Source organism: Frankia sp. ACN1ag, from assembly GCF_001414035.1.
Classification (GTDB): domain Bacteria; phylum Actinomycetota; class Actinomycetes; order Frankiales; family Frankiaceae; genus Frankia; species Frankia torreyi.
Map to the genome: position 1 here is coordinate 1 of NZ_LJPA01000015.1, position 57,671 is coordinate 57,671.

Below are 57,671 nucleotides of genomic sequence, written 5' to 3' on the forward strand. Positions count from 1 at the left end.
TCCACTGTTCCCCGCCCTCGTCCACCTCGCCGAGGGCCGTCCCTGGATGCCCGCAACCAGCTAACCCAAGATCAAAACGATACCTGACCAGTTACCCCGAACCGTCCCGTCGGTACGGGACAAGGTGGACTGACCGCGATGCAGCTTGTCCTTCCCGCCCTCNCCTTCCGCNCCCCCGACGGTGCCCTCGACACCGCCGAGACCGCCGCTTACGCCCGGCGTGCCGCGGGAACATGGGCGCACCGCTTCATCCTGTCCGGCACCACGACCGGCGGACACCAGGCCAGCGAAGCCGACCGCGCCGCGGTCGTCGACCTCTGGGCGGAAACGATCGGAGTGGACCGGCTCACCGCCTGCTGCTGGACTCCCGCCGACATCACCCACGCCACCCGTGCCGAAGTCGTTCCGATGGTCGTCCTGCGAGACCTCGCCAGCGACACCGAGGCCCTGAGCCTGTTCGCCGCTTTGCCGAGGCCGAGCTACCTGTTCAGCCACCCGGAGTTCAGCCCGACCACCCTGACACCTGAGCTTGCCGCCGCCGCCCGCGCCGCCGGTGTCCTGCCCGCCGCCGCGAAGGTCTCCAAGGTCCCACCAAGCGGCATCGCAGCTCTTCGCACCGCGACCGGCCCGGACTTCACCCTGTGGGACGGCACCGCCCGCCACATCGCCGCCAGCCTCGACGCCGGAGCCGACGGCATCGTGACCGCACCCCTCAGCCACCTACCCGACCCGTTCCCAGCCACCCAGGTCGCCCAGGTCCAAGCCGCCATCGACGCCGCCCAACACCACCTCGACACCCAGCACGACCGAGACGCCCGCACCGCCGCCCTGTTCGCGATGGCCACGGCCGGACACCCGAGCAGCGGAGTCTGACGTCGTGTCTGCCGAATTGCTCGTTTTAGGATCAAGGCGCGGCGCGCGACGGCTGCGCGTGGCGCTGCGCGCCATGCTCGCCGATGCGCCGCGCCCAACAGGGTGACGGCAGCAGGGGGCCGGGATGGAGGTTGCCGCCTTCAGCGAAGGAATCAGGCGTTACGAAGATCGAGATTACGAGATGGCTGCTGGGTTCTTCCGGGTAGCCCTCGACGAGGATCCGCGTAATCTTCGGGCGCGCCTACACTTAGCCGCATGTCTACATAACAGCGGACAAAGCGAGCATGCTTTCGATGTCGCATTCGGTGGCCGCGCTTTCCACCTGACTAGTCCAGCTTTGGCCGAAGTGCTCGCGACTTTGTATGAAGCTAGAGAGCTACTACCTGAGGCTATCGACTGTCTCGATACGGCAATCGAAGGAATGCCTCATAAGTTTGAGTATTCGATTCGAAAGGCCGGCCTCCTAGTAAAGCTCGGCCTACATGATGACGCGCGTCACACTCTACTCCGTAGCATCGCAAGTAACGGATATCAAACAGAACTAGTTCTCCAGCTGTGCGACACATGGATCGATGAACACGATTATATTCGGGCAAGGGGTGTGCTTGAACGATGCCCTGATTCGGTGCGAGCGGACCAAAAGAGAGAAAAAATCTACACGCTCGAACGTACATACGAGTTTCCCATGTCGCTCGACGATTTAGAATTTTGGAGACCCATTCATGCGATAAGAATCGGTAATCCAGCTAGGCGTAAAAAATTTATCAGCGCATATACGGATGTCGCTCGCCATCTCAACGCGATCGCCACCACCACCCCCGCCGCAGAGCGCCTCCGCATTCGAGTGAGAATGAAGAATGTCGCAGAAGCAGAGTATCGGGCACGAAAAGTAATGGACCTGACTAGTAATCTAGTATTTTGGATCATATTTATAGCCGGCGGGATTGCATTACTCCGATTTCCATATATTCTTCCATCCATCAATCACTCCCTGGGGTCCCCCTCTTTTAAGCACTACGTAATCTCCTACGGTGGATCGATTGCTGTTGGATACACACTTCTTACGATACTTGCTGCCAGTCCGGGCCGACATAGATATCTGCTGTCATTCCTTCTATCCGGCTATGTTGTAGCAATCTACGATCTTGCATATAGGTTGCAATTCTCAAGCGTAGATCTATCAATTCGCTTCGGTGTTGCCGCAGGACTGACTTTCGTCTCCTTCGCCATGACGATATCGGCAGCCGGGAGTCTTCTTGAGAGACTCGCACGGCGGTCTTTCGTCAAACGCCTACAAGATCGATATCCAGAAGAGTACTCACTTCTCTCGCTGCTAAATTCGCTGCTCGCCGTGCAACGGGCGAAGTCGCCGCGCCAAGAACTTCAATCGCCCGGATACCTGGCTTCAACTATCGAAGATGCGGCGATCAAANTCGCCGCCTATCTGAAGGCCCGCAGAAAAGATTTCGATCGAAATCTGGCTCGTGTGCATCGATACCAAGATGAGGGGAAACTTGGCGCTCTTCTGGAGTTGCGTAGTTGGGTCCTGCTGCCGATGTCCACGACTCTTGACGACGTCGAAGAGCGGATAAAACTGTACATTGGGGCAATCGTGCGCGGCGAAATCGGATCTCTACCTTGGGTCGATCCGCAGCCGGCCTCCCGGCGCCGAAGGGTAATACAACTACTTCTAGTACTTCGGGCTACTTTAATTACTCTTGTGCCCCTGCTCTTTTCCCTTGCGCTGGACCATGCACCCTTTGCGTTCGCTCCAGAGTCTGTCAGGGACTTTAGAGTGGGAGCGCTTGTATGGGCGGNGGTCACGACCGTCATCTATGTAGATCCAACTATTGGTGACAAAATCGAACTTTTTCAGAAGGTAAGAAGTCTTGCGGGAACGCGTTCTCGATCCGGGAGTGCGTCGAGCTCGGAATAGTAGTTAGGATGCGGCGGATGAGGCGACTCGCGCATCATGCGCTGACCGTCTGACTCGCATTGCGAAAGTCGACTCACATTTCGACGTCTCGCATACAGGTGCTCTCGTGGGGGCTCGATAGGAGTTGGACAGATAATCGCAGCAGCCGGGCCCGCGTGCGGCGAGAGACGGCCATGAGACTCGGCGGACGAGGCTGAGCCCGCCACCAGCACCGGAGGGTGTTCACGGACACCCGTAGACAACCGCCAGTGACCTCCTCAATCCGCGGGTCGACCGGCACATAGCAGGCCGCCCGGATGTAGCCAACCGTGTAGTCAAGCAGGCGGAGGACTACGGACAGCCGCGGTCGATAGCGGTGGAGGTTGGCCAGGTAGCAGTGGGTGCAGCGGACTGCCACGGACGTCGGCGGACGGGGCGGGCAGCCTTTGCAAGGCAGAGGTTGGGCCGACCACCCGCCTGCTCGGGCCTTGCCCGGAACTCGGTGGATGAGGAGCGAGCGCGGCCGACCTTTCTCTGATGGTTGAACTGCCCGCCGCAGTCGAGGTCGCCGCGCTCATGCCACGCTCAAGCTTTCCAAAGGTGCAGGTCACGGAACTGATGCCAGTTGCGCTAGCAGCTGCATGCGGGAGGGGCCGAGCCTCGCTGCTCCAGTTCGTAGGGCATCGATCCTCGGCCGAGGGTGACGTGGCATGATCGGGGGTTGTGTACAGTGCGGGGGTCATGGGCGGGACGCCGCCGGGATGGGATTTCTTCGTTTCCTATACCTCTGTGGATCGCGGATGGGCGGAGTGGATAGCCTGGCAGCTTGAAGACGCCGGCTATCGCGTTCTGATACAGGCGTGGGACTTTGTCCCAGGGGCAAACTGGGCAATTCGGATGCAGCAAGGTGTCGTCTACGCAACACGGACCATTGCATTGCTGTCGTCAGCATACCTAACCTCGGTTTATGGCCAATCTGAGTGGCAGTCCGCCCAAGCGGCAGATCCGCTCGGTTTCGCTCGCNGGTCACGACCGTCATCTATGTAGATCCAACTATTGGTGACAAAATCGAACTTTTTCAGAAGGTAAGAAGTCTTGCGGGAACGCGTTCTCGATCCGGGAGTGCGTCGAGCTCGGAATAGTAGTTAGGATGCGGCGGATGAGGCGACTCGCGCATCATGCGCTGACCGTCTGACTCGCATTGCGAAAGTCGACTCACATTTCGACGTCTCGCATACAGGTGCTCTCGTGGGGGCTCGATAGGAGTTGGACAGATAATCGCAGCAGCCGGGCCCGCGTGCGGCGAGAGACGGCCATGAGACTCGGCGGACGAGGCTGAGCCCGCCACCAGCACCGGAGGGTGTTCACGGACACCCGTAGACAACCGCCAGTGACCTCCTCAATCCGCGGGTCGACCGGCACATAGCAGGCCGCCCGGATGTAGCCAACCGTGTAGTCAAGCAGGCGGAGGACTACGGACAGCCGCGGTCGATAGCGGTGGAGGTTGGCCAGGTAGCAGTGGGTGCAGCGGACTGCCACGGACGTCGGCGGACGGGGCGGGCAGCCTTTGCAAGGCAGAGGTTGGGCCGACCACCCGCCTGCTCGGGCCTTGCCCGGAACTCGGTGGATGAGGAGCGAGCGCGGCCGACCTTTCTCTGATGGTTGAACTGCCCGCCGCAGTCGAGGTCGCCGCGCTCATGCCACGCTCAAGCTTTCCAAAGGTGCAGGTCACGGAACTGATGCCAGTTGCGCTAGCAGCTGCATGCGGGAGGGGCCGAGCCTCGCTGCTCCAGTTCGTAGGGCATCGATCCTCGGCCGAGGGTGACGTGGCATGATCGGGGGTTGTGTACAGTGCGGGGGTCATGGGCGGGACGCCGCCGGGATGGGATTTCTTCGTTTCCTATACCTCTGTGGATCGCGGATGGGCGGAGTGGATAGCCTGGCAGCTTGAAGACGCCGGCTATCGCGTTCTGATACAGGCGTGGGACTTTGTCCCAGGGGCAAACTGGGCAATTCGGATGCAGCAAGGTGTCGTCTACGCAACACGGACCATTGCATTGCTGTCGTCAGCATACCTAACCTCGGTTTATGGCCAATCTGAGTGGCAGTCCGCCCAAGCGGCAGATCCGCTCGGTTTCGCTCGCAAGCTGCTACCAATTCGGGTAGAGGACTGCCCTCGCCCAGGGCTTCTTGGGAACATTGTTTCGATCGATCTTTTTTTGGACTCTCCTGGTGTCGCGCGCGCTCATCTCCTGAAGGAAGTCACAGCCGCGCTTGAGGGCAGGGCGAAGCCCGCGGTCGCTCCAGAATTTCCGACGCCTCAGCCCGGACGATCGGTATTGCCGGCCAAAGAGCCAGAATTTCCGGGACCTATAATGCCATCGCAAGCCTCCGTCGTAGGTCTGACGAAATCGTCCGAATCGCATTCGATGCAATCGCCACGTTCAAATTCGGAACGGCGATCGGCGAACCCTCCCGCATCCCGGAGTGCGGAATTCCCCGGGAGCGAGCACCGGGCAGACGCGCGAGCCACCCGCGTTAAATCAAGATCGCCGACTGTTGACAGGCCAGCGGCTGACATTAGAGGTAAGTCGGGCACAGATATATCGAGGGCGTCCTCTCGTGACACCCTCGATCGAGTTCTTTCGGTGCTCTCCTATATACCATTCGTCGGTTGGTTGACTGCATTTCGACGCACACCGACTGTTCGGTTTCACACTGTCCAGGCATTCGAGATTGACGCGATTTTCATCGTGGGGACGACTTTGGGAACTGTGGGCCATGCAAACTCCATAGCGGGGCTCGACATTACTGGAGAGATAGTGGTACTCGTATCGGCGGTGGGCCTCCGACTGTGGCTCCTCACCGGTTTGGCGCTCGGCTTGGGTGCGCGAATCGTCCTGCTGTCCGGCCCTGCGGAGCGTGCGGCTCGACGAAACGCGAAACAGCGCTGACCGCGACACCTGGCAAGCGGCCCCCGCGTACGGCAGGGTCTGCGGTAGACGTCGCCTGACGCCACACGCTGTCCAAATCCATCGACCGTCGCCTTGGAGTTCCGTAGTGGGTCGCGCCCAGACCGGGACCTCGGATCTGACAGCCAAGCTGACAGCCGAGCCGGTGGACACAGGCAGACGTCCATGAACACCTCTGGATGATTCAGATGAAACTACGAATCAGAAGGTCGCCGGCGATGCGATGGCAGCCAGAGCGGCAGCCAAGCCCGCGTACTTCGGGAGACGGGCACGGGCTCGGTGGACGAGGCCGACCCCGTGACCAGCGCCGACGGACCTCCGCGGACACCAGCGGACGAACCGCCGGTGATCTCATAATCCGTCGGTCGTGGGTTCGAGCCCCACCCGCCCCACGCGCTCCCTTCTCCTGCTCGCTGATCTTCGATCAGCTTCGCCACCTGCCATTATGTCTGCCCGGGGGACGACCCCCGGACCCCCGGCGGCCGGCGTGGTCACGTCCAGCGGCGTGGTGTACGGAAGGTAACTCCGCGTGATCCTAGTTTCAGTTTAGGCGGTGAGCGCTTCGGGTGTCACGCTGATCTCGGGTGTGTCGGCCGGCGTGTTCCCCGCGTCGACTTTGCCGAGGATTTCCAGGCCGAAATAGCGGTGGGTTTCGATCCACTCGTCGTGTTGCTCGGCGAGTACGGCGCCGACGAGACGTACGATGGCACCGCGGTCCGGGAAGATACCCACAACATCGGTCCGCCGACGGATCTCCTTGTTCAGTCGTTCCTGCGGGTTCGGCGACCAGATCTGCCGCCAGATCTCCCGCGGGTAGGCGGTGAACCCGAGCAGGTCCGCTTTCGCCTCGGACAGGTGTTCCGCGGCGCGGGGCAGTTTCTCGGCCAAGGCGTCGACGACCCGGTCGAACTGCACCGTCACCTCTTTTGCGTCCGCCTGCTCGAAGATAGTCCGGACCAATGTTGCCACCCACGGCTGCGACGACTTCGGTGTGAACGTCAACAAGTCACGCAGGTAATGCGTCCGGCACCGCTGCCAGGAAGCACCCGTCAGCGTCGACCCGATCGCCGCGACCAGGCCCCGGTGGGCATCCGAGGTCACCAGGCGGACCCCGGACAGGCCGCGGGCGACCAGGCCACGGAAGAACGCCAACCACCCTGCCCCGTCCTCGCTGCTCACGACGTCGAGGCCGAGGATCTCCCGGTGACCATCGCCGTTGACCCCGACGGCGAGCAGGCAGTGGACGTTCACAACCCGGCCGTCTTCGCGGACCTTCATCGTCAGCGCATCGGCCTGCACGAACCGGTACGGGCCGGCATCCAGCGGCCTCGAGCGGAACGCCTCGACCTGCCCGTCGAGATGCTTCGCCAACTCCGACACCTGCGACTTCGAAATATGCGCGACCCCGAGCTGTTCCACGAGCTTGTCGACCCGCCGGGTGGAAACACCGAGAAGATACGAGGTGGCCACCACCGAGATCAACGCCTGTTCCGCCCGCCGGCGGCGCGTCAACAACCATTCCGGGAAATACGAACCGGACCGCAGCTTCGGAATCGCCAGATCAATCGTTCCCGCCCGGGTGTCCCACTCCCGCATCCGGTAGCCATTCCGACGATTCGTCCGATCCGGTGATATCTCCCCGTACTCGGCGCCACAGACCCCNTCGGCCTCGGCGCTCATCAACGCCTCCGCGAACGCCTTCACCATCGAGCCCAACAGATCCGGACTCGCCGCCACCAGCTCCTTGCCGAACCCTTCGACGTCGGTCACAGTCGGACGCACGGCCATCGCGTTTCTCCTCCTCGAGTTCTTGCCTGTTCTCGAATGAGGATCACGCGGTGGTCGCTTCACGTCACGGACCGCCACTCCGGCGAGTCGCTAGACGATCACACCCCGTACACCACGTCCGTGGACTCCACTGCACCGCGACTTCGTGAGTAGGTGGATCGCCGGTCGCCCCGTCCGACATCGAACCGCTCGCAAACGCATCGAGCATCCTCACGTCGGTCACCTCACGCTCGACAGCGATGTTCTGCAAACCCCCGGCAGCGCTCTTCGAATCATCGTCTACTCCGCCGAGCCGGACAGCCAGGACGCCAGCCGCCTCGACCTACTCNGAGTGCTCGGTACCGAGGCTTTCGCTCACTAACCGGTTTCGGAGTTCGTCGGGTTCCGGTTCCCACCCGAGGTGATCGTCTTGGTCGTCCGCTGGTACCTGCGGTACAGCCTGTCCTACCGCGACGTCGAGGAGCTGCTCGCGGAACGCGGCATCACCGTCGATCACGCCACGATCTACCGCTGGGTCCAGCGGTTCACTCCGCTGCTCGTCGAGGCTGCCCGGCCGTGCCGACCCAGCCCTGGAGACAGGTGGTTCGTCGACGAAACCTACGTCAAGGTCGCCGGCCGGTGGACCTACCTGTACCGGGCGATCGACCAGGTCGGGCAGGTCATCGACGTCCTTGCCGCCGAACGGCGTGACCTGGCACGGAATCTCCACGGACCACGATTTCGGCCCCCGCCTGCAATTGTTCGTCCCCCCGGATCTCGATACCACGCCGATCGACGTCGCCCTGGAGAGGCTGCCAGCTCGATTCGACGATTTCCCGGTCGTCTACCCCGACAGCGACCGACACGACGGCCGACCACACCACCAGGTGGAGGTGACCACCGCGCAGGNGTTCTTCCTCGACCGGCTCGGTGTCGACCCCGCCTGCGGGATGGATCTGGCGGACTGGCTGCTGGCCCCGACCCAGATCATGGCCAGCCTCACGGGCGGCGTGGTCCTGCACGACCCGCTCGATCTGCTCACCGCGCGGCTTCGGGCACTGACCTGGTACCCCGACGACATCTGGCGCTATGTCCTGGCGGCCGGCTGGCTGCGGGTCAGCCAGGAAGAACCGTTCGTCGGCCGCACCGGCGGCCGCGGCGGCGACCTCGGCTCGCGCATGCTCGCCGCGCGCGTGGCCCGCGACCTCGTCCGGATCGGCTTTCTCCTCGAACGTCGCTGGGCCCCGTACAGCAAGTGGCTGATGACCGTGTTCGCCCAGTCGGCCCTCGCGGACCAGGTCGGTCGGCACTTGCGCCACGCGCTCAGCGCGACGCGGTGGCGGGAACGCGAAGCAGCGCTGTGCGCCACGGCCAGCCATCTTGCCGCCGCCACGGACCAGCTTGGCCTGGCCGAGCCCGTAGACCCCGCGCCGCTTTCATACCCGGGACATCCAGGTACTCGGCGCGCAACGCCTCACTCGTGCGCTGACCGATGTGATCAGCGATCCGCAGCTGCGAGCCCTCCCCACCGGGCTCGGACACCGACCCGACGGCCCGCTCGGCCATCTCCCCGGCGCGATCGACCAGGCCATCGACAGCGTCGAGATCCTCACCCAACCGCACCGCCGCCGCGACTATGCCCCCGCGCTTGGACTCCGGGCGTGAATCCCGCGGCAAGCTGCCCGCGGAGTAGATCGAGCAACTCAGCGGCGCCGACGACTGGGACGCATGACCAGACGCACCTCGTGCGTCGGACTGCTCTACGGCGCTTCGGGTCGCGGCTGGGTGGTTCGCGCGGCACGCAGGACGCCGGCGGGCATCGTGCGTGAGGCGGTGCCTGGGTCGTGCGGTCGTGGCTGTCTGGAGGCGATAATGGCGAGGTGACCGTCGACCTTCGTGACAGTCGGATCGCCGAGGTGTGCCGGCGCTACGGCGTCGCCGAGTTGTCCGTCTTCGGCTCGGTGGCTCGCGGCGACGACACCGACGAGTCGGACGTCGACCTGCTGTACGTGCTGGCGCCCGACTCGGCGCTTGGCTTCGAGATCGTCGACCTCCGGGACGATCTCGAAAAGATCGTCGGTCGTCGCGTCGACCTGGTACCCAAATCCCGGCTGAAGTGGGTCATCCGCGATCGAGTGCTCGCGGAGGCTCGGGTCCTCTATGCGGCGTGATGAGCTCTACCTCGTCGACATGATCGAAGCCGCGGTCGCCGCGACGGCGTTCGTCCAGGAGGTCGACGAGGCCGCGTTCCTGGAAAGCGATCTGATCCAGAGTGCTGTCCTCCAGAAACTCCTGGTGATCGGCGAGGCGGCCGGACGAGTCTCGCCCGAGATCCGCGGACGGTGGCCGGACGTGCCGTGGCGGTCCGTCACCGGATTCCGCAACATCGCCGTTTACACGTACTTTGAGGTCGACTGGTCCATCGTGTGGCGAATCGCCACGGCCGCGCTGCGGGAACTCCAGGAGCAACTGCTGACGCTACTCAAAGCCGAGTTCCCACTCATCGCCAGCCGACTCGACCAGCCGCACTGACCGCGGGCACGTTGCCCTGGGTGTGGACGTACTCGCCGCCAGCCCCTCCTCAGTGAGTTGTGCCCGAGCGCAAGCACCTTCCCCGAGGCCAAACCGAATAGGAACGTCAACGCGACCACGACGGCGACGGTCACGGTCACCAGACGGGCCGAGGTGTCCGGAACCATCAGGTGTTCGAAACGCTTGTTCGATCCGGTAGATGATGTTCCGGTCGGCGCGGTCACTGGGCTTCGTCCCTGGCTGGGGCTCGGGTAACGACCGGTCGGACAGTGATTTCAGGGCCAGCAACCAAGATCAAGCGGTTCGGATACTGGTACACATGGTCCACCCCCTCTGACCAGGCCTTTTGTGGCGTCCCGGTCGTCGCGAAGATCGACAAGTGGTCGATGTGATGCCGTTGCGACAGCAACTAATCTTGAAGCCTCGGTGGGCGGCTACAGAGAGCGACATGTGCCCCGGAGGCCATGGGCAGGTACTCGTCGTTCTGCGCAGCTTCACGCCGCCGGCAGGCGTTGACCGACGCGGTCGGCAACGTCGACATCCTGCTCAACACGCGCCGACCGTACTGTCAGCCCCCTCCGAATAAAGACGGAGGGCCTTGTGGAGCCTTTTGGAGGGGCTGAAGGAAGGGGGGTCGCCCTGGAGGGGGAGGCCGTGCGCCAAGCCCTGCACCGGGCCCGCCGGCGCGTCCGGATCGGGCCTGGCTGAGACCCGCCCGCGGGCCGGTCACGGGCCCGCGGTGCTCACCAAATCTCAGCGGTCGTGACGCAGACCTTCGACATCGGCGCGGGCGTAGCGGCCGAATCGGCCGGGGGCCAGGCCGCCGCGTTCGGCGGTCACCTCGAAACGACCGACGGACCAGCCGAGCAGCTCGGCGGCCTCGGCATTGGTCAAGCTTGCCGCGAGCCAACGTTGGCGGTCGGCGACGACTGCAAGGAGCTGATCGGGAGCGAGCGCGTCCAGCTCTTTGACCGCGTAGAGGGGCCAGCCGCGGAACTCGCCCGTCGGGCGAAGGATCCCGCGTTCGTGCAATGCCTGGACGTCCGCACGTTGGACGTCCAGGGCGGTGCGCTCGGCCAGGTACTGGGCGGACTTCTCCGAGCCGATACCCGGATGGTCGCCGACCTCGGCGAGGATCTGCTCGACCCGGTCGGGCAGCGTCTCAGCGAGGGCGTCCGACCAGCGGCGGCCCTCGATGTCGGGAGGTGGTACCAGCCCCCGGAACTGTGCGTGACGCAGCTGCCATTCCTGGATCCCGAGCGAGCGGGCGAGCTGCACTGGGCCGAACCCTTCCCGGCTGCGTGGCCTGGAGGTCTTACCGTCGGCCGTCGNCTCGGGGCGTTCGCCGACCTCGGCGAGGATCTGCTCGACCCGGTCGGGCAGCGTCCGGGCCAGTGCGTGTGACCAGCGATGAGCGTGGAGGTCGGGCGGCGGTATCAGACCCAGGTTCTGGGCGCGACGCAGCTGCCACTCCTTCATCCCAAGCCAGCGGGCGAGCTGCACCGGACCGAACCCCTCCTGGGACTGGGAGCTCACAACCCCGATCCTTTCTCCCCTGTGATGCGGATGGCCGATTCTGCGCGCGGCTGCGGCACGGCACGCCCCTGACCGAGCGATCCCCTTTTCTTCATTCTGCTCGTGTCCAAGCCGCAATGACCGGATGAACGCTCGTACGAGAGGACTGACGCGGGAGGTTTCGCTACTTGGCAGCAGCGTTCCTCGCCCTCGAGACGCCGTTCAGGCGTGCAGGGAGGCGCGTCGAGCGCGGTCGGCCAGTAGGCCAACTGGTGGAGCAGCGCGGCTGCCGCGGACTGGCGAGTGGGGTGGGTGTCCTGCCTCCGGCCGGTCCGCCAGACCTGGACAGCACCGCCGCCGCCGATGCTGCGGCCTGCCAGCCCCGGCCGCCGCGAGGGCCAGGGCTGAGGCTCACGTGGCCCAGAGCGACCCCGCCGAGGCTGACCGCTACGCGCCCCGTCTCGGTCGGGGTCAGGACGGGCCCCTCGCCGCCGGCGCCGGTGACGGCGCGGACCGCGGCGGAGAGCTGCAGGGACAGGGGGTGGTCGCCGGTGTCGGTCCGGATCACCACCGGCCGGTCCCGGCGCCGGCGAGAGCGGGCCGGGGTGTCCCCGCCCGGCGGGATCGCAGCCGTGTCACGGTCATCACGCGATAGTCCGTGAGGGCAGGCTACCCGGGACGCGTGATGCTGATGCGGTACCCCGTCATCCCCTCCTCGACGGGCTGCACGTGGAGCTCATGACCGACGTCGACGACCTGGACGCCATCCACGCCGACGCTTGTCCGCTGCGCGGCGGGGTTGTGACGGTTCGTGGTGATGCCTGGCAGGCTGTCGGCTATGGGCATGGGGGATCCGGCAGGGGCCGGCGCAGCAGCGGGTCTGCCGAGTTCGGTGAACTTTTTCGTCTCGTACACCGGGGTGGATGAGCCGTGGGCGGTGTGGGTGGCCTGGCAGTTGGAAGCCGCCGGCTACACCACCCGGATCCAGGCGTGGGACTTCGGGGCGGGGGCGCATTTCGTCACCGAGATGCACCGGGCCGCGCAGCACGCGGCGCGGACCGTCGCGGTGCTCTCGGCGGCGTATCTGTCCTCGGCGTATGCGGAGGCGGAGTGGCAGGCCGCCTGGCAGCAGGATCCGTCCGGTGAGGATCGCCGGTTGCTGGTGTTCCGGATCGAGGACTGCCCCCGGCCGGGCCTGCTCGCCCAGCTCGTCAGCGTCGATCTGTTCGACCTCGACCCGGATACCGCGGCCACCCGGCTGGTCGCCGCGGCCCGTGGGGAGCGGGGGAAACCGACAGTTGAGCCGTCGTTTCCCGGCGGGCCGGCCCGGCGGGCAGGGGTGGGCCCGGAGCCGGCGTTCCCGGGCCGGCTGCGGGTCGCCGACGCCGATCCGTATCGTCTCGGGGTACACCGGGCGATCCAACTGCCCGACCTTGAGGACACCACCCCGCCGGTCTACGTGGAACGTGACATCGACCAGGCGCGCAACGGGGTCCGGGACCGGCTACGGGCCGCGGCCGGGTGGGGTGGGTTCGTGCTGCTGGTCGGGGGATCCTCGGTCGGCAAGACCCGCTGCGCGGTGGAAGCGGTCAAAGCCGAACTGGGCGACTGGCGGCTGATCCACCCCGCCAGCGCCGCGCAGATCACCGCCCTCACCGGCACACCCCCCGCCCGGACCGTGCTCTGGCTCGACGAACTCCAGAACTATCTGGGCGGTGAACACGGCCTGACCGCCGGTGTTCTGCGCGCCCTGCTCGACGCCGTCGGCCCGCTGGTGATCGTGGGCACGCTCTGGCCGGAGTACTACCGCCGCTTCACCGCCGTGCCGAAACCCGGCGAACCCGACCCCTACCGCTGGGAACGCGACGTCCTGCGCTTGGCGGCCGTCGTCGACGTCGACGACCGGTTCAGCCCAGCCGAACAGGCCCGCGCCCGCCACGCCGCCATACAGGACCGGCGGATCCAGGCCGGGCTCGATAACAGCGGCTACGGGCTCACCCAGACGTTGGCCGCCGCCCCCGAACTCCTGCGCCGCTGGACCAGCGCCCACACCGACCATCCCTACGCCTGGGCGGGGTCCTCACCGCCGCGCTCGACGCCGCCCGCCTCGGCGCCCGCGCACCCCTGACCGCCGGCCTGCTTCGCGACGCCGCCCCCGACTACTGCACTCCCCACCAGCAAGCCACCGCCCCCGCCAACTGGTTCGAACATGCCCTCGCCTACGCCACCGAGGAACTTCACGGCGCCGTCGCCGCCCTCGCTTCCACCAGCAATGGCATGGGCATGGGCCGGATCGCCGGCTACACCGTCGCCGACTACCTCCTCCAACACGCCACCCACACCCGCCGCGGCGAACGGCCCCCCGCCAGCCTGTGGACCGCGCTACGCGACCACCCCACCCACCCCGACGACCTGGCCCGCCTCGCCAACACCGCCCTGAACTACCAGGTCTACACACTCGCCGTCCCCCTCCTACGCCAGCAAGCCGACGCCGGCGACAGGGTCACCGCGAGCCGGCTGGCCGACCTGCTTTTCGAGGCGGGGGACCGTGACGGCCTGCGCCAGCGCGCGGACGCCGGTGACGGGGACGCCGCGAGACGGCTGGCCGACCTGCTCGCCGAGGCAGGGGACCGGCCGGGCGCGATCGACGTCCTACGCCAGCGCGCCGACGCCGGCGACGAGTACGCCACGCGCCAGCTGGCCGACCTGCTCGCCGAGACAGGGGACAAGCGGTTGCGGCGCTACGGGTCCGACGTGGACGGGCGGATCGCCGACGGGCCCACCTGGTAGGCGGGAACGCCCCCGGTGTGGCGCCGGGCCCTGGTCTGGCGCCCGGTAATCCCGACCTCAGGGAGAACTCCTGGCCGGTCCCGGCGGGCGCGGCCGTGATTGCCGCGTGCTACCTAGCGTCGCTGATCCTCGCCTGGGCGCTCCACACGACGGTCGAGATACCCGTCGCCCGCCGGTCCGTCCCCGAACGTGCCAGCCCATCTGCCCGTGACCGCGTCCCCCATCGCGGCGACGGCCATTCCGCCGCCCCCGGAGACCGGGGCACGCCCCGGCTTCCCTCGGCGTCAGCCAAATGCTTTGTTCGATCAAAACATCTTCGGCGCGGGTCGTGCCGGGGGCGGGGAGCCGCGTGGGGAACCGCTCAGCCGGCCGGGTCGGCCTGGGAGCCACCGCCCGGGCCCGGGCGGGCCCCGAGCTTCTCCCGCATCCCGGTGAGCATGTGCTCATGGATGAGCAGCAGGACGTCGGCGGCCTGGTCGAGCTTGTCGCCGGGGACGTCGGCGAACACGTCCCGTAGGAGCTCGAGCCGTGCGGCGCGTACCTTCTCGACCGCCGTGCGGCCCGCGGGGGTGATGGCGATCAGCGTCGTGCGGCGGTCTCCCTCGACGGAGATCGCCTCGACGAGACGGTTCTCCCGGAGCTGGCGTAGCTGGAGCGAGGTGGTGGAGATGTCGATCTGCATGCACTCGGCGATGTCGGAGATCCGCAGCGGCTCCGCCAGGTCGAAGAACTCCAGCAGCCGCAGCTCGCTCGGCGGCAGGCGGCAGTCCGAGCGCCGGGCGATCTCCGCCCGGATACGCCGGCTTTCGCTCCACCGCACCAGCGCGGCGGCACCGGCCCCCAGCCTCTCCAGCGGTGCCTGACCGGACGCGCGGGACGAAGGCATCACGGCGGAACTCACCGGGTCAGCCTAACCCGCCGGTCGCCGGAGACGTGAAGAACAGGACCGCGCCCCCGATGGCCGGGCTCCTCCCCAGACCTGTCCTCCGCCGTTGCGGTGACCTGGGTGTTCATACCCCACTAGTTTGGTGTATAAAACCATCCACCTCATCAACTCACTCCAGAGAGGGTCGCTCCGTGCGCTTCGCCGCTTCTCGGACCCTGCTCGGCCTCGTGCTGCCCGCATTGCTGATCACGGTGGCGGGCTGCTCGAGCGCGACACCGGGACCAGCCGGATCACCGAGCCCGTCCGGCTCCCGGAGCAGAGGGTGAAAACTGCTGCTGGTCTAGCGCCGGATAGAGCCGGATAGAGCCGGGTAGAGCTGTATGGTGGCGGTGTGAACCTCAAGGAGTGGGCCGCCGCGAACGAGGTCGGGTATTCCACCGCCCGCCAGTGGTTCCTGGACGGCAAGCTCCCGGTCTCCGCGCGGAAGGTCGGTGGGCTGATCCTCATCGACCCGCCCGCGCAGCAGGTCCCGGTAGAGGCGGTGGCCGTATACGCCCGCGTCTCGTCGGCCGATCAGAAGCCGGACCTTGACCGGCAGGTCGCCAGGATCGTCACCTGGGCAGCCAGCCGGAACCTGGCTGTCGGCAGGGTCGTGACCGAAGTCGGGTCGGCGCTCAACGGTCATCGGCGGAAGTTGTTCGACCTGCTAGGTGACCCGGCCGTGACGACGATCGTCGTCGAGCATCGGGACCGGTTCGCCCGGTTCGGTGCCGAGTACGTCGAGGCCGCGCTGTCCGCGCAGGGGCGGCGCCTGCTGGTGGTCGACCCGGCTGAGGTCGACGATGACCTGGTCGGTGACATCACCGAGATCCTGACCTCGATGTGCGCCCGGCTGTACGGCCGCCGGGCCGCGGCGAACCGGGCCGCCCGCGCAGTCGCCGCGGCCACCGAGGCCGGCGAGTGAAGGCTCTTCAGGCGTACCGGTTCGCGCTCGACCCGAACCAGGTCCAGCTCGCCGGCCTGCGCCGGCACGCCGGGGCGGCCCGGTTCGCCTACAACTGGGGTCTGGCCCGGGTGAAGGCCGCGCTCGGCCAGCGGGACGCCGAGAAGTCCTATGGCCTGACAGGCGACCTGCTCACGGAGATACAGGAGCAGGAGGGCCTCGCGATGCTGTTCATCTCCCACGACCTCGCGGTGGTGAGCCAGGTCAGCGACCGGGTCGCGGTGATGCGGGCCGGCCGGCTCGTCGAGACCGGCGAGGTCCGCCAGGTCTTCGCCCGGCCGGCCCACGCCTACACGCGGACCCTGCTCGCCGCACTTCCCGCGACCCGGGCACCGGACGGCCCGGCGCCGAGGATCAGCACCCGCTCGGACCTGACGACCTCCTGACGGGTCCGACGAAGGTCGTCCAGGGCCTTGCTGACGGTGGTCGCGACCGGCCTTCGCCGGGCACGGGTAGTCGGAGCCGGTGGCCAGCACCAGATAGTCCGCCTCGACGCGCTGGCCCGAGGCGAGCGTGACGCCGCTGGGGTCAGGATCGGCGGCGGGGGGTGTCCCAGGCGCCGACGGCGATGCGGGCGGCCAGCCCGAACAGCCAGAACAGCGCTAGGCCGAACAGGGAGGACACCATGATCGCGGCAAACAGCGGTGCGGACTGGAGGCGCTGGGTGTAGTCGTCGATGAGGCTGCCGATGCCCGGCTGCCCCTGCCGGAAGAAGAAGTCACCGACGATCGCGCCGATGACCGACAGCCCGGCGGAGATACGCAGCCCCGTGAACACCGCGGGCAGGGCGCTGGGAAACTCGAGATGGACGAGCCTTGCCCACCGGCCAGCCTGGCGCAGCGTGAACAGGTCATGCTGCTGGGCGTCGGTCGACTGGAGCCCGAACAGGGTGTTGGTGATGATGGGGAACAAGGCGACCAGGACGCACACGACGGTACGGGACCAGAATCCGTACCCCAGCCAGAACCCGATCAGCGGCACGATCGCGAGGATCGGGATCGTCTGGAGCGCCACCGCCCACGGGTAGAACGACCGCTCGACCCAGCCCGCCTGGCTCATCAGCACGGCAAAGATCATCCCAAGGGCGGCGGCGATGGCGAGCCCCACCAGCGCGACCTTCGCCGTCGCGCCCAGTCCCCGCAGAGTCTCGTGGAAGGTGGTCCAGTCCCCGAAGCCGTCGGTGACGACCACGTGCGGCGGCGGCAGCAGGAAGCGGCGGCGGGGGGCCAGCGCGAGATAGGTCACCGCGTACCAGACGCCGACGACGGCGGCCAGCACGGCCAGCGGCGGCCCGGCCCCGCGGGCCGTGCGGCGCAGGCGGCCATGCTGGCGGGGGCTCTCGGCCGCCGGGGCCGCGAGCGGTGCCCGGGCCGTCGCCGTCATGTGAACGACTCCTGCAGCGCCGCCGAGACGGTCCGGGCGACGTCGCCGAAGGCGGCGTCGAAGCGCAGGTCGGCGGGCCGCGGGTAGGCGAACGGGACGTCGACCTGCGCGAGGACGCGCCCCGGTCGGGCTGACAGGACGACGACCCGGCTGGCGAGCCAGACCGCCTCCACGACCGAGTGGGTGACGAACACGCCCGCGAACCGCTCGCGGGCGTGGAGCCGCTGCACCTCCTCGCCGAGCCGCTGCCGCGTGATCTCGTCGACCGCGCCGAACGGCTCGTCGAAAAGGAACAGCGACGGCCGCACCGTGAGCGCCCGGGCGAGCGAGACCCGCATCCGCATGCCGCCGGACAGCGCCGTGGGCCGGTGGCGCTCGAACCCCTCGAGCTCGGTGAGGGAGATGGCCGCGGCCACGAGTTCGCGCCGCCGCTTCTTCGGCACGCGGTCGAGTTGGGCGAACAGGCCGACATTGCCCTCGACGGTGCGCCACGGCAGTAGCGTGGGATCTTGAAAAACGTAGCCGGGGGCCTTGGGCCCGACGGCAACCGTCCCGCTGGAGGGCTCGGTCAACCCCGACGCGATCCGCAATAGTGTGGACTTCCCCGAGCCCGAAGGCCCGACCACCGTCACGAACTCGCCGTCGGCGACCGTAAGTGACACTCCCCGCAACGCGTCGGTGCCGTCGGAGAAGGTCTTTCCCACGTCGTCGAACGCCAATGCGATCCCCGGCGCAAGGGGCACCGTCTCTCCCTTCCTGCCACGGAGCCGGGCCGTCGGCGACATGCCGGCGTCCTTAATCTGAGCGAATCGTAGCCCCGGGCACGAGGCGTTACCGGACGCACCCTGATGCCGTCCCCGGTGTCATGGCCGGGAAACAGTCCCGGAGCGAGGGCCGCCAGCTCGGTTGTCCCGGCGCTGTGGGTGAACCCGGCTACATGACTTCCATCATCATCCGGTACGCTGAAGGGAACGTGGCCGCATGAGGGCGGCCGGATGAGGGCGGGGGAATGACGCTGCAACGGGCGGGCGGGCCGATAGTGCGCCGCGTTGTACTGGGCACACAGCTACGGAGAATCCGGGAAGCGAAAGGCATTAGCCGGGTGGATGCTGGCTACAGCATCCGGGCCTCCGAGTCGAAGATCAGTCGGTTGGAGTTGGGTCGGGTCAGTTTCAAGGAACGCGATGTGGCCGACTTGCTGACACTGTATGGCGTCACGGACGAGAGGGACCGCTCGCCGTTGCTCGAACTCGCCCGTCAGGCCAACGAGCCCGGTTGGTGGCAGGGTTTCACCGACGTGATGCCGGGATGGTTTCAGCCCTACCTGGGCCTGGAGGAAGCGGCGATCCTGATCCGGACCTACGAGCTTCAATTCATCCCCGGCCTCCTCCAGACCAAGGATTACGCCCGCGCCGTCATGGCCGGAGCCCGCCAGGTGGACGGCGCCGACGCCGTCGAACGTCGGGTCCAGGCGCGGATAAGTCGGCAGGCCATTCTCGACCGGCCAGATCCGCCCCGGGCATGGGCGATCATTGACGAGGCGGCACTGTGGCGCTCGGTCGCCGGGCCGGCCGTCATGCAAGGCCAGCTCGAACACCTGATCGCCCTGAACGCGAACCCGAACATCACCATCCAGGTGATTCCATTCAATGTCGGCCCCCACCCCGCCGAGGGGGGCGCGTTCAGCATTCTGCGGTTCGGTGAGCCGGATATCGCCGATGTCGTCTACCTGGAGCATCTCACGGGCTCCGTCTATCTCGACAAGCCGGACGACGTCACCCGCTACACGCTCGCCATGGACAATCTGGCACTCAAGAGCACGACGCCCGACGACACGGTAAAGGTCATCAAAAAAATCGCCTCGTATCACGCTGCGTGACGTCCGCCTCCGCCCGGTTGGCGGACGTCAGGGCTTCCGGCCGATGCCACACAGGTCGTCGATCGCCAGGGGCGGTTCGGCCGAGGGGTCTGGCCGCCACAACGGCGTCGAGACCAGACCCGGCTCGACGAGTTCGAAACCGTCGAGAAAACGGGCCACCTGCTCGGGGGTGCGCATGTGGTACGGAAAGCTCTCGTGCTCGTGGAGATGGTGGATGGCGTCGGCACGGTCCTCGCCCATGATGGCGTAGGTGCCGTCCTTGAACACAAGATAGCTGCCGGAGGGCAGGGATTCGCGCAGTTCGCGCACGATCGCGTATGCCTCGTCGAGGTCGGCCACGTTTCCCATGATCCCGAGCATGATCAAGCCGATCGGCCGGGTGAAGTCCAGGGTCTCGCGGGCGGCCTGGAGGATCTTCTTCGGCTCGCGGACGTCGGCGTCGACGTAGTTGGTAGCCCCCTCGGGCGTGCCGACCAGCAGGGCCCGTGCGTGCGCCAGGACCAGCGGATCGTGGTCGACGTAGACGATCCGCGAGTCGGGGGCGATCCGCTGCGCTACCTCATGGGTGTTGTCGGCCGTCGGCAGGCCGGTACCGATGTCGAGGAACTGCCGGATACCCACCTCACCGGCCAGGTAGGTGACCGCGCGGCCCAGAAAGGCCCGAGCTTGCCGGGCGAGCTGCACAATCTCGGGGAGCAACTCGTAGAGCCGGTCGCCGAACTCGCGGTCCACCGGATAGTGGTCCTTCCCGCCCAGCCAGTAGTTCCACACCCGCGCCGAGTGCGGCACGGTGATGTCGACAACGGGTGCCGAAGCGTCGCTCATGAGTAACGTTCCCTTCGCCGCGTGGTCACAAGAACCCGATGCTCATCATAGGGACCGTCCGGGGCGGCCCCGCCCCGGACGTCACTCTTCTTCCGTCGCCGCCGGCGTCCCTTACTTCAACGTCACTGCCTTGTCGAGGAACTCGTTGGTCACCAGGTCCAAAGGAACCAGCCCCGCCTTCGGCGTACTGCCCTTCGCAGTGAAGACCGGGACCAGCCGGCCGATCAGCGTCCCTACCCGGGCCGTGTCGAAGCTGCCCAGCACTCCGTCACTACCATCGGCGATCAACCCGAGTTGCCTCTGCGTGGCGTTGCCGTACGCGAGCAGCCCCGACGAAAGGGTGAACCCGCCCGTGTGCAGCGTACTGACGACCTTCAGCAGGAGCTGGTTCACCGGCGCCGGATTAGCGACGTAGTCCCGCTGCGCCCGCTGCAACAGCGGCACCAGCTTGGCCAGGCAGGCGCGCTGGGTCGACACCTTGTCCGGCCGAACGGCCAACGCGGAGATGTACGCAGGGTATTCGTCCTGCAGAAGTAGGTGCTTCACCGGCTTGCCCCACGCCTTGACGTCGTGCTGGAGCAGGTAGGGCTCGTTGGTGACGAAAGCCTGCTGCACGATCTTGCCATCGGCGGCGACGAACCGGTCCGGGGACCCCTGATAGGAGGTGTCGACCTGGGACTTGGCCAGCGACCCCTCCCGGACGAAGACGTCGGGAAAGGACGTCCCGCTCGCGCTGGCCAGCACCGTCGCGCCCGACTGGCGGATCTCGGCGACGTTGGTGAAGTTCCACGCCGGGTCGCCCCAGATCAGCGCCAGCGGAGACTTCTCGTAGGGCGCGAAGACGGCGACCGGCGGCTGCCTCCCGGAGGCCTGCACAGCCTCGTCCGTTCCCACATAGCCGGCCAGGATGCTGTCGTCCTGAGCCAGCAGCGAGGTCACCGGCTGGAAACCCGTCGCCGGCCCGCCGGCGCGCACCTGGAGCCTCACGCCGGTAGCACCCAGCGGTCCCTCAACCCGGTTCTTGCTCACGTCGATCGTCGGGTTGGGGCCTAGAAGCTGGTACAGGTACCCGTCGGGAAGGCCAGGCCACCAGTTCGCCTGGATGACAACCGTGGAGGGGCAGATCCCCTTCAGCGGCGTCGCGTAACGCGACTCGGTGGCGGACCCCGTGGCCGACGGGCTCACCCCACCGGACCCACTCGACGAGCCGGAACACGCGGTCAGGCCGAACGCCAGCACNGCGGCGCACCCCGCCACCCAACGGCGGCGAAACATCGAAACTCGCACCAGCCCAGATCTCCTCAGCACGGTGAAATAGGTGAGCACCCGGGGGTGGGAACACCAGGCTTGCGATGCTCCTGACATCACGGCGGGCCGTCTTCGCCCACCGTGAGGATTCCACACCGCCGAGGGCAGGATGGTACGAGGTGGCAATTCCCCGTACAGCTTCAGCCCCCGGTGGAATCGGGAGTGCGACGCGCAGTAGCTGTAGCCGGCCAGCTCCACGTGCTGCACGTGCTGCACCGTCGGCCGCGACATTCCGCACGGCACGGTGGTCGCATCGCTGATCCAGTGGTTGTCGAACCAGAATTCACTGTCCGCCGCCACAAGCCCGATCATGCCCTTGACCAGTGGTAACACTGGTCGTAGCAGCTTGTTGTAGCCAGCCTGGCCCGGCAGGTAGGGGAACGCCCCGAAGAGGCCGGGTGCCCGATGTCCGCCCCGATGTCTGCCGGTGTGCGCGACAAGGCGACGGCTTCCGCCGACTACAGCCGGTCACAGATCGCGACCTGGGCGCTGCCATATGCTGGTCCTGGTTCGCAGCCAGCCGGAAACACCCGCGAGGAGGCCGCGTCCATGAGCACTCCGGAAACCGGCCCTCCGCCGTACCCGCCGCTGCGCTCTCCGGTCACCGCCGAGGAGCTCCTGGCCGCGCGAGGTACATCACCCATCCGGTCTCTCGACGACCTGGCGGCCGACACCTTCGACTCCGACGAGGAGCTCGACGAGTTCCTCGCGTTCGCCTACGCCGAGCGTCGCCGCGACGTCGCCTGAGTCGCCGCCGTGCAGCTCGTCGTCCTGGACACCGACGTCGCTTCCTTGAGCCACAAGCGCAGACTCAGCGGGCTCATGGCGACCCGTCTGATCGGCCGCCGGCCGCTGATCACGTTCGTGACCTTCGGCGAGCTCACCACGTGGACCGACCTGCGAGACTGGGACAGTCGCCGACGCCAGAAACTCGCCAAGCATTTGACCTGAATAAATAGTTTTAATCTATTGGCCTGGTGACCGTTGGGTCGATGAAGGGTCAGAGAGGCGGACTGATCTAATGGAAAGGTTCGCGCGGAACATTGGTTCATGAGGGGTGGCTACCCGGGGTAGCCACCCCTCATGGTTTGCACACATCTGCAGCTTGTGTCGTCTTAGCTAGCGCCAGCCGTAGCGCTGCCGCAGCCGGTCCGTGACCCGCTCGAACGGCTCGCGCGGCAGGGCCGTCGACTCTCGGCGCATCCCGCCCTCGTGCACCCGGATCACCCGGTCCAGGTTGACCCAGGACGGTCGGTGCTCGCTGTCCCACCCGCCCGCGCCGACGGACACGAAGTCGCCCTCGCCGTCATGATCCTTGCTGGTGAGCTGCACGGCCAGGTAGGTGCCCGCGGATTCGACGGCCACCACGAGGACCGGCCGATCCTTGCCCCGTCCGTCGTTCTCCTCGAACGGCACCCACGTCCAGACGATCTCGCCGGGATCCGGGGCCCCGTCCGACTGCGGCGCGTAGCTCATCCGCACCGGCCCGATGCGATCCGGATCGACCTCCCTGGTGGCGTCCGGCCCGGACTCGCCCGGCGAGACCTCCGCCTGCGCGCGGGACGACCCCGCCCGCTCCCGGGCCGGGTGACTGCGCGCGGCTGCCACCGAGGATGGCGAGGAGGATGGCGAGGAGGAACGGGCCGTCGGCGTTGATGTCGACCGCCGCCGACCTTCCCGTCCCGCCTCCCGTGAGGGCGTCTCCCCCCGGCGGTGACTGCTCGTCACCAGGTCGGACACGATCTTGATCAGATCCCCCAGCAATCCCATGCCGCCACAATACTGATCTTTAATGTGTGGTTTCGCTGGATCATGATGTTGCTGGGTCATGCTGGTTCTGGCCGGGATCATGACGTGTCCCAGGTCGGGCCGGTGCCGGCGAGGCAGCCCTCGAGGAGATCGGGGCGGTGCGGCTCAAACCTGACGATCCACAAGCAGCTCCGGTCGACGATCAGGCCGTCCGCCACAAGCGGNGACGGCGTCGAGCCCCGCTATCTTTGGACGAATCCGTATATCTGACGGATCGTGATGCCTGCTACCCGGCGTCACCACCGCACGTGAGCCAAAGCCGTTAACTTGACACTCCCGGCTCCCGAGCCGCCGGGACTGGAGGGTCCTGCTGCATCGGGTCGGCGACGCCCTGTGCTCCCAGCAGACACCTCCGGAGCCGTCACCTGTATACGGCGGGACCCCCAACGCCAGGCCGTCGGCGCACCGGTGGCCGCGTCGGACAGGGAGGCGACGCGATGAAGTGAACATGTTGCGGTTCTCGCCGGGGTGGACTCCCGGCGCTGCTTCTGTCTGCCGGAAACGGCGTCATCTCTCCTCGGGCGGGCGGAGGGTGCCGAGGTATTGGCCGAGCGGCGTCGATTCTCTTGGGTGGACGAGTGGGAGGGCGGGTCTGAGTGCGGAGAGCGGGGGACGACGCTCGGGCAGCATGGCGGTGAGCAGCGGGCGTGCGAGCATGCGGGGGGCGAGGTGCCCGCCGAGGTGGTCGTTCACGGCCCGCAGAGCGGCGACGATGTCCGACTGGTCGGGATGGGTGGCCCGGTGGCGTTCGGTGGCGTCCCAGAGCGGATGGGGGCCGGCGGCGCGCCGGGTGACCGGGTTCCCGATTTCGAAGCTTTCCTGGGGTTGCCCGTCGACCCAGTGCTTCAGGGTGTGCATGGCGTTGGCGGAGTCGTTGAGGGCCAGTGTCTGCGTGCCGCGGGACAGCGCGGCGAGGGTCTCGGGCATGACGCCTTCGACACTCATGGTCTCGAAGCCGAACGTCCAGTCCCCGAGGGTTCCACTGGTGAGGATCGTCCGGTCCGGGCCGGGCTGGACGACGGCGTCGGTCTCGCCGAAGGCAAGGAGGCGGGCTGTCGTCGGATCGGCCTCGTAACGCTCCAGCAGGTTCCGGGGGGTCACCCCGCGGGTGACGGTGAGGCAGAACGGCCCGTAGCGGACGATTGCCGTCCAGTCCTGCTCCGGGGAAGGCTGGGTCATTTCGTGCTCCGGGTCTGGTGCGGCTGCCCCCAGGAATATAGCCGCGTGGGGGCAGCCCGGCGCGCTCGCCTGCGGTGACACCGACAACTCCGGGAAACGAAGCCCGCTGGCCGTCGACGCCCGGACGCTGATCCACGGGTTCCGCCGCCACGAAAACATGATCTTCCGGTTCGCCACCGACCTGCCCGTACGCGGTCGATGTTGCGCCGATCGCGCGAATAGAAACGGCCGACCAGCAGCAATCGCGGATGGAATGCCGGCGCGAGGGACATCGCTCGGATAGCTGATCAGGTGTCGAAGCTGCGCCGATATCATTCCGATGGTCGTGGTCGTGGTCGTGGTCGTGCGGCGGACCCATCCTGCGCGGAGAATGCGTCGAGGCTGGGCAGGGCGGCTCCGTGCCCGTCGAACATCGCCAGGTTGGCGGTCGGAATTCGTTCGCCGGCCTTCGGGTCGACGGTAAGCCAGCCGGGCTCCCAGACAAAGAATCCCAGCCCGCGATGGTCTGGCACTTCCTGGAGTAGCCGTCGGAGTTGCCTGAAGTAGTTCTCCTGGCCTTCCGCCGTGGCGGGAAGAGTTTTTCGGTCCGGTAGCTGATCGGCCGTTCTGACCCAGTCGCCGGGTTTCGTTCCGGCCAGGGTCCATGGGTAGGCGGTCTCCACGATGAGAATCTTCTTGTGGTAGCGCGCGGCCAGGTTCGCGAGGTTCGCACGCAGATCCGCCAGCGAGCCGTTCCAGTACGGATAATAGGTGAGGCCGATCACATCGAAAGCTGTGACCCCGGCGTGCATGAGTTTGTCGAAGAAGTACTGTGAACGNCTGGCGTCGCCGCCGCTGTCAATGTGGAGGACGACGGACAGGTGACGGTGGGGCTCACCTTCGCGGGCACCGGTGATCGCACTGTTGATCAGCGTGGCGAAAGGTGACCAGTCCTGCGCCGCGCCGTGTTGGACTGCGCCGAGTGGCCAGAGCATGCCGTTGGTGATCTCGTTCCCGATCTGGATCATATCGACCGGTGTGCCGTGTTCGGCGAATGTCGCGACCAGGTCACGTGTATAGGTTCTGACCGTGCCGAGCATGGCGGCGAGGTCGGCTTCGTGCCAGGCGGCCGGTGTTTGCTGGCTGTATGGGTCGGCCCAGAAGTCCGAGTAGTGGGGCACGAGCAGGATCTTCAGGCCAGTGTCCTTCGCTCTCCGCGCCAGCTCGAGTGCCGANCGCTCGTCGCTGTATCCCGGGGGTGGATTGACCCATACCCGTAACCGGACGTAGTTCGCGCCGTGGGCCGCGAGTATCCGCTCGATCGGCAGACGTTCACCTCCGTCGGAGAAGGCCGTGCCGGCGGCCTCCTCCTGCAGCGTGAAAGAGATGTCCGCGCCTCGGACGCCGGGGACTCCGGCGGACGGCGCGGGCCGCCACGGCGCGGCCATGACGACGACGATCAGCAGCCCGACCACGATCGCCGCGCTGGCCAGGTGGATCATCCGTACGCCTCTGACCTGCACCAGCGTCCACTCCCCCCAGCCGAGCGCTCGATCGCGTCGGGTGGACCGCAGACCCACCCCGGGCCCGCCCGGAGGGTGTCCGTCGTGTCTTTCCAGGACGAGAAGCCTGCGTTCGTGTGTGTGATGCCCGCAACCGCAACGGACGTAGGCCTGCTTCGGCGGCGGAAGTCATGCTGATTACGGAGGAATAGTATCGAATCGGTACACCTCCGATGAAAAGTCACCCTCCGTGCACCCCTTATCGCCGATAGTGCAAATTTTGCTAATTGACAGATGATGCCTTAGCGTAACGAACAGTCCGAGGGTCCTCGATCAATATGTCGCGATCCTCGTGGGGCGCAGGGACTGGGGGGCAACGTGCGACAGGGTCTTCGGCCTGCCGACCACACGGGCGCGCGGAAGCGTCGCGTGACGTGACCCTTGCCTTCGTTGAGTAGCTCGGCCAATCGCGCGACAGCGTAGCCGACCACGGGGCGAACCCCGTTTGGATGCTGATCTGCCGGCCGGGAACTGGTCGTCCTTTCTCGGGCCGATCACGCGCGCTCCGTTATTGGTCTTTTTGCCGTGCGCCGACCGTGCGCGGATTGGGGGAACGGTGCGGAGTCCGCTACGCGGGGAGAACGCGACCGCATTTTTGGCCGACGGCGTGGGACAGCTCACCATGCCCCTGGAATACCGTCCTTCCGCGCCGCGTCGGGCGGAGGTGGCCCCGGGGCAGTCCGAGATCCGCGTCCAGTCCACCTCCCCGATGAGTCGCCGGCAGCGACGGCAGTACTGGCTGATCGTGGCCGGGTGGATCCTCGCTGTGCTCTTCTTCTGGGTATGGTGGCTGCGCGGGGATCACATCGGCTCGCTTCCGCTGTTCATACTCATGTCATTTTCTTTTTTCTACGTGGGCGTGCTCCTGTCGTCGATGTACATGCTTTTCGTGGGACACATGCGGCGACCGACCCCGATTCCAGTGGCCCACGCCGAGCGCGCCGCGCCGATCGGACGGGTAGCCGTTCTGAGTCTCACCGTGCCCGGCTCGGAGTCGCTGGACATCGTGCGTCGCCAACTCGTCGCCATGAGTCGAATCAGCTATCCTCACGACAGCTGGATACTCGTCGACAAAATTTCCTCTCCAGAAATAGAGGCGTTGGCCCGATCCATGGGGGTCAAGTATTTCTCGCGCCACGACGAGGCCCGTTGGGGAAAGGTGGGCGTGGCCGGCTGGAACCGGCGGTTCCCACCCTTCAAGCGGAAGACGAAGGCCGGCAACGTCAACAGCTGGCTCGACGCCTATGGGCACAATTACAGCCATTTCACGCAGCTTGACATCGACCACATCCCGAATCCGGACTACCTGGACAGGGTCCTCGGTTATTTCGCCGACTCGAAGGTGAAATGGGTACAGGCGCCCAGCGTCTACGGTAACTTCACCCACTGGACCGCGCGGGGCGCCGCCGAACAGGAACTCGGTCTCCAGGGACCGCTCCAGATGGGTTTCTACGGGTTCTCCCGAACGCCGTTCATCATCGGTAGCCACTGCACGTACGACACCGCCGCGATCCGCGAGATAGGCGGGTTTCAGCCGACTCGAGCCGAGGACCACCTCGACACCGTCTGCCTCGCCGCCCGCGGATATCAGGGGGTCTTCGTCCCCGACATCCTCGCGGTCGGCGACGGGCCGGAAACATTTGAGACCTACCTGTCGCAGCAGTTCGCCTGGGCCTACTCGATGATCGAGGTACTGCTTCGCCACACGCCCCGACTGCTCCGGCAGTACAAGCCACGTCAGGCGATGCAGTTCCTTTTCGCGCAGACCTGGTACACCTTCTGGTCACTGTCGATGCTCATCCTGTTCACATTGCCGCTGATCTCCCTCTGCCTGAATCAGCGCATCGCGAAGGTGCACTACCTCGACTTCGTCGGCCACAGCTTCCCGATGACCGCCATGGCCGCAGCTATCTGGCTGTGGAGCCGGCCCTGGCACCTGCCAGCCGGTGTGCGGCTCACCTGGCGGGGAATGGTGCTACACGCCGCCCGCTGGATCATCGTTCTTTCCGCGCTCGTCCAGGTCGTGCTACGAGTCAAGAAGCCTTATATGATCACCAAGAAGGGGGTGGACGGCGACGGCAACGCGATCTCGCTGCGGATGGTCGCGCCGTACATCGCCATGGTGATCCTGCCTCTCGCCGCATGCTGGTGCTACCTTGCCGCGTACGGGCCCGGCTCCAACGAGGGCTACCTTCTCTTCGCGCTGCAGGACGCGCTGGTATTCCTGCTGGTGCTGATCTTCGTTATCCTGCAGGAGGTCAGGGCCACCCCGGGCGGTAGCTCGCAGCTCACCGTTCGACTGCGGCGGCAGGCCGCACCGCTGCTGACCACAGCCGTTCTCGCAGTGGCGACCGCGATCACCGCCGCCGCCTGCAGCATGCCGATCTGGGGTGCGCTCTCCTCGACCTAGATCCTCCCGCGAAGTCCGCCAGAACCGGGCCATGTTCCTGGGCTTCTGCCGCTGCCTGCGAGTTGTCCTGAAAGGTTTCTGCGGGCGCCGGCTTGACCTTGACCCTGCGTCGGGGTTCCAGCATGGCGGCATGACCGCTACCAGCCCCGCGATCGAGGCTTCCGGACTCACCAAGTCCTACGGCGACCACACCGTGCTGGACGGCGTCGACCTGACCGTCCCGGAGGGCACCGTCTACGCCCTGCTCGGACCCAACGGCGCCGGCAAGACGACCATCGTCAACATCCTCTCCACCTTGCTGACCCCCGGTGACGGCGAGATCCGCGTCGCCGGCTTCGACGTCCGACGCGAGCCCGCCGGGGTGCGCGCCGCGATCGGTGTCACCGGGCAGTTCTCGGCGATCGACGAGCTGCTCACCGGAGCTGAGAACCTGCGGCTGATGGCCGACCTGGCGCACCTGGACCGGGCGACCGCGACCGCCGCCGTGACCGTGATGCTGGAGCGCTTCGACCTCGTCGACGCGGCCGACCGGCGGGCACAGACCTACTCGGGCGGCATGAAGCGGCGGCTGGATCTGGCGATGACGCTCATCGCCCGGCCCCGGCTGATCTTCCTCGATGAGCCGACGGCCGGTCTCGACCCGCGCAGCCGTCGCGCCCTGTGGGCGATCGTGCGCGAGCAGGTCGCCGACGGCGTGACGGTGCTGCTGACGACGCAGTACCTCGAGGAGGCCGACGAGCTGGCCGACCGGATCGGGGTCCTCGACGGTGGCCGCCTGGTCGCCGAGGGCACGGCGGCGGAACTGAAGCGGCGGGTGCCCGGCGGGCACGTGTCGGTGCAGTTCACCGACGCCGCGGGGCTGGCCGCGGCAGCGGCGGCGCACCCGGAGGCCACCACCGACGCCGAGGCACTCACCCTGCAGGTGCCGGGCGACGGCAGCATCGCCGGGCTGCGCCGCGTGCTCGACGGCCTCGACGACGATGGCGTCGCCGGCCTGACGGTCTCCTCCGCCGACCTCGACGACGTGTTCCTCGCGCTCACCGGCCGCGCATCCGAGGCGCCCGCATCCGAGGCGCCCGCATCCGAGCGGATCCCCGCATGAGCACCACCTACATCGTCCGTGACTCGGCGACGATGCTGCGGCGCAACCTGCGGCACATCCGCCGCTACCCTTCGTTGTCGATCATTCTGGTCGCACAGCCGATCCTGTTCCTGCTGCTGTTCGTGTACGTGTTCGGCGGGACCCTGGGCGCCGGCCTGCCGGGCCAGACGGGCCAGGCGGGTGGCGGAGACCGCAGGGGCTACCTCGTCTTCATCACGCCGGGCATCCTGTTCATGACCGTCGCCAGCGTCGCGCTCGGCACCGCGATCTCGACCGCGACCGACATGACCACCGGGATCATCGCCCGGTTCCGCACGATGAACATCGCCCGGGTGTCGGTGCTCACCGGCCACGTGCTGGGCGCTGTCATCAGGACCGGCTTCGCCGTGGTGATCGTGACGGCGTTCGCGTTCCTCCTCGGGTTCCGCTCCGATGCCGGCCCGCTCGGCTGGCTCGGTGTGATCGGGCTGCTGATCCTCATCGCGTTCTCGCTCACCTGGCTGACCGTCGGCCTGGGCCTGGCGGCGGACAGCGTCGAGACGGCCAGTAACACCCCGCTGTTCCTGATGATCCTGCCGTTCGTCAGCAGCGCCTTCGTGCCGACCGACGCGATGCCGACCGGGCTGCGCCAGTTCGCGGAGTACCAGCCGTTCACCCCGATGATCAACACCCTCCGCGCGCTCGCCACGGGCGCCGCGACGGACTCCGACCGGTGGCTCGCGATCGGCTGGTGCGTCGCCATCGCGCTGCTCGGCTACCTCTGGTCGCGTCGGCTGTTCCTCCGCGTGCCCGGGAAATAGGATACTGGCGCGGTGCTCACGATCAGCCAACTGGCGTCGTACGCGGGCGTCACCGTGCGCGCGGTGCGGCACTACCACGCCAAGGGTCTCCTGCCGGAGCCGAAGCGCGACCACTCCGGCTACCGGCGCTACGACGCCCACGCCGTCGTCGAGCTCGTCAGGATCCGGACCCTCGCCGACGCCGGCGTGCCGCTCGCGCGCGTCCGCGAGCTGTTGGCCGCGGGCGAGGAGGAGTTCGCGGCCGCCGTCGCCGACATCGACCGGCGCCTGCGCGCGGAGATCAGGCAGCGGCAGCGGCACCGCGAGCGGATCGCGCAGCTGGCAGCCGGAGACAGCCTGGCCCTGCCGCCGGAGGCGGTGGCGTACCTCGACCGGCTGCGCGAGCTCGGACTGCCGGACCTGATGATCGAGGGCGAGCGGGACGCCTGGATCCTGGTGGCCGCCAAACTCCCGGAGCACATGCCGCTCTACATGAAAATGAAGCAGCAGCAGCTCGACGACCCGGCGACGGTCGACCTCTACTGGGATTTCGTCGCGATGATCGACTGGGAGGTGGACGACCCGCGGTTGACGGCGTTGGCCGACCGGCTCGTCGCCTCTCTCGAGGCCGCCGATGCCGAGGGATGGGATAGCCGCGACCAGGAGATGACCGATGAGCTCGCGGAGCTCCTCGACGCGGTCTTCCTCAACTCGGTGCCGATCGCCCGTCGGCTCCTGGCGCGGCTCGAGGAACGCGGCTGGCGCGGCTGGACCAAGTTCGAGCGGATCTCTCCGCGATAGCGCTGTCGGCGGCGTGAGCGGTGGTCGCCGCACGAGTGTTCGGACTCCCGGGCCGGCGGCGGGGCTGCCGCCGCCGGCCCGGGTGAAGCACCGGTCACTCGGTTCGCTCGGGTCAGTCGGTCGGTGACGGGCGTCCGGTCTGCTGGCTCGTGAGGAGCTGCGCACGGCGGTGGACGTCGCGGGGGGAGCAGCGGCGGTCGAGTCGAGTCCGCAGAAGCGACTGGGCGATGTCGGGCCGGTTGGCCTGGATGGCACAGTAGATCGTGGTGTCCTCGACGATCTCGCGCTGGGCGGCGCTGCCCCCGAGCCGCTCGACGCCGGGCAACGCGATCAGCGCGTCGGTCGCCCGGTCGGGATCACCGTGCAGGAGATGCATCAGGGCGTCGGCCAGCGGCGCGACGGTGTCGGTGAACACCGCGTTGCTCCGGGCGGCCGCGGACCGGCGCAGTTGCGCGAGTCGGCGGCAGTCCCCCACGGCGGCGAGGGCGACCGCCGAGTGGAGCCCGACGAAGGGCGTCGGCGGATCGACGAGCAACGCGGCGGGAACGGTCTCCAACACCGGTCCGAGTTCCACCGACGTCCAGGCGCCGGCCGCGAAGCCGCGCCACAGCAGCGACGCCGAGTCGATCAGCGCCCGGACGCCGGAGACGGCCGGCGGCGCGAGCTGGGTCGAGAAACGCGCCCGGATCGCGCTGTCGTCACCGAGGGCGAGTTCGTGCAGGGCCGCGTGCCAGGAGAAGTGCGCCCGATGCGACGAATCCGACCCGCAGGTCGAGATCCAGGCGTCCAACCAGGCCAGCCCCGCCTCATGGTCGCCGGTCTCGTAGTGGACGTGGGTCTTCGCGTGGACGGCGTGGCCGGCGGTCGGTTCGACGGCCAGCGCCAGTGCGGCGAGTTCGGCCGCCTCGTCCCAGCGCTCCTGCTCCTGGCGGGTGAAGGCGAGCAGCCCCCGGTACCACCAGTCGTCGCGGTAGACGGCAGCCAGGCCTTCGACCAGGGCCCAGGCCTCGGCCGGGAGCTCCGTCGCGCCGCTGAACGCGATCGTCGGCACAGCGATGCTGACGGCCAGGGCATCTTCCGGGTAGGCGTGGATGTAGCTGAGCAGTGCCGCGGCCGAACCGGCTCCCCCCGGCTCGCGGATGCGGGCGGCGACGACCTCGATGAAGCGTCGCTCACGCTCGTCGGCCCGGCCGGCGTGGCGTTGCGCGTTCCGCAGAGCCGTTTCCACGTCGACGTCGGCGCCCCACTCGGCACCGAGCAGCGCCAGCACCGCCTGCCCGAGGGCGAACTGGGGGTCGGCCGCGACCGCTTCGGCCACCAGCGCTTCGGCTCCGGACTGTACCCGCAGGATCCGTCCGAGCCCGGCGACATAGCGACCGGCCGCCTCCGGGCTGGCGGTGAGGGGCAGGCCGTAGGGGTCGCGCACCCGCCGGACGCCCTGTGGCCCAGGCAGGGCGGCCACGACGGCGCGGGCGACCGAGGCCGCCTGGCCGCGGATCTCGGGGATCGCCGTGCTCTCCCACAGCTCGCCGCGCCGCAACGGTCCGATGGCCCAGATCGCCGGCCGGGGTCCGTCGGCCGCGACCAGCCGCCCGGACGCCTCGGTGGCGAAGCCCAGGTCCAGGCTGTCCGGGGTCGCCAGGCCGGTGGCAAGCAGGTTCATGACCAGGGGATCATGGCTGGTCCGCACGCCGGCGCCCGCACCGGTGCAGTTGACCACGGCCGCGGCGAGTACCCGCGAGCCGTCGCTGAGCGAGACCTCGACGCCGGCCGCGGTGTCGGAAGCGTCGACGACCTGCGCGGCGTGCACGACCAGCGATCCCTCGGCGCGGCGCTGCTCCAGCCAGGCGTGGATGGCGGGGTCGACGCGGTGGCGCACCTGGTCCCAGCGCCGCATCGTCGTGGCGACGAAGCTCGACCGGGCAGCCGCGTCCAGGCGCGACCACAGCTCGGCCGTCACCGGGCGCATCGCGTCCACGCCCCGCCGCCAGTCGCCACCGGCCGCGCGGATGTGATCGAAGACAAGCCGGCGGGCCTGGGCGAGGCTCACCGGTCCGGCGGGCAACTCCGGGGCGGCCAGCGGCGGCGCCGGGTCCAGCACGTGGGGGAGCGGAAGCAGCCCGTGACGCGAGGTCACATGCAGGCGCACGCCGGCCCGGCTCCAGCGCTGGGCCATGTCGGCCATCGTCAGGCCCGAGCCGACGAGCAGCACGTCGCTGCCAGCCGGGACGTGGGGCTGGGAATCCGCCCGCCATGGATCACCGACGAACCGCGGCGACCGGGCCAGCGCCGGCGGGGCCCACGACGTCGTCGCGGCGCCGTGCCCGAGCGCGAGGACGACACCGTCGACCGGATGGCTGGTCCCGTCGTCGAGCGTGAGGCGCAGCCGGCGGCCGTGCCGGCGGAGGTCCGTCGCGCGAGCACGCACCCGCTCGCAGTGCACCCCGCTCGCGGCGCGCAGCGTCTCCTCCAGCGTGTGGCGGAGGTAGTCGGCGTAGAACTGGCGGGGCGCGTAACCCCTGGCTGGAAAGTCGACCGCGACGTGCCGACGAAGCCAGCGCAGGAAGTGCTGCGGATCATCGTCGAATGCGCTCATCTTCGCGGCCGGGACATTGAGCCGGTGCCGCGGATCCCGGGTCCGATACGCCAGGCCCTCGCCGACGTCGTCCGGTTCGACGAGCAATATTGTGAACCTGCGGCCGGTAACCGCCACGGACCTTGCTAGCTGGGCGGCGGCGAGGCAACCGCTCGCCCCGCCACCCACCACCGCGACGACCACCGGCGCACTCATCGGGACCGTCGACAGGACGTGTGCGGACACCTGGGCATAGAGATCTCCTTCTGCGTCAATTCCAGTCCTTATCAGGTTAGGCGCAGGTGGGGGAGGTCGTAGCCCAGATCGACGGAACGAGGTGTGTGATCCGATTGGCAGCCCCGCGGCCCGGTTCGTCATCGGCGGCCGGGCTTACGCGGGCTCGCCCGCGACGACGACGCCGTTCTCGTAGGCGAGCACCACGGCCTGCACCCGGTCACGCAGTCCGAGCTTGGCGAGCACGGCACCCAGGTGGCTCTTCACGGTCGCCTCGGTCACGACCAGGCGCCCGGCTATCTCGGTGTTCGACAGTCCTCGGGCGACCAGGACCAGTACCTCCCGCTCGCGTGGCGTCAGGGCGTTGAGCAGGCCGGGTGGGGTCGGCGGGCGGACGCGGCCGGCGAAGGCCTCGACCAGCCTCCGGGTGACAGACGGTGACAGCAGCGCGTCACCGGCATGCAGGACCCGGATCGCCTCGATCAGGCGTTCGCNGGAGGCGTCCTTGAGCAGGAATCCGGCCGCCCCGGCGCGCAGCGCGCCGAAGACGTACTCGTCCAGGTCGAAGGTGGTCAGGATGAGGACGCGCGGCGGCGGGGTGGGCCCGTCGGCGGTCAGGTGGGCGGTGGTCTCCACGCCGTCCATGCGCGGCATGCGAATGTCGAGCAGGACGACATCAGGTCGCAGTTCCTCGGCCCGCGCGAGCGCCTCCCGGCCGTCGGCGGCCTCGCCGACCACCTCGAAGTCCTCCTGGGTTTCGAGTATCAGCCGCAGGCCCGTCCGGATCAGCTCCTGGTCGTCCACGATCAACAGGCGGATGGTCATCCGACTCCCCTCCTCACTCCCCGGTGGTTCGACGGGCCGGCGCGGCGGGCGCTCCTGCCCCACCGCCCGTCGGCAGGCGGGCCGCCACGCGGAACCCGCCACCGGGCCGGTGGCCGAACTCCAGCTCGCCACCGAGCACCGCGACCCGCTCCCGCATCCCGACGAGGCCGTGCCGGGCCGGCTCGCTGGTCATCGACGCGTCCCGCGGGTCCTCATCACCGACCGGCGCCCGCGCCAACCCGGTCGCACCGTCGTCGGTCACCGCCACGTCAATGCTTCCGTCCCGGTAGGCCAGCGTGACCGTCACCTGGCTCGGACGGGCATGTTTCAGCACATTGGTCAGCGCTTCCTCGGTGATGCGGTAGACGGACAGCTCCAGTCCGCCGGACAGCGCTCTGGGCTTCCCCGTCACCCGTAGCTCGACGGGCAGCCCGGCGGCACGGTAGTCGCCGACCAGCTCATCCAGGTCCGTCAGCGCGGGCATGGGGCGGGAGTCGGCGGAGGCGCCGGGTGCGCGCAGCACGGTCAGCATCCGCCGAAGCTCGGCGAGGCCCTGCTCCCCGCTCGTCTCGACCCGCGCCAGCGTTTCGTCGGCCCGGTCCGGCCTGGTATGCAGCACGTCCCGGGCGCCGCGCACGCCGAGCAGCATCACGGTCACCGAATGGGCGACGATGTCGTGCAGCTCGCGGGCGATCGACGCGCGCTCCTCGTGGACCGCGATCCGGGCCAGATACTCCCGCTCACGCTGAAGGTCCTCGGCGCGCTCCTCGAGCGCGCGCACGTAGCGACGGCGGGTCCGCGCGTATGCGCCCAACGCCCACACCGCGGCCGTCACCGGGACGGACACGATCGACAGCGCGGCCAGGAGCACCGCGGTGGGCACGAGCGCGACGAGCGCGCGGCGCCAGTCGTCACCCTCGGCGATCGTGAAGAGCGCTACCAGGACAGGCACACCGCCCGGTGCGTCACCGGCAGCCACCAGCGCGGCAGCCAGAGCGAGCGTCGCGAGGAGCACTACCCACGGCGCCCGGCGGCGCGCTGTGAGCGCACCGCCGGACACAACCGCCAGCAGCACCGTCGACACCCGCGCGGTGTGGTCGTCGTTGAGGAGAAGGCTGAGCTCGGCGATCGTGGCGGCCACCGTGACGACGAGATCGAACACCAGCCCGCGCCGGATGGTCATGCCAGGTCGCGCCGGCGTTCCCCGGCCAACGCCGCGCACATGAGCCCCACCGTCCAGGCGCCCAGGACGATCGCCGCCGCGGTCAGGGAGAGGCGATCCGGCCCGTGGGACATCCGGGTCAGCACCCCCACCGCGCCGAACGGGGTGTAGTCCGACGCGTCCTGCCGGACGAGGTCGAGCAGCGGGTTCACGACGAAGGTGAGGATCAGTGCGCCGGCCGCGGCCAGGACCTGGTTGCGAACCAGCGCGCCGACGGCCACGCCGATCATCGTCGCGAGCACCGACGACGTCAGCAGGCCCACCGCCACCGCGGTCGCCTCGCGGGCACTCAGGCCGGGGCCGGGCTGCCGAGCCAACAGCGGCAGCCCGGCCCCCAGCGACACCGCCACCATGGCCGACCCGACGACCAGACTCACGATCGCGTACGCCGTGGCCCGCGCGAGCAGCAGACGTTCCCGCGAGGCGCCCGAGGCCAGCGCCGCGGGAGCCGCGGTGCGGTGCCGGAACTCGCCGGCGACACCGACCGCCCCGAGCAGCAGCAACAGGATCGGCATCCCGGACAGGGCCTCCTCCTTCTCTCCCACCTCGTCGAGCGTCCCCGAGGCAAGCGTGACAATCAGGACGTTCGCGGCCGTCAGCGCGACCGAGGCCGCCGCGAAGACCAGCGGCGTGCGCGTGGTCAGAATTTTGATCAGCTCGCCCCTGACCAGCCGGCCGGTCACGCGTCCTCGCCTTCGGTCAGCCTAAGAAAGACGTCCTCGAGGGAGAAGCCACTCTCGGCGATCGAAGCCATCCGGCCCTGATGCACAAGACGCCCTCGGTCGATGACGATGACATCGTCGACCGTGCGCTCGACCTCGGTCAGCGAATGACTCGACAACACGACGGTGCGGCCCGCGTCGGCCCGTTCGCGCAGCAGGGTGCGCAACCACTGGATCCCGCGCGGATCCAGCCCGTTCATCGGCTCGTCCAGCACCAGGATGTCCGGATCGGCGAGCAGCGCCGCCGCCAGGCCAAGCCGCTGCCGCATACCGAGCGAGTACTTTCCGACCCTGCGACGCCCGGCCTGCCCAAGGCCGACCAACTCGACCATCTCGGTGACTCGCGCCCTGGGCAGCCCGGCCAGGGCCGCCAGCGAACGCAGGTGCGCCCGCGCCGAGCGACCCGGGTGTGCGCCACAGGGCTCGATGAAGACCCCCAACGTGCGCGCTTCCGGCGTGCGCGCCTCGCGGCCGTTCAGCAGCACCTGCCCGGCACTCGGCCGGGCCAGCCCACTGATCACTTTGAGCACCGTCGTCTTGCCGGCGCCGTTGGGCCCGAAGAAGCCGGTGACCGCCCCGCCGCGGACGCCGAATGACATGTTCTCGATGGCGGTGTGCCTGCCGTAACGCTTCGTCAGACCTTCGACGCTGATCGCGGCGCTCGGCGTGACCGCCGCGCCCGCCGTCACTGAAATTCCCATGGCCGACAGAATCCGATCCTTCGATCTCCCGGTCATCGCCGTACCGGTGGGTTTCGCGGCTCGACCGTGGGTGGAGATCGCGGCGACCGTCCCTCCCCCCGGGGGTGGAGGACAACGTCCGCCTGCGCCGGCTTACCGGGGGTCAACCATCAGGGCGGACAGCTACACCGTCACAGGCGATCCGTCCGCCTGCCAGCGCCTGCTGGCGTGTCTCAGCTAACCCGCGCCGAGGTCAAGGACGACTGCGAGCGACCGGCCCGAGAATCCGGCGACGGCCGGGTGCCGGCGCTACCGCGAGGTCGAGGCGCGGGTGGTTGGTGCCGGCCGGCGGTTCGGGTCCGGGGGAGTGGCGTTGAAGGCGCGCAGGAAGGTGTTGACGCCGGCGGCGATGGCGGCCTGCAGGTCGTGGTCGGTGACGGCGCGGGTGCCGAGAGCGGACAGCGTCGGGAGATCGCCGGAGACGAGGGCGAGGAAGTGGCCGGCGGCGAGGTCGGCGTCGTCGATGTCGAGGTGACCGCGATGGGCCAGTCGGGCCAGGCGCCCGGCGAGGGCGATGTGCACGTGGGCGCCGCCAAGGCGCAGGGCATCGTCGAACAGGTCGGGGAAGCGGGCGGCCTCGGCGTACATGAGGCGTTGCAGGGCCCAGCCCTCGTCGTTGAGCTGACAGTCGATGACGTTGCGGGCCACCCGGGTGAGGGCGCCGGCCAGGTCCGCCCCGTCGTCGGGGAGGAGGTCGAGCGCGGCCACGATCCGGTCGCCGGTGCGCTGCGCCCCATCGAGGATGACCGTGCGGAAGAGGTTCTCCTTGTCCCGGAAGTGGTTGTACACGGTCGGCTTGGCGACGCCGGCCCGTTCGGCGATGGTCTCGACGCGCGCCAGGCCGTAGCCCTCCTGAACGAACACCCGCAGCGCCGCGTCGAGGATGGCAGCCCGCTTGTCGATCCGGCCGCGCAGCGGTGTCGACGCGTTCCTCCCTGTGGTCACCCGGCCAGGTTATCGCTCCGGCGTTACACGCTGACTGATATATTAAACTCGATCGTTCAACATAATATCCGGACAGGAAAAGTTGCCTGGGGTGCGGAGGAGCGGTCGTGACCCGACAGCAGGAGGCGCACGGCCCAGCCCACGGCCGCGCGATGAGCACGCCGCTGCCCGAGCGTCTGGACCCGCAACTGCGCGCACGATTCCTGCATCCACCACAACGACGGGTTCTTGATCAACTCTGGCCGGGTGGCCCGGCCACGTTCCCGCAGGACGCGGTGGTGGGCGTCGATCCGGGCCATCGGGTTCCGGTACGCAGCTACCGCCCGGCTGACGGGCCCGACCCGGCTCCGGCGGTGCTGTTCGTCCACGGTAGCGGATTCACCATGGGCGAGCTGGAGCAGTTCGACCCGCACTGCGACTGGTATGCGCGCGCAGCCGAGGCAGTCGTGGTCTCGGTCGGCTACCGACTCGCCCCGACCCACCCCTACCCGGCGGCGCTCCAGGACGCCGCGGCCGCCTGGCAGTGGCTGCACGACACGGCCGCGCAGCTCGGGGTCGATCCAACGCGATCAGCCATCGTCGGCTCCAGCGCCGGCGCGGCGATCGCCGCCGGCCTGGCCCTGTACCTGCGCGATCATGGGCAGCCGCTTCCGTCGCTGCTCCTCCTGCACGCCCCGGTACTGGACGACCGGCACCGCACCGCCTCCAGCCACGCGATCAACGACGAACGCACCTGGCACCGCGCGGCCTCGCTGCGTGGCTGGACCAGCTACCTCGGCCCGGCCGGCCCACCCGGCGGTGAGTCGATCCCGGCCTATGCCGCTCCCGCCCGCGCGACCGACCTCGCCGGCCTGCCGCCCACCTTCTTCGCCCTCGGCGACCTCGAACTCGCCCGCGACGAGGTGCTCGACTTCGCCACCCGATGACCGGCTCCCGCCGTCTCCACCTGACGGTACACCTGGTCGGCGCCGCCACCGGGGTGCACCCGGGCGCCTGGCGCTGGCCGGAGGCCGACCCCTACACCTTCGCCAGCGTCGACCGGTGGGTCGAGGCCGCCCAGGTCGCCGAACGCGGCCTGCTCGACGCGGTCTTCCTCTCCGATGTGCCCGGGCTGTGGGGTGATCTCACCGACCACCCCCAGGAGGCGTACTACCTCGAACCGACCGTCATCCTCACCGCGATCGCCCGCGCCACCACGCACATCGGCCTGGTCGGCACCGCGTCGACCAGCTTCAACGAGCCCTACAACATCGCCCGCCGATTCCACTCCCTCGACCTCGTCAGCCACGGCCGAGTCGGCTGGAACGCCGTCACCACCTTCGTACCCGTCATCGCCGAGAACTTCGGGGAGGCCCGCATCGCCGACCGGGCGGACCGCTACGGCCGCGGCAACGAGTTCGTCGACGTCGTGCGCGCCCTGTGGGCCAGCTGGCGGCCCGGCGCGCTGCTCGCCGACGTCGCCACCGGCGCGTTCACCGACCGCGGCAAGCTGGTTCCGATCGACCATCGCGGCGCCACCTTCGTGGTCCGCGGACCGCTGCCGCTCCCACCGTCCGAGCAGGGGTATCCCGTCATCTTCCAGGCCGGCGCCTCCGACCCCGGACGCGACCTCGCCGCCCGCACCGCCGACGCCGTCTTCTCCGGCGCCACCAGCCTTGACGCCGCCCGCGCGTATGCCGCCGACATCCGCGGCCGGGCGGCCGGCTACGGCCGCGACCCCGCCTCCATCACCATCCTGCCCGGCCTGATGACCTCCATCGCCAGCAGCGACGCCGAAGCCGCCGATCGGCTGCGCCGTCTCGACGAGCTCGCCTATCGCGACAGCGCGCGGGCTGTCCTCGCCGACAAACTCCGCCTCGACCCGGACATCCTCGACCCGGAGACCCTGGACCCCGACCGTCCCATCCCGCCCCACCTGCTGCCGCCGCTGGGCGTGGACGGCGCGGTCGGAGTCCTCGACCTCGGGCTGCTGGAACGGGCCCACCGTGGGCTCAGCGTGCGCGACCTGCTGCGCCCGCGCTGGGGCGGCCACCTCGTCGCGGCCGGGCCACCCGAACGGGTCGCCGACATCATCGAGGACTGGTACCGGGGCGGCGCCGCGGACGGCTTCACCCTCATGCCGGATGTGATCGCCGACGGCCTGCCCGCCTTCGTCGACCACGTCATCCCGATCCTGCGACGCCGAGGGCTGTGGCCCCACGAATATCAGGAAGCCACCTTGCGGGAGCGGCTCGGCCTGCCGCTGCCCGAAGCAGCCAAGCACGCACTGCCGTGACCGTCGTGCTGCCACGGCATGGTCACGTTGCAACCGGTGGGCTCAGCCAGTCCGAGCACGGTCACGATGCCGCCGGCGCGGCCGCAGATCATCCGAATTGTTGACTCGATGCGTGGGTCGGCTGGCCGTCAGGGGCACCGCCGTTGTCGGCATCGGCGTGGCGTCTGCGGTAGTTGGCAGAGGCGGTGCGCTCGCCGCAGCGCTTCATCGAGCACCAGCGCCGGCCGCCGGAGGGTGAGCGGTCGTAGAAGGCGAGCCCGCAGCCCTCGCAGGAGCGCAGGCGGCTCGGCTCGCTCGTGGTCAACAGGTGGACCGCGTCGCGCGCGAGAACGGACAGCACGCCGGCCAGGTCGGGCTGCGGGACCTCGATCCGCGCCCACGCATCCCCGCGGAGAAAGGATGTCGGCGTCGGCGCCGCGGCGCAGGTGTTGAGGTGCCCGACATCCTCGGGATCGGGGCCGGTGCCGGCGAGCCGGGCCTGGACGAGGCGGTCCACGGCGGCGCGCAGTTCCTGGATCCGGTCCAGGTCACGCGACGTGAGCCCGGCCGCCGGGGTCGGCAGGTCGAACGTGCCGAGCCACGCCGCCGCGCCGGCTGTCGCGGTGAGCAGATCCGGGCCGCCCGGGGTGCGGGTGGCGACGAGGTCGAGACAGAGGCTGCCGGTGTCGACCGGCCTGGAGCGGGCGGTCGTGCGCATCGGGGTGGGTTCGGCCGCAACGGATCTGGTCAAGGGACTCCTTGGACTGCCGGAACCTGCAGGTCATCGTCAAGGGATGATGGCATGAGATGCGGGGTCGCTGTCGCACGTCATGCTGGGGTTGCATCGGGTTACCTGCACAGAATCATTACAACATGGGTTGACATCGCCGCTCCGGCCGGCTTTGATCGGTCGCGTGACGATCGAGGAACCGAGGGCGGATGTGCCGGGCCTGGTGCCGGGCCTTCGCGCGCTCATGCCGCTCGTCACCTGTCGTGAGGTCGACTTCATGCGTACCGGTAGCGCCATCTGTCGATGAGGGGCGGGGCCCCCAGGCGGTGCCCCCGAGCGTGAGCGCTCCACACGCACAGATCCCCTCCCGAACAGCGGCCCCTCCCGAACAGCGGCCCCTCCCAAGCAGCGGCCCCTCCTGAGTAGTTCTCCCTCCACAGTCCACCCGCGCTCCAGAGGCGTGGCGCCGGGTTCGGACACGTCCCCCTGATGCGCCGTCGCCGGGCCCCCAGACCCGGCCGGACGGTCGTGCCGAGGACGGCAACCCCGACAACGACGTCGACAACAGCGACGGGACCTCCCTCCCGTCGCGCGAACCATCACGCCCGTCGTGCGACGACCGCCGGCACAGCCATGGCGGCACCCGAACGATCCCCCGATCGGAGAGACATGATCAGAACGAGGAAGCGGCGCATCGGCGTGCTCACCGCACTGGTGACGGCCGGCGCACTTCTGGCCGGATGCTCGACCAGCGCGGCCGCCGGCGGGGGGAGCGGCTCGGACACGGTCCACTGGGGGACCAAGCAGATCGCGACTGCCTGGGACCCGGTCGTCACCGGATCGACCGGGGCGACGAACTACCTCACGCCCATCTACGAGTCGCTGTTCACGCTGAACGAGAAGCGTGAGGTGAAGCCGGCTCTCGCCGAGAGCTACTCGTACAACCAGGCCGGCGACCANATCACCATCCGGCTGAAGCCCAAGCTGACCTTCCAGGACGGGACGCCGGTCAACGCCGAGGCCGTCAAGTTCCACATCGACCGGATCAAGTCGCAGCAGAACTCGGCGCTGAAGGGGTCGTACAACAACGTCAAGTCGGCGACCGTGATCGACGACCTCACGGTGCGGCTCGACCTCGGCCAGCAGGACTACCAGATCCCCCGCCTGCTCTCCGTGCGCGGCGGCATGCTGCCCAGCAAGGCGGCCGCGCAGGCGGATCCGGTCAAGCTCAGCCAGACGAACCCGGTCGGCGCCGGTCCGTACAAGGTCGTGGAGATCGTCCCCGAATCGAAGATCGTCCTGGAGAAGTGGGACGGCTACTGGGACGCGGCGAACATCCACGTCAAGCGGATCGAGATCAACTTCGGCATCGACGCGAACACGCTCGTGCCGGGCCTGCAGTCCGGCGTGTACAACTTCGCCCAGATCGACGGCTCGCAGATCCAGCAGGCCCGCAGCGCGGGTTTCGACATCCTGGCGGGAGTCAACCGCCAGTGGGGGTCGACCTTCCTGAGCCTCAACGTCAACAAGGCGCCGTTCACTGACCCGAAGGTCGTCGAGGCGATCCGCTACGCCGTCANCCCCGCCGAGTTCGCCACCAAGCTCGGATTCGGTGAGGGCGAGCCCAGCCACCAGCCCTTCCCCAAGGGGCACCCGGCCTACGTCGACGCGCTGGACTCCGAGCACCCCTACAACCCGGCCCGGGCTCGGGAGATCCTGGCGAAGGCCGGCTACGCGGACGGTGCCATCTCCTTCGACATCGCCGGCGTCGCCACCAACTTCGACCAGGTTGCGGAAGTCCTCCAGGGGCAGCTCAAGGCCGTCGGCATCAGGACGACCATCAAGCTGACCGACTTCGCCAACTGGGGCAAGGGGTACTACGGCAAGACGCTCGCCGCGTCGATCTTCGGCTACGTCGGCCGTGACTCCCACGTCCAGGCGCTCACCGAGCACTACGACACCGGCGGGGTGCTCAACCTGAGCTCGCCGTACACGTCCGCGCCCTTCCAGCAGGCGCTCAAGGCGGTCCGGGCCACGCCCCTCGACTCGCCGGACTACCCGTCCCGCCTGCAGGCCGCCGCGAAGGCCGGCTACGAGAACGGCTCCACGGTGTCGCTCTACACCTACGCCTCCGCCATCGCCAAGAAGAAGTCGCTGTCCGACCTGCCCGCGATCGACGGCTTCCTGAGCTGGAAGGGCGTCACCTTCACCCACGGCGACTGAACCGGCGCAGGCGGGGTCCGTGCAGACGGGCCCCGCCTGCCCGACCGACCCCGCCGACCCCGCCGACCCCGCCGACCCGACCGACCCCGCCGACCAGCGAGTAGCCCGCACGACGAAAGATCAACGGGAGTAGAAGCCAGTGTCCGCACCACCGCCCGCGCTCACCGCGCCGCCTGCCGCCCATCGTGGCGTGGTCGCTCACCGGATCGGCCGGGCGGCCGCCTCGACCGCCCGGCTGCTCGCGATCTTCGTTCCGGTGTTCCTGCTCGGCACCTTCCTCACCTACCTGCTCGGGCATCTCAGCGGGCGCAGCCCCGCCTACCTGCAGCTCGGCGACGCGGCCTCCCCGCAGGCCGTGGCGGTCATCGAGCACAAGTGGGGCCTCGACCGCCCCTTTCTCGTCCAGTACGGGGACTGGCTCGGCTCGGTCCTGCACGGCGACCTGGGAACGAGCTGGTACAACGGGCTCAGCGTGGCGCACGCGCTCGGCCAGCGGGCCGCGATCACGCTCTCGGCCGCCGGGGTCGCCCTCGTCCTCGGCATCGTGTTCGGATTCCTGCTCGGCGCGCTCGCCGCCCACTTCCACACCCGCTGGCCCGACCGGGCGATCACCACCTTCACCACGGTCATCTCGGTGCTGCCGCCGTTCATCGTGGGGATCGGGCTGGCGGCGGTGTTCGCGGTGAGCCTGCAGCTCCTGCCGGCCGCCGGCTACGTGCCGATCCAGGCCGGGCTGGGCCCGTGGCTGAGCCATCTCCTCCTCCCCGCGATCGCGCTCAGCTTCGACACGGCCGCCGACGTGGCTCGGCAGCTGCGCAACGGCCTGGTGTCGGCCTACCGCGGGAACTACGTCACCGGCGCGATCGTGCGCGGCCTCGGCCCGCGCCGGATCTTCTTCGTGCACGTGCTGCGCAACGGCATCGCGCCGGCGTTGGCGGTCCTCGGCCTGAAGTTCCCCAACCTGCTGGGCGGCGCGGTGATCATCGAGGCGATCTTCGGGCTCTCCGGGTACGGCGTGTACGCCAGCCAGGCCGCGGTCCGCGGCGACGTGCCGGCCGTCCAGGGCGTGCTCGTCGTCTCGGTCGTCCTCGTCGTGGTGTTCAACCTGCTCGTCAACATCGTGCTCAACCGCGTCACCCCTGACGCCGACCGGGGAGTCTGAGGCGTGATCAGAACCGTGTTGCGGCTCACGACCGCGCGGGTCGCCCTCGCGCTGCTCGCGATCATCGCCCTCGTGACCGTGCTGGGCCCCGTCCTGGCGCCCTACGACCCGCTCAAGGGCGGCGACCAGACGCTCGCGGGGCCCTCGGCCAAGCACTGGCTGGGCACCGACTACATCGGCCGCGACGTGCTCAGTCGCATCCTCGCCGGCGCGCCGCTGAGCATCGTGAGCGCGCTGGAGGTCGCCGGGATCGCCCTGGTGCTCGGCACGATCCCCGGCATCCTGTCGGTCTATCTCGGCTCGGTGTTCGAGTGGCTGAGCCTGCGGGTCGTCGACACGTTCATCGCCCTGCCGTTCCTCGTCTTCGCGGTCGCCATGACGGCGTTGCTCGGCAACGGGATCACCCAGGCCATGATCGTTGTCGGNATGCTCCTCGCGCCCGTGTTCTACCGGGTAAGCCGGGCGGCGACGATGTCCGTCGCCCGGTCGCAGTACGTGGAGGCGGCCTCCATCGCCGGGGCGTCGACGTCCTGGATCGTCCGCAGTCACGTGTGGTCCAAGGTGCTGCCGTCGATCGCCGTCACCCTGGCCACCACCCTCGGCATCGGGCTGGTGGTGATCTCGAGCCTGACCTTCCTCGGGATCGGGATCCAGCCGCCCACCCCGACCTGGGGCGGGATCCTCGCGTCCGATCTGGGTTACCTCGCTCAGAAGCCGTACGCACCGATCTTCCCGACCCTGCTCATCCTCGCCGCCGTCCTGGCCTGCAACCTCCTCGCGGACGCCATCCGGGACGCCGCGGGCGAGACCGGCCGCGCCCTGACCGGCGCGAAGACCGCCAGGTCCAACCGGACACGGCGGCTCGCCGCCCTGGCAGACCTGGCGGACCCGGCAGATCCGTCCCGGCCATGACTGAGGAGCAGCAGATGACGCCGAGCGTGGCTGGTCCCGCCGACCGAGACGCGGTCGACCGCGACACGGTGCTCACGCTGACCGATGTGCGGATCCACAACGACGCCGCCGACGAGGAGCTGGTGCACGGCGTGAGCCTGCGGCTGAGGCGCGGCGGGGTCGTCGGCATCGTCGGGGAGTCCGGCAGCGGCAAGTCGCTGACCTGCAAGGCCGTGCTCGGCGTCCTGCCGGAGCACATCGAGGTCGCAGGCGGCTCGATCGAGCTGCTCGGCCGCGACGTCACCGGCCTGTCCCGGCCGGAGTGGACGGCCCTGCGCGGCACCTCGATCAGCGCCGTCTTCCAGGACCCGGCGTCGTACCTCAACCCGTCGATCCGGGTCGGCAAGCAGGTCCAGGAGGTACTGCGGGTCAAGCAGGGGCTCAGCCGGGCCGCGGCGAAGCAGCGGGCCATCGAGCTGCTCGACGCCGTCCACCTGCGTGATCCCGACTACGTCTACGAGCAGTACGTGCACGAGCTGTCCGGCGGGATGCTGCAACGCGTTCTCATCGCCATCGCGATCTCCCTCGAGCCCGAGGTGCTCATCGCGGACGAGGCGACGACCGCGCTCGACACCACGGTGCAGGCCGGCATCCTCGACCTGCTCGTCGAGCTGAAGGAACGGATCGGGCTGTCGCTCATCGTCGTCTCGCACGATCTCGCCGTCGTGGCGCAGCTCTGCGACGAGGTGCTCGTCATGCGTGAGGGGCACGTCGTCGAGCAGGGCCCCACGGCCGCGATCCTGCACGCTCCGCAGCACGAATACACGCGGCTGCTGGTCGCCGAGCACGAGCAGTACGGCCTGAGCGCCGCCGCCTCCTCCGCCTCCGGTCCGCGCCTGCCGGTGTCGGTGTCGGTGTTGGAGCCGGTGTCGGTATCGGTGTCGGTACCGGCGCCCAGGAGTTCGAGCGCGCCCGAGTCGACGGAGCCGGTCCTGCGGGTCGACGGGCTGGGCGTCCACTTCGGCCGTGGCCGCGGGCGCAAGCAGGCGCTCGAGGACGCCTCGCTGGTGATCCGCCCGGGCGAGACCGTCGGCGTCATCGGTGAGTCCGGGGCGGGCAAGTCCACCCTCGCGCGCGCGGTGCTCGGCCTGGTGCGGGCCACGGCCGGCTCCGTGCACGTCGGCGGACGCGACGTCACCCACCTGTCGGGGCGGGAGCGGCGGGCGTTCGGCCGCGACGGTGTCGTCCAGTACGTGTTCCAGGATCCGCTGCGCAGCCTCGATCCGGAGCACACCGTCGCCGCGTCCGTCGCGGAACCGCTGCGCATCCGCGGCGGGTTCGACCGGGCGGCGATCGACGCCGCCGTCCGCCGTCAGTTCCGCGCTGTCCGGCTCGACGAGTCACTGCTGGACCGGTTCCCCGGCGAGCTCTCCGGCGGGCAGCGCCAGCGGGTGGCGATCGCCCGCGCGCTCATCGGCGAGCCGCGCCTGCTGATCCTGGACGAGCCGGTGAGTGCCCTGGACTCGGCCAACCGCGTCGCGATCCTCGAACTGCTCCGCGAACTGCGCTCCACCGTCGACGTCGCGATGCTGTTCATCTCCCACGATCTCGGGTCGGTCGCGGGGATCTCCGACCGGACGATCGTGCTCTACCGCAGCCGGATCGTCGAGGCCGGCGACACCGCGCGCATCGTCACCGCCCCCACGCACCCCTACACCCGGCTGCTCGTGGGCTCGGCGCCGACCCTCACCTCCGGACCGACCGACCGCGTGCAGCGCGAACGGTTGCGGGCCGGACTCGCCGTCTCCTGACGCCGCCGACCACCTGACGCCGCCGACCACCTGATCCCGACGATCACAAGGGAAGACCATGACAAGACAGGTGCGGCTCTGCCTGAACCTGCAGGCGACCGGCCGCCACGACGCGGCCTGGAAGACCCTGCCGCCGACCTCGGACTGGATCGCCGGCATCGACTACTACACCGAGATCGCGCGGCTCGCCGAACGGGCCCGCTTCGATGCGATCTTCATCGCGGACCGCCTTGGTTCGCTCGACGCCGCCTCCTACCGTCGGCCCTGGCGCGGGACGGATCCGACCGTCCTGCTCGCCGCGCTGGCGCGCGAGACCGAGCACATCGGACTCGTGTCGACCAACCCGGCCATCCACGGCAACCCGTTCCTGCTCGCCCGCTCGATCGCGACCCTCGACCACGTCAGCAAGGGACGCGCCGGCTGGAACATCATCACCAGCCAGGAGGACGTCACCCGCTCCGCGCTCGGCGTCGACGAGATCCTCGAACCGCAGGCGCGCTACCGCAAGGCCGAGGAGTTCATCGCCGCCGTCGACGCACTGTGGGCCTCGCTTCCCGAGGAGGCGGTGGTCGCCGACGCGGAGGCCGACCTTTACATCGACGCGCGGCGCACCCGGCCGGTGGACGTCGCGGGCGAGTTCTACCGGACGTCCGGGGTGCTCCCGCTGCCCGGCGGCTACCAGGGCCGCCGCCCGGTGCTCTTCCAGGCCGGGGCGTCGAGACAGAGCAAGGAACTGGGCGCCCGCTGGGCGGACGCGCTGTTCACCTCGCAGCGGCTTCCGGAGCTGTCGCGGGAGTTCTCGGCCGAGGTCAAGGGGCTCGCGGCGAAGAACGGGCGGGATCCCGACGATCTCCTCGTCCTNCCAGGTCTGTTCACCGTCCTCGGGGCGACCGAGGCCGCGGCCCGCGAGCGCAAGCGGGAGCTGGACGAGCTGCTCGCCGTGGGGCCGCTGGTCGAGCTCCTCACCGCACAGTTGGAGTTCGACGTCTCCGGGCTCGACCTCGACGCGCAGTTGCCCTACTCCGAGCTGGCGGCGCGCGCGGCCGCGCCGGCGGTGACCGCGCGTCGGGACCAGCTCGTCGCCGAGGCGCGGCGCCGGGGGCTCACCATCCGCCAGTTGCTGTTCCACAACCTCTCCGGCGGCCAGCGAATGATCGTGGGCACCCCGGAGCAGGTCGCCGACGACATCGTGGAATGGGTCGACACCCGGGCGTCGGACGGCTTCGTCATCAACATCGACGTCCAGCCCGCGGGCTTCGTCGAGTTCATCGACGGCGTGGTGACGGAGCTGCAGGACCGCGGCCGGTTCCGGCGCGAGTACGCCCACGACACCCTGCGGGACAACCTCGGGATCTCCGGCGCGGCGCGCGGCGCCGCCGCGACGGGGGAGTCCAGCGATCCGGTCCGCGACGGGGGGCGGCGGTAGCCATGCCCGCACGCAACGAGATCAGTCGCGGCAAGCGGCAGGTCGACGCCCTCGTGTTCCCGCGGACCGACCCCGCCGAGCGGGTCGACGTCCTCGTGGTCGGCGCCGGACCCAACGGCCTCGGCACCGCCCTCGAGCTCCACCGGCACGGGGTGGGGGCCGCGGTGGTGGATGCCGCGCCCGGGGCGACGCTGGTCCGGGCCGGCGCCGCCGGGTACACGCCCCGCGCGCTCGAGGTCATCCGCGGGTGGGGGCTGCTGCAACGGATCCAGCACGCGTGGACCTTCCCGCCGGAGTGGAACACCGGCAATCTCCTGCTCACCTCGCTCGCCGGGCACCAGCTCGCGGGGACCACCCTGCGGTCGTTCGGGCTCGGCACGACCGGCCGGTACTCCACCGAGACCATGCTGCGCCGGCCGCAGACGGTGTTGCAGCGCGTCTTCCTCGACCGGCTCGCGGAGATCGGCACCGCGGTCTCGGGCGGCTGGCGAGTCGAGGACCTGGCGAGCGACCCCGACGGCGTGACGACGACGGTGGTCGAGGTCGAGACCGGCCGGCGGCGCACGATCCGCTCCCGGTACGTCGTCGGCGCCGACGGCGGGACAAGCACGGTCCGCACGCTGGCACAGATTCCGCGCTCGGGCAGCTACGCCGAGGAGCGGTACTTCCGGTTCGTCGTGCGGACCACCTCGGACACCTCGGCCGCGCTCGGGGCGTTCCCGCCCGCCACCGCCGTGATCTACAACGACCGCTACTGCGGGTTCCTCGCGGCCCTGAACGAGACGGACTGGCGGGCGTACGCCGGGCCGTACCCGCTCGACCGTGATCCGACCACGGACGAGCTGATCAAACAGGCCCGGGCGGCGTTCGGCTTCGACGTCGACCTCGAGGTCGTGTCGCTCACCCCGTTCTTCAAAAGCACCCGCATCGCCGACACCTTCTACCGCGACCGGGTCGCGCTGGTGGGCGACGCGGCGCATGTCCGCACGCCGGGCGGCAACCTGTGCGAGGGCTTCGGCGACGTGGTGAACCTCGGCTGGAAGCTCGCGGCCGTGCTGCGCGGCCAGGCCGGCCCGCGCCTGCTCGACTCCTACGACGAGGAGCGCCGCCCGCACAACTGGCGGATCGCCGACTACGCCCTGGCGGAGGATCAGCGGCACACGGCCGCGTACGAGCATGTCCGCGCCCTCGGGGTCCCGGCCGACGCCGACACCAGCCCGGACGCGGCCCGCCGGCGCGCCGAGATCGGCGAGATCCTCGGGGCGGGCCGCAGCCTGCCGCTCGGGGTGGTCTTCGACGAGCGGTACGACGCCTCGTCGGTCATCCGGTACGAGGATGGGCAGATCGAGGCCGAGGCGCCCTGGGATGCCTTCGCGTACGCCGACGACGCGCGACCGGGCCACCGGGCGCCGAACGGCAACCTCGACCCCTTCGGGTTCACCCTCTACGACCGGATCGGCTCCCACGTCGCGCTGCTCGTCCTCGCCGACGACACCGGCACCACCGGCACCACCGGCACCGCCAGCACCGCCAGCACCGCCAGCACCGTCGGCACCGCCAGCACCGTCGGCGCCTTCGAGGCGGCGGCCGACGCCCGGGGCATCGAGCTCGAGGTCATCCACCTGCCGGATCCGGCGGCGCGCGAGCTGTACGGCGCCCCGTACGCGCTCGTCCGGCCGGACCATCACGTCGCCTGGCGCGGCGACGGCAGCGACCTCGGCGGCCTCGACGCGGGCGCGGTGCTGGATCTGGTCTACGGCCGCGGCCAGCTCTCAGCCCAGCCCCCGGCTCAGCCCCAGGCCCAAGCCCCGGCCCGCACCGCCGACTCCCGCCAACTCGTCGACTCGACCGAACGGTGAGGACCCGCTGCTCGCGGTCCGTTCCCCGGGCGCTGGTCGGCGGCCCGCACTTCACCACAATCCTGCATTGGAGGTCCTGACGGTGACCGTGGACGTGACGTCGTCTCCGCAGCGCGGCCTGTCGCTGTTCCTGACGATCCCCGCGGACGGCGAGCCCGCCCGCACGTACAACCAGTCGCTCGAGGTCATCCGCCTCGCGGAGGAACTCGGCTACGAGACGGCCTGGGCCGCGGAGGCGCACTTCACCCTCATCGGGCTCCCGTCCGCGCTCACCTTCCTCGCGGCGGCGTCGCAGACCACGACGACGATCAGGCTGGGAACCGCGGTGGTCCCGCTCACCTTCGACAACCCGATCCGGTTGGCCGAAACGGCGGCGCTGGTCGACGCGCTCAGCGGCGAGCGGCTGGAGTTCGGCGTCGGCAAGAGCAACGGCGGGGGTTTCTCCACCGTCGCCTTCGAGGCTTTCAACCTGTCCGAGGACGACCGCGAGTCGCTGTACGCCCACGCGCTCGCCGACCTGCGTCGGGCCCTCGGTGGCACGATCGCCGCCGGCGACAAGGAGGTGAGCGTGTACCCGCCGCCGGCCGGGCTGCTGCCGCGGCTGTGGCAGGCGACCGGGAACCCGCGGACGGCGGCCGAGATCGGGCGCGCCGGTGACCGGCTGCTCCTGCACCGCCTCGTCCCGTCCGGGGACGCCGGCGAGGTCCAGGCGGGTCTCATCAGCGACTACCTCGACGCCCACACCGGTGAGCGCAGCCCGCGGATCGGCATCTCCCGCGTCGTGCTCCCGGCGGCGTCCAAGCGCGACGCGATCGCTCTGCTCGACTCCGAGCTGCGCCGCAACCCCGGCCAGTACGTCACCCCGGGCGGCCCGCCGGCCACGGCCGAGGAGTTCCTGACCAGGTCGAACGTGAAGTACGGCGACCCGGACGACGTCGTCGAGCAGCTCCTGCAGGACGCCGCGTTCACGCGGTCGACCGACTACCTGTTCAGCGTCCCGCTGCCGCAGTCCTCCCCCCAGTTCCGCGACGGACTTCGGCTGATCGCGCAGGAGATCTTCCCGCGTCTCCCGGCGCACGACCGGGCCCCGACGGCGTGACCGGCAACGACGGCGTGACCGGCAACGACGGCGTGACCGGCAACGACGTCAACGTGCACGGACCATCGAAGGTGAGGAATCGACCATGACCACTGCCACCGAGACCGCGACCGCCACCGAGACCGCAACTGCAACCGAGACCGCGCGAGCCGAATGGGACGCGTGGCGGGAGGAGGCGGAGCAGCAGCGGCGCGAGCCATACGGATTCCTCGCCTACAGCGCACTGCACTTCCTCGACGGCGAGCCCGGCCGCGTCGAGGGCTTCCCGGGACGGTGGGCCACGGGCGAACAGGGGCCGATCGTCGAGCTCGACGAGGGAGAGTCCCTCACCGTCGACGGTGAAGCCGTGACCGGGCGCCATGTCTTCGGCCCCGTCCGCGAGCGGGAGTTCCGCAGGGCGGCGTCGTTCGGCGACGTCGTCGTCGAGCTGTCCCGCCGCGGCGGGCACGACCTGCTCCGCTCGCTCGATCCCCGGCACCCGCTGCGCGAGACCTACGTCCGGACGCCGGCGTTCGACTACGACCCCGCCTGGGTGATCCCGGCCGAGTTCGCGCCGTATTCCGCCCCGCGCCCGATCGAGGTCGCCGCGGCGGTCGACGGCATCGTGCACACCCACGAGGCCATCGGAGAAGCCGTCTTCGCCCTCGACGGTGCCGAGCTGCGGCTGATCCTCCTGCGCGCCGAGCATCTCGCGGGCGCCGGACTCATCCTGTTCACCGATGCGACGAGCGGCGTCACCACCTACCGCGCCAGCCGCCGGCTGATCACGCCCCTGCCCGTCCCGGGCAGCATGCAGCTCGTGCTCGACTTCAACCGCGCCGGAAACCTGCAGTGCGCCTACACCCCGTACGCCCCCTGCCCGCTCGCCCCGCCGCAGAACCGCCTCACGATCCCGATCGAGGCGGGCGAGCAGATCCCCACCTTCCGTCCCGAGCCCGCCGAGACCGGGGAGCACCCCGCGTCCTGATTACCGGCAGGTGCTCTTGTCCGGGACACGGGGGCATAGCTCCGCGATTCATCGCTGGTGAGGCCGCCGCCCGCGGCGGCGCAGGATCGCTCGATCAGATGAGTGGAGCGGTCGATCTGAGGTGCCCTTTTTCTTCCGGACAGGGTGAACATCGACCCCGCGGCGCGGAACCGCGGAACCGCGGAACCGCGGAAGACGGTCACGCCAGCGCGGCCGCCTTGTGGAGGAGGACCGCTCGTTCGCGGGCGTTGCGGCAGAGTCGGGCGGCGAGTTCCAGCTCGGATCGGGCCTCCGTCGTTCGGCCGAGCCGGCCGAGCAGCTCGCCGCGCACGCTCGGGAGCAGGTACGACCCCGCCAGCCGGTCGGTGGCGACGAGGTCGTCGACGATGGCCAGTGCCTGCCGCGGTCCCTGCGCCATCGCGACGGCGACGGCTCGGTTGAGTTCGACGACGGGGGACGGAGCGACGCGGCCGAGCGCCTCGTAGAGGAGCACGATCCGCTCCCAGTCGGTCTCCGGAACCGACGGCGCTGACGCGTGGCAGCCGGCGATCGCCGCCTGCAGCCCGTACGGTCCGAGGCCGGCGGCCCCGAGCGCCGCGGCCCGGTCGAGGGCGGCCAGGCCGCGGCGGATCGCCGAGCGGTCCCAGCGGCGCCGGTCCTGATCCGCCAGGAGCACGGCCTCGCCGTCGGGACCGGTGCGGGCGGGGAAGCGGGCGGCGGTGAGTTCGCACAGGGCGAGCAGCCCGTGCACCTCCGGTTCGGCGGGCATCAGGGCGGCCAGCGTCCGGGCCAGCCGGATGGCCTCGTAGGCGAGGTCGGGGCGCAGCAGGCTGTCCCCGGTGGTCGCCGTCGAGCCCTCCGTGAAGATCACGTAGAGCACGCTCAGGACACCACCGAGCCGGCCGCGTCGTTCCTCGGCCGGCGGCAGGGCGAACGGCACCCTGGCCGCGCTGAGGGTCTTCTTCGCCCGGGTGATCCGCGCCTGGACCGTCGCGACGGGTACCAGGAACGCCCGGGCTATCTCCTCGCTCGTCAGCCCGCCGACCGCGCGCAGCGTCAACGCCACGCGGGCCTCGGGGGAGAGCACCGGGTGGCAGGCGACGAACGTCAGCGCGAGGACGTCGTCGTCGATCCGGTCGGGATCCCACGGCAGGTCGTCCGACCGGTCCGCCGGTGGCACCGAGCCCGAGGCCGAGCCCGAGGCCGAGGCAGAGCCCGAGGCCGAGTACAGGCTCGAGCTGGTCTCGCCCTCGGCGAGCTGGCCGGCGAGCAGGGCGTGGCGCTCGTCGAGGGCCGACCGGCGGCGGAAACCGTCGATGGCGCGCCGCCGGGCGGTCGTGAGTAGCCAGCCCACCGGGTTCGCCGGCACGCCGTCGCGCGACCAGGCGACGAGCGCCTGGGCCACCGCCTCCTGCGCGACATCCTCGGCGAGGTCGACGTCCCCGGTGTAGCGGGCCAGCGCGCCGACGATCCGGGCGGAGGACATCCGCCAGACGGCCTCGACGGCCCGCCGGGCCGACTCGTCACGCGGCGGACCATCGACGGCCGCGGGCATCAGAGCTGGCCGGTCCGCTCGCGCCACGCCCGCTCCCTGATGACCCACTCGTTGTCCTGCGGGAACTCGTCGATGGTCGGCACCCGGCGGATCTCGCACTTTGCGCCGGCACTCGCCGGCAGGCGCCGGGCCCACTGCACCGCCTCCTCCTTCGACGCGACGTCGATCAGGTAGAAGCCGCCGAACAGCTCCTTCGTCTCGCCGTAGGGGCCGTCGGTGACCACCGGAGTCTCGCCGCCGAAGTCGACCACCACGCCCTGGGCCGGATCGTCGAGGCCCTCGGCGGCGACGAGTACGCCGGCCCGGATCAGCTCCTCGTTGAAACGGCCCACCGTCTCGAGCATCTCCTCGAAGGGTGTCGACATCATCTTCGCCAGGGACTCGTCCGTGGCCCGCATGATCAGCATGTACTTCGCCATCGTTGACCTCCTCGAGCACGGGTCGCCTACCGACCCTCTCACCACCAGGTCGAACGGCACAGCCGCCGATCGACACGGCACCCGGACGAAAATTCGACGCCTGCTCTGTGGCCGGCATCGAGTCGGGGGCCGGCATCGAGTCGGGGGTCGGCATCGAGTCGGGGGTCGGCGTCGAGTCGGGTCGGCATGACTGCTCGATCGGTCGCGGGGCCGCCGGCCGGGTCCGCGGTTCCGCGGAACCGCGGCGAGGCTCAGGTCAGGTCGGGTTGAGCCGGCCATCCACAGATCGGGGGCGGCGAAATCGGCGTTACGCTGGGTGAACGGATGTGGTCTGTCCGGCCCTCCGAAGGAGGCCCGCCAGCACGTCGGGGATGATCAGCCTTGTCTGGATGCATCAGCGGATCACGGCGGGGGAGTACGAGTCGTGGTCCGAGGAGCAGTGCGCGGGCATCGAGATCGTGGACGGGCATGGTCGTCGTGAGCCCCGGCGCGTCCAAGCGGCACAACCGCCTGGTCAAGATCCTCGCGGTGGCATTGGAGGCCGCCGCCGGTGCCGCCGTCGCCGTCGCGGATGTCGATGCCGCCGTCGGTGTGCTCGGCGAACTGCGCGAGGAACGCGATGCTGTCCTGGGCGATCCGGGCCAGGAATGGCTGGGTGTAGTAGGTCCGGCAGATGCCGCTGGACCGGCCGGTCGGACGTCCCTTCCAGCAGCCCCGACCTCCCGGTTGGGGTGAACGGGTGAACGGCGGAATCTCTCCATCCCTCGACCTTGGCGGCACGCGGGGCACCCACGAGATTGTCGCGAGCGTACGCGCGCGGTTGCGGTGGGGCAGGAAGATATGGGTCATGCACGGTGACGCGGATGTGGTTGGGCTGGAGCGGGTCGTCAAGTCCTATGGCGGTGGTCTGGCCGCGGTGACGGCGCTGGAGAACATCACGCTGCCGTTCCGGTTGTCCGGAACCCGCGCCGACCGCGCCTGGGTGCGCGAGGCGGTGGCGCGCACCGGCCTGCAGGAGCGGGTCCGACACCGCCCGGCGGCGCTGTCCGGCGGGCAGCAGCAGCGGGTGGCCATCGCCCGGGCGCTGGTCACCTGTCCGGAGATCGTGTTCGCCGACGAGGTCGTGTTCCTCTCCGACGGCCGCATCGTGGACACCGTGCCCCACCCGTCGGCGGAGGCGGTGGCCCGGCGCCTGCTCGGGCTCGGGGGGTGACGGTGCTCTGGTTGGCGCTGCGGACCCTGCGGACGCGCAGGTCCGTCTTCCTCGGCTCGGTCGTCGCCCTGGTGTGTACCTGTGCGCTGATCACCGCGTGCGGGCTATTGTTCCAGTCCGCGCTCACCTCCCATCCGCCGACCGAGCGCTACCGGGACGTTCCCCTAGTGGTCGCGGGCAGGCAGTCACTGGCCTTCACCTACGGCTCGGGGGACGGGAAGAACACCGAGCACGTGGCCCTGCCGGAGCGGGTGCGCCCCGCGGCGGACCTCGCCGACCGGCTGCGTGCCGTCCCCGGCGTGGCCGGGGTGGTCCCGGACGTCTCGCTGCCCGTCGGACTGGCCATAGCCGGAACCGAGATCATCACCCCCGACACCGTGCAGCTCCACGGCTGGGGCAGCGCCCGGCTCACCCCCTACCGGTTGACGAAGGGACGCGCACCGGCCGGCCCCGGGGAGGTGGTGGTCGACACAGACCTCGCCCGCGGCGCGCATCTCGCCCCCGGAAGCCGGGTGACCGTGGCCGCCACCGACCGGGTAGCAGGCGGTTACACCGTCGTCGGTGTCGCCGCCCCCCACAGCGCCGATCCGAGGCCCGCCGTCTTCGTCTCCGACGCCGAGGCGAGCCGCCTCACCGCGGGCCTGGTGGACGTCTTCGGTGTCTATCCCGCCCCCGATGCCGACTCCACCGCCGTGGCCAAGGCGGTCCGCCGGGCCGTGCGGGGCCTGCCGCTGTCGGTGCGCACCGGCGACGGCCGGGGCACCGCCGAGTTCCTCGACGTGGACAGCGCCCTGGAGAACGTCGTCGCGCTCAGCGCGACCTTCGGCGGCATCTCGATGGCGGTCGCGCTGTTCGTCCTCGCCGGCACCCTGGCGTTGTCGGTGCAGCAGCGCCGGCGCGAACTGGCCCTGCTGCGCGCGGTCGGTGCCACCGGACGCCAGATCCGCCGCCTGGTCGGCGGGGAGACCCTGGCGCTCAGCCTGCTCGCCTGCCTGCCTGGCCTGGTGGGCGGCGCCGCGCTGGCCTGGGTTCTTCGCGCCGTCCTGGTCGACCACGGGGTGGCGCCCGCAGCGATGCGCCTGGACGTGGGATGGATCCCGCTGCTCGTCGCTGCGGGCGCCACCGTGCTCACCGCGCAGCTCGCCGTCCTGGTAAGCGGGCTGCGCGCGGGTCGCCTGCGCCCGGCGCAGGCCCTGTCCGATGCCTCCGCGCCGCCTGCCCGCCTCGGCTTCGGCCGGTTCCTGCTCGGGCTGCTGTGCGCGGCCGGCGGGATCGCCGTGGTCGCCACGACCCGCTTCCTCACCGGCGGCGTGCTCACCGCCATCGCCGCCGGAGCCGTCCTGCTCCACCTGTTCGCCGCCGGCCTGCTCGGACCGCTGGTGGCCCGCCTGACCCTCGCCCTGCTCGGCCCCTTCATCCGCGGCCTGTCCCGCACCTCCGGCTTCCTCGCCGTGGCCAACAGCAGGGCCCACACCCGCCGGGTCACCGCGGTGTTCACCCCTCTCGTGCTGTGCACCGCGCTGGGCGGAA

Annotated in this window: 48 protein-coding genes and 13 pseudogenes (1 of these 61 running past the window's edge); 38 read left to right on the top strand and 23 right to left on the bottom strand. The window is 69.4% G+C overall.

Annotated elements, in window-relative coordinates:
• Positions 1–997 precede the first annotated feature (997 nt).
• From UK82_RS32800 to UK82_RS42750, 3 genes are all read left to right on the top strand, one after another.
• Positions 998–2,305: hypothetical protein (locus UK82_RS32800; protein WP_236705965.1), on the top strand; the 1,308-nt coding region annotated here is incomplete at its 3' end.
• A 1,224-nt stretch (positions 2,306–3,529) separates the two neighbouring features.
• On the top strand, positions 3,530–3,811 hold a 282-nt coding region (locus UK82_RS31460; RefSeq protein ID WP_152989913.1), incomplete at its 3' end, for a toll/interleukin-1 receptor domain-containing protein.
• An 839-nt stretch (positions 3,812–4,650) separates the two neighbouring features.
• Positions 4,651–5,742 (top strand): toll/interleukin-1 receptor domain-containing protein, encoded by a 1,092-nt coding sequence (locus UK82_RS42750; protein WP_083507211.1) that lies wholly within the window; start codon positions 4,651–4,653, stop codon positions 5,740–5,742.
• Positions 5,743–6,306: 564 nt separating this feature from the next.
• Here UK82_RS42750 and UK82_RS15120 read toward each other — a convergent pair.
• Together UK82_RS15120 and UK82_RS37965 are read right to left on the bottom strand one after the other, a co-directional pair.
• A partial coding sequence (locus UK82_RS15120; protein ID WP_236705966.1) for an IS256 family transposase occupies positions 6,307–7,422 on the bottom strand: 1,116 nt, incomplete at its 5' end.
• 1 nt (position 7,423) lies between these two features.
• Positions 7,424–7,548, bottom strand: a pseudogene (locus UK82_RS37965) (hypothetical protein); the annotation flags it as partial.
• 145 nt (positions 7,549–7,693) lie between these two features.
• Here UK82_RS37965 and UK82_RS31470 point away from each other — a divergent pair.
• The 6 genes and pseudogenes from UK82_RS31470 to UK82_RS15135 form a co-directional block, all read left to right on the top strand.
• Positions 7,694–7,876, top strand: a pseudogene (locus UK82_RS31470) (XRE family transcriptional regulator); the annotation flags it as partial.
• Between the two features lie 36 nt (positions 7,877–7,912).
• Positions 7,913–8,239, top strand: a pseudogene (locus UK82_RS31475) (IS6 family transposase); the annotation flags it as partial.
• Between the two features lie 277 nt (positions 8,240–8,516).
• Positions 8,517–8,729: pseudogene (locus UK82_RS37970) on the top strand (DUF4037 domain-containing protein); the annotation flags it as partial.
• A 292-nt stretch (positions 8,730–9,021) separates the two neighbouring features.
• On the top strand, positions 9,022–9,192 hold the full coding sequence (locus UK82_RS37975) for a hypothetical protein (RefSeq protein WP_236705998.1): 171 nt from the start codon (positions 9,022–9,024) through the stop codon (positions 9,190–9,192).
• A 215-nt stretch (positions 9,193–9,407) separates the two neighbouring features.
• A complete protein-coding gene (locus UK82_RS15130; protein WP_044888635.1) occupies positions 9,408–9,698 on the top strand; it encodes a nucleotidyltransferase family protein in 291 nt (96 codons plus the stop codon).
• Positions 9,688–10,059: a DUF86 domain-containing protein gene (locus UK82_RS15135; RefSeq protein WP_055407808.1), complete on the top strand. Its 372-nt coding sequence runs from the start codon at positions 9,688–9,690 to the stop codon at positions 10,057–10,059. Before UK82_RS15130 ends, UK82_RS15135 begins: the two co-directional genes overlap by 11 nt.
• Before the next feature lie 2,184 nt (positions 10,060–12,243).
• On the opposite strand, the gene UK82_RS34060 is transcribed toward UK82_RS15135, so the two are convergent.
• Positions 12,244–12,420, bottom strand: a complete 177-nt coding sequence (locus UK82_RS34060; protein ID WP_173667293.1) for a hypothetical protein — start codon at positions 12,418–12,420, stop codon at positions 12,244–12,246.
• Between the two features lie 46 nt (positions 12,421–12,466).
• Between UK82_RS34060 and UK82_RS34365 the strand changes: the two genes are divergently transcribed.
• Together UK82_RS34365 and UK82_RS15155 are read left to right on the top strand one after the other, a co-directional pair.
• The gene (locus UK82_RS34365) at positions 12,467–13,702 is read left to right on the top strand and encodes a toll/interleukin-1 receptor domain-containing protein (RefSeq protein WP_236705967.1); all 1,236 of its coding nucleotides are present in this window, start codon (positions 12,467–12,469) and stop codon (positions 13,700–13,702) included.
• Between the two features lie 155 nt (positions 13,703–13,857).
• Complete coding sequence (locus UK82_RS15155; RefSeq protein ID WP_052681644.1) at positions 13,858–14,364, top strand: hypothetical protein; 507 nt, start codon at positions 13,858–13,860, stop codon at positions 14,362–14,364.
• A gap of 361 nt (positions 14,365–14,725) precedes the next feature.
• On the opposite strand, the gene UK82_RS15160 is transcribed toward UK82_RS15155, so the two are convergent.
• On the bottom strand, positions 14,726–15,265 hold the full coding sequence (locus tag UK82_RS15160) for a MarR family winged helix-turn-helix transcriptional regulator (RefSeq protein ID WP_082122371.1): 540 nt from the start codon (positions 15,263–15,265) through the stop codon (positions 14,726–14,728).
• 376 nt (positions 15,266–15,641) lie between these two features.
• Between UK82_RS15160 and UK82_RS15165 the strand changes: the two genes are divergently transcribed.
• The 3 genes and pseudogenes from UK82_RS15165 (at position 15,642) to UK82_RS42025 (ending at position 16,639) form a co-directional block, all read left to right on the top strand.
• Complete coding sequence (locus UK82_RS15165; RefSeq protein ID WP_055407810.1) at positions 15,642–16,214, top strand: IS607 family transposase; 573 nt, start codon at positions 15,642–15,644, stop codon at positions 16,212–16,214.
• A pseudogene (locus UK82_RS31490) lies at positions 16,211–16,396 on the top strand (helix-turn-helix domain-containing protein); the annotation flags it as partial. The gene UK82_RS15165 and the pseudogene UK82_RS31490, both read left to right, overlap by 4 nt.
• Before the next feature lie 81 nt (positions 16,397–16,477).
• A complete protein-coding gene (locus UK82_RS42025) occupies positions 16,478–16,639 on the top strand; it encodes a hypothetical protein (RefSeq protein WP_313949812.1) in 162 nt (53 codons plus the stop codon).
• A 142-nt stretch (positions 16,640–16,781) separates the two neighbouring features.
• Here the strand turns inward: UK82_RS42025 and UK82_RS15175 are convergent, their stop codons facing one another.
• Both UK82_RS15175 and UK82_RS15180 read right to left on the bottom strand, forming a co-directional pair.
• Positions 16,782–17,636 (bottom strand): ABC transporter permease, encoded by an 855-nt coding sequence (locus UK82_RS15175; RefSeq protein WP_152989905.1) that lies wholly within the window; start codon positions 17,634–17,636, stop codon positions 16,782–16,784.
• On the bottom strand, positions 17,633–18,421 hold the full coding sequence (locus UK82_RS15180) for an ABC transporter ATP-binding protein (protein ID WP_199865561.1): 789 nt from the start codon (positions 18,419–18,421) through the stop codon (positions 17,633–17,635). Before UK82_RS15180 ends, UK82_RS15175 begins: the two co-directional genes overlap by 4 nt.
• A 224-nt stretch (positions 18,422–18,645) precedes the next feature.
• On the opposite strand from UK82_RS15180, the gene UK82_RS15185 reads away from it, so the two are divergent.
• Positions 18,646–19,515 carry a Scr1 family TA system antitoxin-like transcriptional regulator gene (locus UK82_RS15185; RefSeq protein WP_044885846.1) on the top strand — a complete coding sequence of 290 codons (870 nt, stop codon included), beginning with the start codon at positions 18,646–18,648 and terminating at the stop codon, positions 19,513–19,515.
• A gap of 27 nt (positions 19,516–19,542) precedes the next feature.
• On the opposite strand, the gene UK82_RS15190 is transcribed toward UK82_RS15185, so the two are convergent.
• Together UK82_RS15190 and UK82_RS15195 are read right to left on the bottom strand one after the other, a co-directional pair.
• On the bottom strand, positions 19,543–20,340 hold the full coding sequence (locus UK82_RS15190) for an SAM-dependent methyltransferase (protein WP_044885847.1): 798 nt from the start codon (positions 20,338–20,340) through the stop codon (positions 19,543–19,545).
• A 111-nt stretch (positions 20,341–20,451) separates the two neighbouring features.
• The coding region (locus UK82_RS15195) for a hypothetical protein (RefSeq protein ID WP_236705968.1) at positions 20,452–21,579 on the bottom strand (1,128 nt) is incomplete at its 5' end.
• Between the two features lie 618 nt (positions 21,580–22,197).
• Between UK82_RS15195 and UK82_RS15200 the strand changes: the two genes are divergently transcribed.
• Positions 22,198–22,395, top strand: a complete 198-nt coding sequence (locus UK82_RS15200; protein ID WP_044885917.1) for a hypothetical protein — start codon at positions 22,198–22,200, stop codon at positions 22,393–22,395.
• Between the two features lie 9 nt (positions 22,396–22,404).
• The gene (locus UK82_RS15205; protein WP_201784197.1) at positions 22,405–22,599 is read left to right on the top strand and encodes a hypothetical protein; all 195 of its coding nucleotides are present in this window, start codon (positions 22,405–22,407) and stop codon (positions 22,597–22,599) included.
• Between the two features lie 168 nt (positions 22,600–22,767).
• On the opposite strand, the gene UK82_RS15210 is transcribed toward UK82_RS15205, so the two are convergent.
• The 5 genes and pseudogenes from UK82_RS15210 to UK82_RS37990 form a co-directional block, all read right to left on the bottom strand.
• Positions 22,768–23,418, bottom strand: coding sequence for a type II toxin-antitoxin system PemK/MazF family toxin (locus UK82_RS15210; RefSeq protein ID WP_173667295.1), 651 nt, complete (start codon positions 23,416–23,418; stop codon positions 22,768–22,770).
• Positions 23,419–23,964: 546 nt separating this feature from the next.
• Positions 23,965–24,636: a DUF6461 domain-containing protein gene (locus tag UK82_RS15215; protein WP_055407812.1), complete on the bottom strand. Its 672-nt coding sequence runs from the start codon at positions 24,634–24,636 to the stop codon at positions 23,965–23,967.
• A gap of 311 nt (positions 24,637–24,947) precedes the next feature.
• A partial coding sequence (locus tag UK82_RS37980) for a glycosyl hydrolase 53 family protein (protein WP_236705969.1) occupies positions 24,948–25,454 on the bottom strand: 507 nt, incomplete at its 5' end.
• A 1-nt stretch (position 25,455) separates the two neighbouring features.
• Positions 25,456–25,850: pseudogene (locus UK82_RS37985) on the bottom strand (glycosyl hydrolase 53 family protein); the annotation flags it as partial.
• A gap of 1 nt (position 25,851) precedes the next feature.
• Positions 25,852–26,117, bottom strand: a pseudogene (locus UK82_RS37990) (glycosyl hydrolase 53 family protein); the annotation flags it as partial.
• Positions 26,118–26,622: 505 nt separating this feature from the next.
• On the opposite strand from UK82_RS37990, the gene UK82_RS15225 reads away from it, so the two are divergent.
• From UK82_RS15225 to UK82_RS15240, 4 genes are all read left to right on the top strand, one after another.
• Positions 26,623–28,587, top strand: a complete 1,965-nt coding sequence (locus UK82_RS15225; RefSeq protein WP_236705970.1) for a glycosyltransferase family 2 protein — start codon at positions 26,623–26,625, stop codon at positions 28,585–28,587.
• 130 nt (positions 28,588–28,717) lie between these two features.
• Positions 28,718–29,689 carry an ABC transporter ATP-binding protein gene (locus tag UK82_RS15230; RefSeq protein ID WP_044885851.1) on the top strand — a complete coding sequence of 324 codons (972 nt, stop codon included), beginning with the start codon at positions 28,718–28,720 and terminating at the stop codon, positions 29,687–29,689.
• A complete protein-coding gene (locus UK82_RS15235; RefSeq protein WP_055407816.1) occupies positions 29,686–30,489 on the top strand; it encodes an ABC transporter permease in 804 nt (267 codons plus the stop codon). The genes UK82_RS15230 and UK82_RS15235 overlap by 4 nt, the downstream gene beginning before the upstream one ends.
• A 12-nt stretch (positions 30,490–30,501) precedes the next feature.
• Entirely contained in the window at positions 30,502–31,269 is a 768-nt protein-coding gene (locus UK82_RS15240; protein ID WP_044885853.1) for a MerR family transcriptional regulator, read from the top strand.
• A 112-nt stretch (positions 31,270–31,381) separates the two neighbouring features.
• Here the strand turns inward: UK82_RS15240 and UK82_RS15245 are convergent, their stop codons facing one another.
• The 7 genes and pseudogenes from UK82_RS15245 to UK82_RS15270 form a co-directional block, all read right to left on the bottom strand.
• The gene (locus tag UK82_RS15245) at positions 31,382–34,060 is read right to left on the bottom strand and encodes an FAD/NAD(P)-binding protein (protein ID WP_044885920.1); all 2,679 of its coding nucleotides are present in this window, start codon (positions 34,058–34,060) and stop codon (positions 31,382–31,384) included.
• Between the two features lie 174 nt (positions 34,061–34,234).
• Positions 34,235–34,572: response regulator transcription factor (locus UK82_RS37995; protein WP_236705971.1), on the bottom strand; the 338-nt coding region annotated here is incomplete at its 5' end.
• 1 nt (position 34,573) lies between these two features.
• Positions 34,574–34,903: pseudogene (locus tag UK82_RS38000) on the bottom strand (response regulator transcription factor); the annotation flags it as partial.
• A gap of 13 nt (positions 34,904–34,916) precedes the next feature.
• On the bottom strand, positions 34,917–36,086 hold the full coding sequence (locus UK82_RS15255; RefSeq protein ID WP_044885855.1) for a sensor histidine kinase: 1,170 nt from the start codon (positions 36,084–36,086) through the stop codon (positions 34,917–34,919).
• On the bottom strand, positions 36,083–36,808 hold the full coding sequence (locus tag UK82_RS15260; protein ID WP_055407818.1) for an ABC transporter permease subunit: 726 nt from the start codon (positions 36,806–36,808) through the stop codon (positions 36,083–36,085). The genes UK82_RS15255 and UK82_RS15260 overlap by 4 nt, the downstream gene beginning before the upstream one ends.
• A complete protein-coding gene (locus UK82_RS15265; protein ID WP_236705972.1) occupies positions 36,805–37,536 on the bottom strand; it encodes an ABC transporter ATP-binding protein in 732 nt (243 codons plus the stop codon). The genes UK82_RS15260 and UK82_RS15265 overlap by 4 nt, the downstream gene beginning before the upstream one ends.
• Positions 37,537–37,836: 300 nt before the next feature.
• Positions 37,837–38,532 carry a TetR/AcrR family transcriptional regulator gene (locus UK82_RS15270; RefSeq protein ID WP_044885858.1) on the bottom strand — a complete coding sequence of 232 codons (696 nt, stop codon included), beginning with the start codon at positions 38,530–38,532 and terminating at the stop codon, positions 37,837–37,839.
• Positions 38,533–38,639: 107 nt separating this feature from the next.
• Between UK82_RS15270 and UK82_RS15275 the strand changes: the two genes are divergently transcribed.
• Entirely contained in the window at positions 38,640–39,458 is an 819-nt protein-coding gene (locus UK82_RS15275) for an alpha/beta hydrolase fold domain-containing protein (RefSeq protein ID WP_082121955.1), read from the top strand.
• The gene (locus UK82_RS15280) at positions 39,455–40,807 is read left to right on the top strand and encodes an NtaA/DmoA family FMN-dependent monooxygenase (RefSeq protein WP_044885859.1); all 1,353 of its coding nucleotides are present in this window, start codon (positions 39,455–39,457) and stop codon (positions 40,805–40,807) included. The genes UK82_RS15275 and UK82_RS15280 overlap by 4 nt, the downstream gene beginning before the upstream one ends.
• 88 nt (positions 40,808–40,895) lie before the next feature.
• Here the strand turns inward: UK82_RS15280 and UK82_RS15285 are convergent, their stop codons facing one another.
• Positions 40,896–41,537, bottom strand: a complete 642-nt coding sequence (locus tag UK82_RS15285) for an ABATE domain-containing protein (RefSeq protein WP_044885860.1) — start codon at positions 41,535–41,537, stop codon at positions 40,896–40,898.
• 648 nt (positions 41,538–42,185) lie between these two features.
• On the opposite strand from UK82_RS15285, the pseudogene UK82_RS41510 reads away from it, so the two are divergent.
• From UK82_RS41510 to UK82_RS15325, 12 genes and pseudogenes are all read left to right on the top strand, one after another.
• A pseudogene (locus UK82_RS41510) lies at positions 42,186–42,475 on the top strand (peptide ABC transporter permease); the annotation flags it as partial.
• Between the two features lies 1 nt (position 42,476).
• Positions 42,477–43,095: ABC transporter substrate-binding protein (locus UK82_RS38005; RefSeq protein ID WP_255354299.1), on the top strand; the 619-nt coding region annotated here is incomplete at its 3' end.
• Between the two features lies 1 nt (position 43,096).
• Positions 43,097–43,739 (top strand): annotated as a pseudogene (locus UK82_RS38010) (ABC transporter substrate-binding protein); the annotation flags it as partial.
• A 139-nt stretch (positions 43,740–43,878) separates the two neighbouring features.
• Complete coding sequence (locus UK82_RS15295; RefSeq protein ID WP_044885862.1) at positions 43,879–44,901, top strand: ABC transporter permease; 1,023 nt, start codon at positions 43,879–43,881, stop codon at positions 44,899–44,901.
• 3 nt (positions 44,902–44,904) lie between these two features.
• The coding region (locus tag UK82_RS38015; protein WP_396230563.1) for an ABC transporter permease at positions 44,905–45,326 on the top strand (422 nt) is incomplete at its 3' end.
• 1 nt (position 45,327) lies between these two features.
• Positions 45,328–45,813 (top strand): annotated as a pseudogene (locus UK82_RS38020) (ABC transporter permease); the annotation flags it as partial.
• Positions 45,814–45,827: 14 nt separating this feature from the next.
• The gene (gene nikE / locus UK82_RS15305; protein ID WP_063897503.1) at positions 45,828–47,603 is read left to right on the top strand and encodes an ABC transporter ATP-binding protein; all 1,776 of its coding nucleotides are present in this window, start codon (positions 45,828–45,830) and stop codon (positions 47,601–47,603) included.
• A 58-nt stretch (positions 47,604–47,661) separates the two neighbouring features.
• Positions 47,662–48,464: LLM class flavin-dependent oxidoreductase (locus tag UK82_RS38025; RefSeq protein ID WP_236705974.1), on the top strand; the 803-nt coding region annotated here is incomplete at its 3' end.
• A 1-nt stretch (position 48,465) separates the two neighbouring features.
• Positions 48,466–49,029, top strand: a pseudogene (locus UK82_RS38030) (nitrilotriacetate monooxygenase); the annotation flags it as partial.
• Positions 49,030–49,031: 2 nt separating this feature from the next.
• Positions 49,032–50,888 carry an FAD-dependent monooxygenase gene (locus UK82_RS15315; RefSeq protein WP_055407822.1) on the top strand — a complete coding sequence of 619 codons (1,857 nt, stop codon included), beginning with the start codon at positions 49,032–49,034 and terminating at the stop codon, positions 50,886–50,888.
• A gap of 82 nt (positions 50,889–50,970) precedes the next feature.
• Positions 50,971–51,987, top strand: coding sequence for an LLM class flavin-dependent oxidoreductase (locus UK82_RS15320; RefSeq protein WP_044885923.1), 1,017 nt, complete (start codon positions 50,971–50,973; stop codon positions 51,985–51,987).
• A gap of 85 nt (positions 51,988–52,072) precedes the next feature.
• Entirely contained in the window at positions 52,073–52,954 is an 882-nt protein-coding gene (locus UK82_RS15325) for a DUF1684 domain-containing protein (RefSeq protein WP_055407824.1), read from the top strand.
• A gap of 199 nt (positions 52,955–53,153) precedes the next feature.
• Here UK82_RS15325 and UK82_RS15330 read toward each other — a convergent pair whose 3' ends face one another.
• Together UK82_RS15330 and UK82_RS15335 are read right to left on the bottom strand one after the other, a co-directional pair.
• On the bottom strand, positions 53,154–54,509 hold the full coding sequence (locus tag UK82_RS15330; RefSeq protein ID WP_173667296.1) for an RNA polymerase sigma factor: 1,356 nt from the start codon (positions 54,507–54,509) through the stop codon (positions 53,154–53,156).
• On the bottom strand, positions 54,509–54,928 hold the full coding sequence (locus tag UK82_RS15335; protein WP_044885868.1) for a YciI family protein: 420 nt from the start codon (positions 54,926–54,928) through the stop codon (positions 54,509–54,511). Before UK82_RS15335 ends, UK82_RS15330 begins: the two co-directional genes overlap by 1 nt.
• A gap of 371 nt (positions 54,929–55,299) precedes the next feature.
• On the opposite strand from UK82_RS15335, the pseudogene UK82_RS31505 reads away from it, so the two are divergent.
• From UK82_RS31505 to UK82_RS15350, 3 genes and pseudogenes are all read left to right on the top strand, one after another.
• Positions 55,300–55,480, top strand: a pseudogene (locus UK82_RS31505) (Uma2 family endonuclease); the annotation flags it as partial.
• 295 nt (positions 55,481–55,775) lie between these two features.
• Positions 55,776–56,141, top strand: coding sequence for an ATP-binding cassette domain-containing protein (locus UK82_RS15345; protein ID WP_044885870.1), 366 nt, complete (start codon positions 55,776–55,778; stop codon positions 56,139–56,141).
• Positions 56,138–57,671: part of an FtsX-like permease family protein coding region (locus UK82_RS15350; RefSeq protein ID WP_236705975.1), annotated on the top strand (this coding region is incomplete at its 3' end). The annotated region continues 845 nt past the right edge of the window; the window shows 1,534 of its 2,379 annotated nt. The genes UK82_RS15345 and UK82_RS15350, both read left to right, overlap by 4 nt.

What these genes read in the sequence shown, in the direction of transcription:
- UK82_RS42750 (WP_083507211.1), top strand. Translation starts at nt 4,651, where the DNA reads ATGGGCGGGACGCCGCCGGGATGGGATTTCTTCGTTTCCTATACCTCT.
- UK82_RS15135 (WP_055407808.1), top strand. Translation starts at nt 9,688, where the DNA reads ATGCGGCGTGATGAGCTCTACCTCGTCGACATGATCGAAGCCGCGGTC.
- UK82_RS34060 (WP_173667293.1), bottom strand. Translation starts at nt 12,420, where the DNA reads ATGCCCATAGCCGACAGCCTGCCAGGCATCACCACGAACCGTCACAAC.
- UK82_RS15155 (WP_052681644.1), top strand. Translation starts at nt 13,858, where the DNA reads ATGGGCCGGATCGCCGGCTACACCGTCGCCGACTACCTCCTCCAACAC.
- UK82_RS42025 (WP_313949812.1), top strand. Translation starts at nt 16,478, where the DNA reads ATGCGGGCCGGCCGGCTCGTCGAGACCGGCGAGGTCCGCCAGGTCTTC.
- UK82_RS15175 (WP_152989905.1), bottom strand. Translation starts at nt 17,636, where the DNA reads ATGACGGCGACGGCCCGGGCACCGCTCGCGGCCCCGGCGGCCGAGAGC.
- UK82_RS15180 (WP_199865561.1), bottom strand. Translation starts at nt 18,421, where the DNA reads ATGTCGCCGACGGCCCGGCTCCGTGGCAGGAAGGGAGAGACGGTGCCC.
- UK82_RS15185 (WP_044885846.1), top strand. Translation starts at nt 18,646, where the DNA reads ATGACGCTGCAACGGGCGGGCGGGCCGATAGTGCGCCGCGTTGTACTG.
- UK82_RS15190 (WP_044885847.1), bottom strand. Translation starts at nt 20,340, where the DNA reads ATGAGCGACGCTTCGGCACCCGTTGTCGACATCACCGTGCCGCACTCG.
- UK82_RS15200 (WP_044885917.1), top strand. Translation starts at nt 22,198, where the DNA reads ATGAGCACTCCGGAAACCGGCCCTCCGCCGTACCCGCCGCTGCGCTCT.
- UK82_RS15210 (WP_173667295.1), bottom strand. Translation starts at nt 23,418, where the DNA reads ATGGGATTGCTGGGGGATCTGATCAAGATCGTGTCCGACCTGGTGACG.
- UK82_RS15215 (WP_055407812.1), bottom strand. Translation starts at nt 24,636, where the DNA reads ATGACCCAGCCTTCCCCGGAGCAGGACTGGACGGCAATCGTCCGCTAC.
- UK82_RS15230 (WP_044885851.1), top strand. Translation starts at nt 28,718, where the DNA reads ATGACCGCTACCAGCCCCGCGATCGAGGCTTCCGGACTCACCAAGTCC.
- UK82_RS15235 (WP_055407816.1), top strand. Translation starts at nt 29,686, where the DNA reads ATGAGCACCACCTACATCGTCCGTGACTCGGCGACGATGCTGCGGCGC.
- UK82_RS15245 (WP_044885920.1), bottom strand. Translation starts at nt 34,060, where the DNA reads ATGAGTGCGCCGGTGGTCGTCGCGGTGGTGGGTGGCGGGGCGAGCGGT.
- UK82_RS15255 (WP_044885855.1), bottom strand. Translation starts at nt 36,086, where the DNA reads ATGACCATCCGGCGCGGGCTGGTGTTCGATCTCGTCGTCACGGTGGCC.
- UK82_RS15280 (WP_044885859.1), top strand. Translation starts at nt 39,455, where the DNA reads ATGACCGGCTCCCGCCGTCTCCACCTGACGGTACACCTGGTCGGCGCC.
- nikE (WP_063897503.1), top strand. Translation starts at nt 45,828, where the DNA reads ATGACGCCGAGCGTGGCTGGTCCCGCCGACCGAGACGCGGTCGACCGC.
- UK82_RS15315 (WP_055407822.1), top strand. Translation starts at nt 49,032, where the DNA reads ATGCCCGCACGCAACGAGATCAGTCGCGGCAAGCGGCAGGTCGACGCC.
- UK82_RS15325 (WP_055407824.1), top strand. Translation starts at nt 52,073, where the DNA reads ATGACCACTGCCACCGAGACCGCGACCGCCACCGAGACCGCAACTGCA.
- UK82_RS15330 (WP_173667296.1), bottom strand. Translation starts at nt 54,509, where the DNA reads ATGCCCGCGGCCGTCGATGGTCCGCCGCGTGACGAGTCGGCCCGGCGG.
- UK82_RS15335 (WP_044885868.1), bottom strand. Translation starts at nt 54,928, where the DNA reads ATGGCGAAGTACATGCTGATCATGCGGGCCACGGACGAGTCCCTGGCG.
- UK82_RS15345 (WP_044885870.1), top strand. Translation starts at nt 55,776, where the DNA reads ATGCACGGTGACGCGGATGTGGTTGGGCTGGAGCGGGTCGTCAAGTCC.